Consider the following 46080-nt stretch of genomic DNA (forward strand, 5'->3'; position numbering starts at 1 on the left):
CGAGCGCGGGAAGAACTCGTACCAGGAGCCGTACAGGGCCCGCTCCCGCTCCACCAGCAGCGGCATGGGATCGGAGGCGGTGACCAGCTCCCGCAGGGGATGGCGGGCCAGCAGGTCCTGCACCTGAGGTGCCAGCGCCGCCGCGAGGCGCCAGGCGGCCGGGCGGTTCTCATCCCGCAGGGCCGCCACCGCCTTGTGGAGGACCGGGCGTTGCCCGTCCGGGAGCCCGGCGGCCGCCCGCTCGTACAGCCGCGCGCCCTCCTCCAGGACCAGTTCGGTGTCGATGCCCGCCGGGATCTTGATGCCGGCGTGGTGCTGCCAGGTGGCGACCGGGTCGGACCAGGCCTCCACCGTGTACGTCCAGCGGCCGGGCTCGCCCGCGGTGACGGTGGCGCCCCAGCGGTCGGTGCCCGGGGCGAGTTCGCGCATCGGTGTCCACGGCCCGGGCCGGCCGGCCGGATCGCGCAGGACCACGTTCGCCGCGACGGCGTCGTGGCCCTCCCGGAAGACGGTGGCGGACACCTCGAACGACTCACCGGTCACCGCTTTGGCCGGCCTGCGCCCCTGCTGGACCACGGGGCGTACGTCGAGGACGGGGATACGGCCGAGGGTGTTCCCCCCGGCGACGGACGGGGTGTCGGCGGGGGCGGGCGGGCCGGGCACGTCGGCGGCGGCCTTTACGGCTTTCTTGCCCGATGTTTTCCTGGCCGGTTTCTTCGCGGCCTTCGCTGCCGCTGGCGTGGCCTTGCTGCTTGTCGGCGGTGCTGACGAATGGTGCGTGGCGGGCATGACCGCTCCTGTCCGCGTCAACGTGGGTGTGGGCGGATGGATGTGGGGAGGTGGGTCCTGCGGAGGTGCTGTGGGACGCCTGTGGGGTCGTACCGGAGGAGCCTTCCCACCCTGATCGGGTGGGCAATCCGGAACATTGTTAACTACTCCCGCGTATGTCCACCCACAAGACCGGCCCCTTTTTACCGAGTGCCCGCAGGCCGCTCCTTGACGCCCCGACACCCGCGCCGGGCGCCTCCCCACCGACGCCCCGGTAACCACTACCGTCGAGGTTGACGACGAGACGTACAGCGCCGTGCGTCTCACTCCGTGACGCGTCCGAGGTGGCAGCTGTGAAGGCGATCCGTCGGTTCACCGTCCGTCCCGTTCTCCCCGAACCCCTCCGGCCACTGAGCGACCTGGCGCGCAATCTGCGCTGGTCCTGGCATGCGGAAACGCGCGATCTGTTCCAGTCCGTGGATCCCGAGGCATGGGCCGCGGCCGGGGGCGACCCGGTGCGGATACTGGGCCGGGTACGGCCGGCGCGGCTGACCGAGCTGGCCGCCGACCGCCGCTTCCTGCGCCGTCTCGGCGCGGTCGCCGACGACCTCGACGACTACCTGACCGGCGACCGCTGGTACCAGGCCCAGGCGGACGGCATGCCCGCGGCCATCGCCTACTTCTCCCCGGAGTTCGGCATCACGGCCGCGCTGCCGCAGTACTCGGGCGGCCTCGGCATCCTGGCCGGGGACCATCTGAAGGCGGCCAGCGATCTCGGCGTACCCCTGATCGGCGTCGGCCTGCTGTACCGGCACGGGTACTTCCGGCAGACCCTGTCCCGCGACGGCTGGCAGCAGGAGCACTACCCGGTGCTCGACCCCAACGAACTGCCCCTCACCCAGCTGAAGGAGGCCGACGGCGCCCTGGCGCAGGTCTCCCTCGCGCTGCCCGGCGGCAGGGCGCTGCACGCCCGGATCTGGCTGGCCCAGGTGGGCAGGGTGCCGCTGCTGCTCCTCGACTCGGACGTGGAGGAGAACGACCTCGGCGAGCGCGGGGTGACCGACCGGCTCTACGGCGGCGGCAGCGAGCACCGGCTGCTGCAGGAGATGCTGCTCGGGATAGGGGGTGTCCGGGCAGTACGGACGTACTGCCGGCTCACCGGGCACCCGCAGCCGGAGGTGTTCCACACCAACGAGGGCCACGCGGGTTTCCTGGGCCTCGAGCGGATCGCCGAACTGTGCGAGCGCGGCCTGGATTTCGACTCCGCCCTGGAAGCGGTGCGCGGGGGCACGGTCTTCACCACCCACACCCCCGTCCCGGCCGGCATCGACCGCTTCGACCGGGAACTGGTCGCCCGGCACTTCGGGGCGGACGCCGAGCTCCCCGGCATCGACGTGCAGCGGATCCTGACCCTCGGCATGGAGACGTACCCGGGCGGCGAGCCGAACCTGTTCAACATGGCCGTGATGGGGCTGAGACTGGCCCAACGGGCGAACGGCGTGTCCCTGTTGCACGGCCAGGTGAGCCGGGAGATGTTCGCGGGCCTGTGGCCGGGATTCGACCCCGAGGAGGTGCCGATCACCTCCGTGACCAACGGGGTGCACGCGCCGACCTGGGTGGCCCCGGAGGTGCTGCGCCTGGGCGCCCGGCAGGTCGGCTCGGAGCGGGCCGAGGACGCGCTGACCGTCGGCGGCTCCGAGCGCTGGGACTCGGTGGCGGAGATCGAGGACCAGGAGATCTGGGAGCTGCGCCGCACCCTGCGCGAACAGCTGGTGCTGGAGGTGCGGGAGCGACTGCGGGCGTCCTGGCGTCAACGGGGCGCGGGTGGTGCCGAGTTGGGCTGGATCGACGGGGTGCTGGATCCGGACGTCCTGACGATCGGCTTCGCGCGCAGGGTGCCGTCGTACAAGCGCCTGACGCTGATGCTCCGGGACCGCGACCGCCTGATGGAGCTGCTCCTGCACCCGGACCGCCCGATCCAGATCGTCGTCGCGGGCAAGGCGCACCCCGCGGACGACAGCGGCAAGCGCCTGGTCCAGGAGCTGGTCCGCTTCGCCGACGACCCGCGGGTCCGCCACCGTATCGTCTTCCTCCCCGACTACGGCATGGCGATGGCGCAGAAGCTCTACCCCGGCTGTGACATCTGGCTGAACAACCCCCTGCGCCCCCTGGAGGCGTGCGGCACCTCGGGCATGAAGGCGGCCCTGAACGGCTGCCTGAACCTCTCCGTCCTGGACGGCTGGTGGGATGAATGGTTCCAGCCGGACTTCGGCTGGGCCATCCCGACGGCGGACGGCGTGGGCACGGACCCGGACCACCGCGACGACATCGAGGCGGCGGCCCTCTACGACCTCCTGGAGCAGCGGGTGACCCCGCGCTTCTATGAGGGCGGTCGGGGAGGGCTCCCCGACCGCTGGATCCAGATGGTCCGCCAGACCCTGACCCTCCTCGGCCCCAAGGTGCTGGCCGGCCGCATGGTCCGCGAGTACGTCGACCGCCTCTACGTCCCCGCCGCGCACGCGCACCGCGCGCTGACCCCGGACACGGCGAGCGATCTGGCCACCTGGAAGGCCAGGGTCCGGGCGGCCTGGTCCGGGGTGAGCGTCGACCACGTGGAGACGACCGCGCCGACGGCCACGGCGGAACTGGGCTCGACGGTGGGGCTGCGGGTCCGGGTGGCGCTCGGCTCACTGACCCCGGACGACGTCGAGGTCCAGGCGGTGTCGGGCAGGGTGGACGCGGAGGACCGCATCACGGATGCGACGGTGGTCCCGCTGAAGCCGACCGGTGCCCCGGATCTGGAGGGCCGCCTGCTGTACGAGGGCCCGCTGTCCCTGGACCGCACCGGCCCCTACGGCTACACGGTCCGCATCCTCCCGAGCCACCGCTTGCTGGCCTCCGCCGCGGAGTTGGGTCTGGTGGCGGTGCCGTCGGAGGAGGCGGTGGAGGGGGCGGGGGTGTTGTTGCGGTAAGCCGGGGCTCAGGCCTTCTTCAGGGCTTTGATGAAGAGGGCAAAGGATCCGGCCGGGAGGGTGAGAGTGCCGACGGCCGGGTCCTTGGAGTCGCGGATGGTTGTGTGGGTGGGGGTGGTGGCTATCTCGACGCATTCGTTGCCGTCGCCCTCACCGGAGTAGGACGACTTCCGCCAGTTGTGGAGGGGGTTCATGGGATACCTCACAGCTCCTTCGTCAGCTCGCGAATGAAGTCCCGCGACCGTTCGGGCCCAAGCGATACGGCCTCCACCTTACGGAAGCGCGTTCGATAGGCGCTGAGCTGAGCTTCCGAGTCGATGAAGACAGAGCCGTGAGGTGCGTCCCGTACCACGGTGTCCAGCTTGGGCAGGGGGCCACCCACGTACGTCATCGTGCTGGAGGCTCTGGCGAAGCCGTCCAGGTCGAAGGGGATGACGCGCACGGTGATGTGATCCGCTTCGGAGAGCTCGAGGAGTCGGGTGAGCTGGGCCCTTGAGGTGGCCCGATCGCTGACCCTGATCCGAAGCGCCGCCTCATGGATCACCGCTTCGTACGGGATGGTGAACTCCTGACGCCGCTTGCGATGCTGGATGCGCAACTCGAGTTCCTGGCTGGTCAGTTCCGGGAGCCTGGACGAGAAGACGGCACGGGAGTAGTCCTCGGTCTGCAGCAGGCCCGGTACGTACAGGATGGCCACGTGGCGGAGGGACCGGGCGTGGTGCTCCAGCTCGGACAGGTCGAGGAATGACGTGGGGAGCAGGCCCCGGTACTCCTCCCACCAGCCGCGCGTCCGATCGGTGGCCATCTCCACCAGGGCGTCGATGAACTCCTCGTCGGTACTGGCGTAGTGGGACGCGAACCGACGCAGTCGCTCCTCGCTCACTCCGATGAGCCCCGACTCGATGTGGCTGATCTGGGCCCTGTTCATCCCGAGTAGTGCTGCCGCTTGGATGGCTGTGAGTCCTGCCGCCTCGCGGAGCCTGCGCAGTTCGAGCCCCAGGCGCAACTGACGTGCCGTTGGTTCGCGCCTCTGAACCATGAGTTGCTCCTGCTCTTTCGGGGGCTGATCGTGCGATCAGCTTGCCACGGGTAACAGATTACCCCTACCGTCGGTGACGTAGCGCACACACAGCGGAACCACGCCCTGTGTGCGAACTCCCACTCACGACTGGAGTCGATGACGCATGCCCGAAAACGACGACGACACCTGGGACTACACCCTCTACATCCCGAATGACCTCAGAGCGGTGACGGTATGCCGCCGCACCCTGCGCCTGATCCTGACCCTGCACGGTCTGATCGGCCTGGTGGACACCGCCGAACTGCTGGCGACGGAGCTGGTGTCGAACGCCGTACGGCATACGAAGGGGCCGGCGGCGCTCAGGGTGCGCCGTACCCCGGAGGGCGCCGTGTGGATCGGGGCGTGGGACACCGACCCCGCGCCGCCGGATCCGCCGTGTCCGCTGGAGGAGGTGGGGGAGTTGGAGGAGGGGCGGGGGCTGGGGTTGGTGAAGGCGTGTGCGGAGTACTGGGGGTGGCAGCCGACGGCTCGGTTCGGGGACCGGGGGAAATTCGGGTGGTGCGAACTTGCGGCGGCCTAGCGGACGTTGCTGAGGTTCGCCTGCTCCTGGGGCTCACCGTCAAGGTCGACCGCCCCAAGTTCGGATGAACCGGGCAAACGCCGGGGCCCTGGCCCCTTCCCGCACAGCAAGGGCGGCTCACGCACTTCCGGGTTCCCGTGACCGCATGGGCAACTCATGCACCAGAAGCTCCAAAGGCATGGCAAAGACCCCTGGGTAGACGTCAGTCCGCTGTGCCATCGTGCGTGCCATGATCACTGAGCGGGTCCTTGACCGGTCCCATGCGCACGCCCACTCCCGGATATCCGGGATGGCGCACAAGGTACCGGAGGTCACCGCGTACTTCTGGATCATCAAGGTTCTGACCACAGGGATGGGCGAGAAGGCCTCCGACTACCTGGCCCATCTCCTCGGCCCGATCCCGGCGGTCGGCCTCGGCGTCGTCGCTCTGCTCGGGTCCCTGGTCGTTCAGTTCGCGGTGTGCCCGTACGTGGCCTGGGTGTACTGGACCGTCATCGTCATGGTCAGTGTGCTCGGCACGATGGCCGCCGACGCCCTGCACAAGTTCGGCGTGCCCTACACGCTCTCGACGCCTCTGTTCATGGTGGCCCTGGCCGTCGTCTTCGCCCTCTGGCACGCGAGCGAGCGGACCCTGTCGATCCACAGCATCACCACCCGTCGCCACGACACCTTTTACTGGGACACGGTCCTCACCACATTCGCGCTGGGTACGGCCGCGGGCGACCTGAGCGCCGGCATCGGCCTCGGATACCTGGGCTCCGTCGTCCTCTACGCGGTCGCGATCTGCGTGCCGGCCGTCGCCTACCGCGGGCGGCTGCTCGGCGCGGTGAGCGCGTTCTGGGCCACGTCCGTCATCACTCGTTCCCTCGGCGCCTCCTTCGCCGACTGGATGGCCCGCGACCCCAGCCACGGCGGCCTCCGCTGGGTCCTGAGGCCGGTCACCCTCTCTTGGACGCGGTCGCGATCCTCGGCTTCGCGGCCTGTCTGGGGGTCTCGCGGCGCGATGTGCGCGGCCGACGTGGCCGCCGCCTGAACACCGGCCGTTGGAAGCTCCTCACGCGATCCGATGTGCCCTGCCGGCGAGACGAACCCATTGTGTACTTCGCGACCCTGCTAGAGGACCGCTGGTCTCCGAGCTCGGTATGACAGTGTCCCTCAGCGGAACGAATGAGGTGCCACCGGGCCTGTAGGTTCCCACTGAAGACGCTGATGCGAGGTCCGCGGTTGAGCCTCCTACACAGTTACTTCCGGTTATTCAGCTGAATCGGGAGAGCTTCGCAATTACAGCAGAAAGGTGCCGTTGACCTGCGAGCGTCGCCGCCATCCGCGTATCGGTCGGCGCACGTCGCCTACGCGCAAGAAACGGGCGAAGCAGCCCTATCCGCTCCGTTATTCACAGCTCGCGGCCGTTGTTTGAGAAATGCATCGCGAACATGAGGGCAACGAACCAACCATTCACCATTGGGATCGCTATTTAAGTCGATTGACATGAGCATCCAAAGCTCGCTAATGTGCGGTCGCGGGGTGCTCGTGATCAAGTAACCGTTACTGTGCTTGACGGGCCGTCACCCACTCAAGTGCTTGCCGATGTCGTACGGAGAAGGCTGCACGGCAGAAAAATTGCATCATTAACGGGCAAGCATCACCCTCTGATTGTGAGGAAATCATGAAGAGCAAGAACAAAAAGGCTCTCGGTGTGGCCGCAATGGCCATGATTATGGTCGTTGTTGGTTCCGGAAGCGCGTTCGCGGGAAGCGTCACGTGGTTGAACGCGGCATACAACTACGGCGGCACGTCGTACCTGAGGGAGAACGTGTACGGGTCTAATTCGATAGACATTGGCGATTCCAGCAAGTACACCGGCTGGATCGACACCAAGTACAGCGACGGCGCCTGGACCGAGAAGAACGACCTCTTCGGCGACTGCCTCGACAGTAACTACAGTGGGCAGGTGTACGCGCACAGCTGCCTGTCAGGAGACATCTACCAGAGATGGTACGAGATCTCCACCAACTCGGGCTGGTGCCTGATGGACGAACAAACAGGTCTGGTCCTCGATGCCAAGCCGGCGGTCTACACGAACACGAACTACGGCGACAGGGACTTGAACCAGCGCTGGGACTAAACAGAATCGCCCTGCGCGCACGAGTGTCGCGCAGGGCCGCCGTTGAGTCACAGCAACTCTCATCTCTTGCTGTACGACGAGGAAGTGGACTACTACCCAGGCGTCGAGAGCTTTAGGTAGAACACCTTCCTCTGCAGCCCCGGCAGGCGCCCCTGTCGGGGCTCTATCCGCACGACCCTGAGGTCCCGCCAATGGAACACCCTGTCAGAACCGCACTTCGCGTCGGCTGTGCGGCGGCCTCCGCTGCCGTCCTGGCCGCCTGTGGCGCAACCGCCAATTCCGGTCTGCCGCAGCTGCCGGCACCGGTACCGGCCAGGCCCGGCAATCCCGGTCAGTCCGTCAACTTCCACGCCGGCGACGTCACCATCCGAAACGACGATGCCTGGACGCTACCGCTTGACTCCTACGACAGCGCCCAAAATTGGCGGATTACCGATGCGGCCGTCAATAAGCTCGCTCAACAATGCATGGCCAAACAGGGCCTGACCACCCCCGCAGCATTCCAGCTATCCGGGCAACGGGTCCTTCCCTTGGCCGCAATCTATGGTGTACTCACCATGTCCAGCGCGCGGGCCAACGGCTATCGGGTACTATCCGGCACCGGGCAAACCGCTCCCTCGCCCCCCACTGCCGCGGCGTCCGCCACCGCCCAGGAACGGAAGGTCGGCCACGCGTACTTTGGCGACCCGCAACACAGCCACACCGGCTGCCGCGCGAATGCCGCAGACAAGATCGGCATGCAGAAGGCGTACGACGCCTTCGGTCTCGTGCAAAATCTCCGCGTTCAGGCGCGTGCCGCGGCTTGGAGCGACCCCCGAGTCCAGCGGGCCAACGCCGTCTGGAGCTCATGTATGAAAGCCGCCGGCTATACCTACCCGGATCCGACCGCGCCTACGCACGACAAGGCACTTCTCGGGCGTGGCCTCCAAACTCCGCCCGGCGCACAACTGCCGCCGCCGTCCAAGGCGGAGAAGGCCGCCGCAGTGGCGGACGTGACGTGCAAGCGGCGCGGTAACTATGCGGTCACGGTGGCACTGGTCACCAGCGCCTACCAAAACCTGTTGATTGCTCAGCAGAGCGCTGGCCTCCAGCAGGAGAAACGAGTTTGGCGGTCTACAGTGGAAACCGCTCGTAAGATCATTGCGAGCGGCCACTGAGCTCGTAAACCGATACGATGAGCCCCCTGGTTACTACAGCCGGTTGTTTCAAGCGAGGCCAACTCGGGTGAAATGGGCTCCTCGAATACTTGCGCGGTCGCCGTTTCCTGCTGGTCGGCGCCGGCCCCGTCCACGTGGTCGTACGGCCGTGCCCTGCGTATTCGTGCCACTGAATCGGTGTCGCCTGCAGGTCGGCTGGATTCCGATCCCGGCGCGTTCTACGGCACGAGCAGGTGCAGTCCCGAGCAGTCGGCCCCGCCGGACGGGTCCGGGGTGTACAGCCAATAGGCGGTCATGAGCAGCATGAACGCCAGCAGTACGCCGAGGACCGCGGACACCGCCGCGATTCCGCGCCGTTGCGGGCGGGGCAGGACGGCGAACGCCAGCAGGGCGGCCAGGGCGCAGGCGAGGCCCGTCCACGAGGTGACGTACATGCGGGTCGAGGGGCCCAGGTAACGGCAGTGCTGGAAGGTGTCGGAGTCCCAGGTCACGCGGGCCACCAGCAGGATCGCCGAGGCAACGGTCAACAGGGGGACGAGGAGGGCCTTTCGAGTCATTCCTCGGACAGCCCCTCGCACAGCTTGCGCAACACCGCCCCGCAGCGGCGGGCGTACGCGTGCTGCAAGCCCCGTGTCGCCGGGCCGCCCGCCTTCGCGTACCACTTGGCCGGTTTGCTGAAGGCCGCCACCGTCAGCCAGACCGTGCCGTCGCCCGTGCGGTCGACCACGAAGGCCTCCTCGCCGCATTCGGGGTGGCCCTCCAGGGTGCCGTAGGCCCAGCCGGTCCGGCGGGGTTCCTCCGCCGTCCAGATGATGCGGCAGGGGGCCTTGATGACGCCCGCCAGGGTGACCGTGACGTCGACGCCCTCCGCGGCTCTGTCCGCGCTCGCGTCGATGCCGACGCCCACGGCGCGGTGCATCTCCCAGGTGAGGACCGCCTCGGCCGCGCGGTGGAAGAGCTTCTGACCCTCGCCGAGGCGGGTGCGGACGAGCAGCGGATGGAAGCCGGGCGGGCAGTACGTCAGGTCGTCGCGGGTCGCGCCGACCGGCTCGTAGGTGAAGGACGCCGGGGACATGGGTCACAAGGGTAGGGCGGTACCCGGGACGCCCTCCGCCCGGGTACCGCCCGATTGCCGAATGCCCTGCGGCTAGTTGACGTTGACCGCCGACCAGGCCGCGGCCACCGCCTTGTACTCGGTGCTGCTGGAGCCGTAGAGGGCCGATGCCGCGCTCAGCGTGCCGGTGCGGGCCGCCTTGTAGTCGGTCGTCGACGTGAAGTACGTCGTCAGGGCCTTATACCAGATCTGCAGCGCCTTGGCGCGGCCGATGCCGGTGACCGTGGAGCCGTTGGAGGTGGGCGAGTTGTACGTCACCCCGTTGATCGTCTTCGAACCGCTGCCCTCCGAGAGGAGGTAGAAGAAGTGGTTCGCGACGCCGGACGAGTAGTGGACGTCCAGGTTGCCGACCGACGAGGACCAGTAGTCGGCGCTGCCGCCGTCCTTGCTGGGCTTGTCCATGTAGCGCAGCGGGGTGCCGTCGCCGTTGATGTTGATCTTCTCGCCGATGAGGTAGTCACCGGGGTCGGAGGGGTTGTTGGCGAAGAACTCCACGCCGGTGCCCATGATGTCCGACGTGGCCTCGTTCAGGCCGCCGGACTCCCCCGAGTAGTCCAGGCCGGCCGTGTTCGCGGTGACCCCGTGGCTCATCTCGTGGCCGGCCACGTCGAGCGAGGTCAGCGGGTCGGCGTTGCCGGAGCCGTCGCCGTAGGTCATGCAGAAGCAGCTGTCGTCCCAGAAGGCGTTGACGTAGTTGCTGCCGTAGTGGACGCGGGAGTAGGCGCCGACGCCGTCGTTCTTGATGCCGCTGCGGCCGAACGTGCTCTTGTAGAAGTCCCAGGTCTCCTGCGCGCCGTACGCGGCGTCGGCGGCCGCGGTCTGGTCGGAGGAGGACGTGGAGGCGGTGCCGGTGCCGAAGGTGTTGGCCGAGTTGCTGACCAAGGTGCCCTTGCCGGACGTCTTGCGGGCCAGGTTGTAGGTCTTGTGACCGCCACGGGAGGCGTCGGTCAGGTTGTACGACGAGCCCGACTGGGTCGTGGTGAGGCTGACCGTGCCGGAGTACAGCGTCTTGCCGGTGCCGGTCGCGTTCTCGATGCCCTGGTACTCGAAGAGCTTCTTGCCGGTCGCGGCGTCGGTGATGACGTGCAGCTGGTTCGGGGTGCCGTCGTCCTGGAGGCCGCCGACGACCGTCTCGTAGGCCAGCACCGGCGTGCCGTTCGCCGCCCAGATCACCTTGCGGGCGCCGTCCGCGGCGGACTTGGCGGAGCCGAGGGTCCTGGCGGCGGACAGCGCCTGCTTCTCGGCCTTGGCGGCGGAGATCTGCGGCTTGAGCGAGGCCACCTTGATGGCCGCCTTGGTCGCCTTGGTGACGCCCTCGGTCCTGCCGGACTTGGCGGTGTGGACGACCAGGTCGCCACCGAGCACCGGAAGGCCCGCGTAGGTGCGCTCGTAACGGGTGTGGACCGTGCCGTCGGCGTCCTTGACGACGTCCTTGACGATCAGCTTCTCCTTGGCGCCGAGGCCTATCTGCTGCGCGGTGTGGGCCGCGTCGGCCTGCGCCTTCTGTATCAGGGAGACACGGGCCGAGTCCGACAGCGCGGCGGGCGCGGCGGCGAGGGTCGCGCTGCCCTTGCCGGCGGCGGTCGCGGTGGCGGTCAGACCGGTGGAGAGCAGGGCTCCGGCGGCGACGGCGGTGGCGATGGCCAGAGTGGCGCGCTTGTGACGCGTGTAGCGGGGGGTCACGCAAGCTCCTTCTCGTGGGGAGTCCGGTCAGCGTGGGGTTACTGGCCGGAGAGGTGGGGTGAAGCTCTGCGACGGGTGAAGGAAGGGTGACATCGGGGGCGCGTACATGTCAGGCCCCTGAAGTGATGTTGGCCGGAAGGCAACTGTCCGGGAAACGTTACGCGTGTGTTAACCGGCGCCGTTCGAGGGTGCCAGACCCTCGAACGGCGCCCAGTTCCCGGGCATTTGGCGTTCGCTTTACGGGAACGTCAGCTTCCAGTCGTTGATCGTTCCGGTGTCGTACGTGGCCTGATCCTGCACCCGCAACTTCCAGGTGCCGTTGGCCTGTTCGGCGGCCGCGTTGACCGTGTAGGTCTGCTTCACGTCGTGCGCCGAGTCCGAGGAGCTGAAGTCCTTCAGACGGTAGGCGGTGCCCGAGGGGCCGACGAGGTCGATCACCAGGTCACCCCGCCAGGTGTGGGTGATGTCGACGTACACCTGGAGGTTGCTCGGCGCGTTTCCGGTCCTGCCGGAGACCGTGATGTCCGAGGTGACGGCGGGACCGTTGTCCGGGATGGCGACCTGGGTGTTGCTCTCGTACGTCGTACCGCCGCCTCCGCCGCCCCCGTCGGAGCGCGAACCGACCGCCACGGCCGCCCACGCGTCCTGCACCGCCTTGTACTCGGTGCTGGAGGTGCCGTACAGCTCACCGGCCGCCGCCAGGGTGCCGGTGCGGGCGCCGGCGTAGTCGGTGGTGGAGGTGTACTTCGTGGTGAGCGCCCGGTACCAGATCTGCAGCGCCTTGTCCCGGCCGATGCCGGTGACCGGAAGCCCGTCCGCCGTCGGCGAGTCGTAGCTGACGCCGTTGATCACCTTGGCGCCGCTGCCCTCGGACAGGAGGTAGAAGAAGTGGTTCGCGACGCCGGAGGAGTAGTGGACGTCCAGGTCGCCGACCGACGAGGACCAGGAGTCGGCCGAGTTGCCGTCCTTGCTGGGCTTGTCCATGTACCGCAGCGGCGTGCCGTTGCCGTTGATGTTGATCTTCTCGCCGATGAGGTAGTCACCGGGGTCGGAGGGGTTGTTGGCGAAGAACTCCACGCCGGTGCCCATGATGTCCGACGTGGCCTCGTTCAGGCCGCCGGACTCCCCCGAGTAGTCCAGGCCCGCGGTGTTGGCGGTGACGCCGTGGCTCATCTCGTGGCCGGCGACGTCGAGCGAGGTCAGCGGGTCGGCGTTGCCGGAGCCGTCGCCGTAGGTCATGCAGAAGCAGCTGTCGTCCCAGAACGCGTTCACGTACGCGTTGCCGTAGTGGACGCGGGAGTAGGCGCCGACGCCGTCGTTGCGGATGCCGCTGCGCCCGAAGGTGTTCTTGTAGAAGTCCCAGGTCTCCTGCGCGCCGTAGTGGGCGTCCGCGCCCGCGGTGGCCGCGTTGGACGTGGTCCCGTTGCCCCAGGTGTCGTTGCTCTGCGAGAAGAGGGTGCCGGTGCCCGAGGTGCCGTGGTTCAGGTTGTACGTCTTGTGTCCGCCGCGCGCCCCGTCGGTCAGCGTGTACGTCGACCCCGACTGGGTCGTCGTCAGGTTCACCTGGCCGCTGTACCGGGTGTTGCCGACGCCGGTCTCGATGCCCTGGTACTCGTAGAGCTTCTTGCCGGTGGCCGCGTCGGTGATGACGTGCAGCTGGTTCGGGGTGCCGTCGTCCTGGAGGCCGCCGACGACCGTCTCGTAGGCGAGGACGGGCTTTCCGGTCGCCGCCCAGATCACCTTGCGGACACTGTCCGCGGCGGACTTGGTCCCGCCCCGGGCCTTGGCCCGCTGAAGGGCCTGCTTCTCGGCCGTGGCCTTCGACACGGCCGGGGTGAGGCCGGCGACCTGCACGGTGGCGCGGGTGGCCTTGATGACGTCCATGGTCTTGCCGGACGTGTTGCTGGTCACGACCAGGTCACCGCCGAGCACCGGAAGGCCGGCGTAGGTGCGCTCGTAGCGGGTGTGCAGGGTGCCGTCGGTGTCCTTCACGACGTCCTTGACGACCAGCTTCTCCTTGGCGCCGAGGCCGAGGGACCGGGCGGTGGCGGCCTTCGTGGCGTCGGCGTGCCGTATCAGCTCGACGCGCTGCGAGGGCGTGAGCCGCGCGGCGACATGGGCCTTGTCGATCTTCCCCGGCCGGGGCTTCGCCGGTGCGGCGCTGGCCGCGCCCGACTGGACGGCGGCGGCGATCAGGGCGGCGACCCCGGCGAGGGCGACGGTGGCGGTGCGCCGGTGTGACGCGTGGGGGGTGCGTCTGCGAGAGGAACTGCTGCTCAACACTGACTCCTTCTGCGTGGCCGCGGGTCGCGCGGCCAGGGGAGACCGGACGGTGGGTTGGGGCGTCCGGGCAGAACAGGGCGTTACGCGGAACCACGTGCAGGCCGGCTCGCACGAGCAGATGTGACTGTGGGGTTGCTGTGAGTCGGCCTGGGAAGAGTGACAGGGGATCACGGTTCCTGTCAGGACCGCGTCACAAAGTTGGCCGGAAATGGTCCGTTGACCGGATGTTCATGTTCGTTATGCGGACCGCTCACTTCGGTGTGCTCCCGGGTCTGCTCCGGATGTCCAGTAGGGTGGCCCGGCCACGGGGGGTGAGCGCGGATGGTGCAGGGGCGGGAACGTATCGGCGTGCGCGGGACGCTGGGCCGGGGGCTGCGGGTGGGCCTGGTGATGGCGGGCGCGCCCGCGTTGCCCTGGGCCGTCCTCTGTCTCGCGGTCGCCGCGGCCGAGTGTCTCAGGGGAGGGGACACCGAGATCGCCGCCTTCGACCTGCGGGCCTTCGGGCTGCTCGTCGGTGGCGGGCTGCCGGCCGGGGTGCTGATGGGGCTCGTCCTCGCGGGCGGGCTGGCCCTGGCGTCCCGTGTGCTGCGCGGCACCGGGGGACTGGCGCTGGTGGGGGCACTGCTGGGCGGGCTGGTCTTCCCCGTCGAGTTCGTGGTGGTGGGTGTCGCCTCCGACGGGGGATACGCCGAGTTCGGCACGACCTTCCTGCTGTGGCCGGTCATGACGGCGGTGGCCGGCATGCACGGTTCCGACATCGTGGGCCGGACCCACAGACGCGGCTGGCTGTGGACGCCGTTGCCGGGCCGGGGCCCATCGCCCGGCTGACGGGGTGTCGGGGGCGTGGCCGGCATGGAGGCGGCCGGCGTCCGCGGCTCACGACAGCCACCACGCGACTCGGCGTACAGCCCGGCCCATGCGGTCGGGTGGTGTGGCGTCCGGGGCTTCGGCGGCCGGCCCTTCCTGGAGTCGCGTGACCGGGGGCCGGCCGGTGCCGAGTCGGCTCACCTCTCCGTGGTGTCCCCGTGCCAGGTCCGCCACAGGGCCGCGTAGGCGCCGCCGGCCGTCACCAGGTCCTCGTGCGTGCCCAGTTCGGTCAGGCGGCCGTCCTCCATGACCGCCACCCGGTCGGCGTCGTGGGCCGTGTGGAGGCGGTGTGCGATGGCGATGACCGTGCGGCCCTGCAGGACGGCGGCGAGCGCGCGTTCGGCGTGCCGGGCCGTCGTGGGGTCCAGCAGGGCGGTGGCCTCGTCCAGGATCAGGGTGTGCGGGTCGGCCAGCACCACCCGGGCCAGGGCGAGTTGCTGGGCCTGGGAGCCGTCGGTGGCGCGGCCGCCCGCGCCGAGCCGGGTGTCCAGGCCGTCCGGCAGGTCCCGGACCCAGTCGTCGGCCCCGACCGTCGCGAGCGCCGCCCACAGGTCGTCGTCCGTGGCGTCCGGCTCGGCGATCAGCAGGTTGTCGCGGACCGTACCGAGGAACACATGGTGTTCCTGCGTGACCAGGACCACCTGACGGCGCAGCAGCTCCGGCTCCAGTTCGGCCACCGGCACACCGCCCACCGTCACCGCGCCCGTGCCGGGCCGGTCGATGCCCGCGAGGAGTCGGCTGAGCGTCGTCTTCCCGGCGCCGGAGGGGCCGACCACCGCGAGCCGCTCCCCGGGCCGTACGGTCAGGTCCACCCCGCGCAGCACCTCGCCGCCGCGCTCATAGGCGTACCGGACCCCGCGCACGTCGATCCGGTCGTCCGCCGGGACCGGGGAGCCGGCCCCGGTCTCCCCGCGCGGCGCCTGCGCCAGGCCCTCCACGCGGGCGAACGAGGCACTGCTGCTCTGCAGTTGCTCCACACGCATCAGGATCTGGTCCAGCGGCTCGGTGAACTGCCGCAGGTACAAGGCCGCCGCCACCACCGCGCCGACCCCGACCGCGCCCCGCTGGTGCAGCCAGCCGCCGAGCAGCAGCACGCCCACCACGGGCACGGTGTACGTCACCTCGACCGCGGGGAAGAACACCGTGCGCAGGAACAGCGTGTACAGACGCGTACGGCGGGACTCCTCCAGCGCGTCCCGGCTCGCCGCCACCCGCCGTTCCCGCAGCCCGAACGCCTCGACGGTCCGGGCCCCGGCCGCCGTCGAGGCGACGATCTCCGCGACCTGGGACGTGGCCGCGCCCTCGGCGAGATAGCCGTCCCGGGCCCGCCGGAGATACCAGCGCAGCGCCGGCCAGATCGGGGTCAGCCCGAGCAGTCCGAACGCGCCCAGCAGCGGGTCGAGCGCGAACACCGCCACCAGCACCAGCAACGCCTGCACGGTGTTGACCAGCAGCTCCGGGCCGACGTCCCGCAGGGTGGTGCCGACGACCGCCACGTCCGCCGTGCCGCGTGCCGTCAGATCGCCGGTGCCGGCCCGCTCCACCACGGACGCGGGCAGGGCCAGCACCCGCTCGACGTACTGCTCGCGCACCCGGGCCAGCGTGCGCTCCCCGAACCGGTACCCCACGTACCGCGCCCAGCGGGCCAGCAGCAGCTGGGCCAGCGCGCACACCAGGATCCACGGCGCGAGCCGGTCCACCGCGCCGGCCCCCTGCCCGCCCCGCACCTCGTCCACGATCCGCCCGACCAGCCACGGCCCGACCAGCCCCGCCCCCGCCGCGAGCGCGTTCAGCAGCAACGCGGCGACGAACGCCCGCCCGTCGGCCCGCACCAGCCGCAGCGCGGCCCGCCGTACCCGCGCCCGGCCGGCGACCGGCAACAGACGCTCAGCCGCCGTCACCGTACGACCCCCTCCGTGTCCCGGGCCACGAGTGCCCGGTAGCCCGGCTCCGTCGTGAGCAGCCGGCGGTGCGGGCCGGTCGCCGCGACCTTTCCGTCGACCAGGAAGACGACCGTGTCCGCGCGGTCCAGCATCAGCGGTGAGGTCGACGTCACCACCGTCGTGCGGCCCTCCCGGGCCTCCCGCAGCCGCCGTGCGACCGTCGCCTCGGTGTGCGCGTCCAGCGCCGAGGTCGGCTCGACCGCGAGCAGCACCTCCGGGTCGGCCGACAACGCCCTTACCAGCCGCACCCGTTGGCGCTGGCCGCCCGACAGGCTGCGGCCCTGGCCGGACACCGGCGACTTCAGGCCCTCGGGCAGCCCGCGTACGACGTCCTCGGCGGCCGCCGCGTACAGCGCCCGGCCGAGCTCCGCCTCGTCGGTGGGGTGCCCGGCGGCCACGACCTCCCGCAGCGGCCCCTCGAACAGGTCGGCCTCGTTGTCCGCGACCAGGATCCGCCCGCGCACGTCCGCCAGCGGGACCGCGTCCAGCCGTACCCCGCCCCAGGTGGCGTCGGTCGGCCCGAAGCGGCCGAGCCGGTCCACGACGGCGGCGGCCTCGGCGGGCCGGGCGGTGGCCAGCGCGGTCAGCCGGCCCGGCACCACCCGCACTCCGGACGCCGGATCGTGCAGCTCGGCCGGTCCCGCGGGCGCCGGCAGCGTGCCCTCGTCCGGCTCCGGTTCCAGCCGCAGCAGCCGTACGACCCGGCGCGCGGCCACCACGCCCCGGTTCAGGTCGTAGGCCATCTGCACGAAGAAGGCGACAGGACCGATCAGTACGGCCACGTAGCCGTACACGGACACCAACTCGCCGACGGTGATGGACCCTTGGGCCGCGAGCCGTGCCGCGAGCCAGGTCACCACGGCCAGGAACAGGGTGGGCAGGCCCACGCCGAGCGCCTGCACCCAGCTGGCCACCGCGCCCACCCGGTAGCCCTGTGCGCGCAGCCGCTGCGAGTCCTGCCGGAAGGCGTCCGCGAACAGCCCCTTGCCGCCCAGTCCGTTGAGGACGCGCAGCCCGCCCGCGAGGTCGCCGATGCGCGCGGTCAGCACGCCCTGCCGCTCCCGGTAGGTGCTCTCCGCGCCCTGCAGCCGCAGCGTCAGCGGCCCGGTGACCAGCGCGATCACCGGCAGCCCCAGCAGCACGACCGCGGCGAGCGGTGCCGAGAGCGCCAGCAGCAGCCCGGCCACCACGACGTAGACCACGGCCGAGCCGACGCCCGGACCGACCACCGTCAGCGCCTGCGCGATGGTCTTTACGTCACCGACTCCGATGGTCACCACCTCACCGGCCCCCGCCCGGCGCGGCAGCGCGGCCCCGAGCCGCACCACATGGCCCACGACCACCTTCACCGTGCGGAAGTTGGCGTCCATGCGCACCCGGGTCATCGTGCGGTGCCGCATGATGCTCAGCCAGGCGTTGACCGACCCGACCACGAACATCACCCCGGTCCACGCGGCCAGCACGCCCAGCCGCCCCGGCACCAGCCCCTCGTCCACGGCCCGCGCCATCAGATACGGCTGCGCGGCCAGCAGCACCATCCACACACTGCCCAGCAGCGCCCCCACCGCCGACCGCCCCGGCTGGCGCAGCACCAGCCACCACAGATAGCGCCAGCCGCCGCGCGTGTCCGGGGTGCCCGGATCCTCGTACGCGTCGATCATCCATCCCCCGATCGGCTCGCCCCGCCTTGGGAAACGTCGAACCTATCGGGGGCGGGGACGGCCGCTCCAGCCAATTAAGGCGGGGGTGGTGCTCTCCGGTCCTACCCGAGGATCCCCCGGTCGTACCCCGCCGCCACCGCCGCCGCCCGGTCGTTGACGCCGAGCTTGGCGTACAGATGGGTGAGGTGGGTCTTCACCGTGGCCTCGCTGATGAACAGCTCGCGGGCGATCTCGCGGTTCGACGTGCCCCTGGCCACCAGGACCAGAACCTCGCGTTCACGGGCCGAGAGCGGCTCGCCCGCGGGGGTGCGGGGCGAGCGGACCGCGTGGACCAGGCGGGAGGCGACGGCCGGGGAGAGGACCGTACGGCCCTCGGCGGCGGCGCGGACGGCGGTGAACAGCTCGTCGCGCGGGGCGTCCTTGAGGAGGTAGCCGGTCGCGCCCGCCTCGATCGCGGGCAGGGTGTCGGAGTCGGTGTCGTAGGTGGTGAGGACCAGGACCTTCGCGCGGGCGCCCCGGCGGGTCAGCTCGCGGATCGCGTCGACGCCCGAACCGCCCGGCATCCGCAGGTCCATCAGGACCACGTCCGGGTCCAGGGCCGCGGCCCTGGCCACCGCCTCGGCGCCGTTCGCCGCCTCCCCGAGCACCCGGAAGCCCGGGGCGGACTCGAACATGCCGCGCAGGCCGTCGCGGACCACCGGGTGGTCGTCGACGATCAGGAGGGTGATGGCGGGCTCAGCGGTCATCGCGGACCAAGGGTACGCGAGCCGACACCGCCGTACCGTGACCCGGCTCCGACTCGACGGTGAGGGAGCCGGCGATCCGCTCGGCCCGGGCCCGCATGCCCTCCAGGCCGAAGCCGCCGCTGCGGGTGCGCTCCGGTACGGCGGCCGGGTCGAAGCCGGTGCCGTCGTCGCGGATGTCCAGCGTGACCTCGTCGCCCATGAAGGACAGGGTGACGCCGACGCGGGTCGGCCGGCCGTGCCGGGCCGCGTTGGACAGGGCCTCCTGGGCGATGCGCAGCAGGGTCGCCGAGATCTCGTCGTGGAGCTGCTCGGTGGTGCCGGTGACGGTGAACTCGGCGCGCACACCGTTGCGTTCGCCCCATTCGGCGACCGTCTTCTTCAGCGCCTCCGGCAGCCCGTCGGCGGCCAGGGCGACCGGGGCCAGATTGTGCACCGAGCGGCGGGCCTCGCCGAGGCTGTGCCGGGCGAGGGCGGAGGCGCGCTCCAGGTGGGTGCGGGCGGTGGTCAGGTCGGGGGCGTTGGCGACGACCTGGAGCTGGGCGATGATCCCGGTCAGGCCCTGGGCGATGGTGTCGTGGATCTCGGCGGCGAGCCGGCGGCGCTCGTCGGCGACGCCCGCCTCCCGTGCCTGGAGCAGGAGTTGGGCGTGCAGCGCGGCGTTCTCGTCCAGGGCCTGCTGCAACGCGGTGTTGGTGCGCTCCAGTTCGGCGATGGTGTCGGCCTGGACTACGGCGCGGGCCTGCTCCTGCTGAGAGTACCGGGTGAACACACTGACCAAGCCGATGTTGACGGCCAGGACCAGGAAGAAGCCGGCCCACAGGATCAGCCCGTGCGGCGGCCAGCCGCCGATCTCGCTGCCGGACATGGTGACGGCGGTCAGGAAGAGACCGGGCAGCACCAGCCGGGCCGGCAGCTCCCGGACCGCGGTGTAGTAGCCCGTCACGGCGTAGAAGGCGAAGAACGGGTTGGCCCAGGTCAGCACGAAGGCGATGGCCCAGCGCAGCAGGAAGAGGAAGACACCGGTCCGGCTCGGACCCGGCCTCTTCCGCTTCGCCCGTCCCCAGCACAGCTGCAGCACGACGGCCGCGGGCACGAGCACGGCGGAGACGACCAATCCGGTCCGGTCCATGCCGACCGCGCGGGCCGACAGCGCGGCCGCGACGACACCGGCGGCCAGCAGCGCCCAGGGCCCCCATGCGTCGAAGGAGGCCCGGGGCTGCTGGTGCGCGGCGTTCGTCATCCCACCAGTCTCCGGCACGGCCCGCTCACTCCCAGCGGAACCAGCGGGCCGCCCCCGCCGTCAGCAGCACCGCCCAGGCCGCGAGCACGACCAGGTGCCCCCAGCCGGGCCAGTCACCGGCGGCCGCCTCGCCCAGGGCGCGGGCCGCCGCACCGAACGGGGTGAGCTGGACCACACGGGCCAGCGTGTGCGGCATCTCCTGCACCGGCAGCCACACGCCCGCGCAGAACATCATCGGGAAGAACACCGCCGAGCCGATCGCGCTCGCGATCTTCGTGGTGCGGGACAGCGCCGAGACGACGGAGCCGAGGGCGAGGGCCGAGGCGGTCGCGAGCAGCAGGGCCAGCAGATACCCGGCCGGCTGCTCGGGCAGCTTCACGTCGAAGGCGAGGCGGCCGACGACGAGCGCGAGCAGCGCGGAGGCCAGCGCCACCGTGCCCTGCACGGTCATCTGCGCGGACAGCAGGGCGGAGGGCCGTACGGGCGTGAGCCGCATCCGGCGCAGGATGCCCCGCTCCCGGTGGCCGGTCAGCACCTGCGGCAGCGACTGCACACCGGACATGATCAGGGCGATCAGGACGGCGATGGGCACGTAGGCGTCGACCGGCCGCAGCCCGCCCAGGGACTTGTCGGCCTCCCGGAACGACGGGATCGAGCCGAGGATGACCAGGAGCAGCGTCGGGAACAGGAAGATCCAGAAGACTGCGCCGGGTTCGCGGCGGAAGAGACGGAACTCGGTGCGCAGGACGGCGGTGTTCATGCCGTGGCCTCCTTGGTCAGGTCCAGGAACGCGTCGTCGAGGGTGGCGTCCAGGACGCGGAGCTGATGGGCGGTGACGCGGTGCCGGGCGAGCAGGGTGATGACAGCGTTGACGGTCTCGTCGGTGCCGGAGAGCGTGATCCGGCCGTCCTTGCGCTCGATCGAGGCGAGGGCCGGGAGCGCGGCGAGGTCGTGGTCGTCCAGCGGGGCCGACGGGGTGAAGCTGATGACGGTCGCGCCCGCCGAGCGGCGGATCAGTCCGGCCGGTGTGTCCAGCGCCGCGACCCGGCCCTTGTCGATGACCGCGATACGGTCGCAGAGGCGCTGCGCCTCCTCCATGAAGTGGGTGACGAGCAGCACGGTGACCCCGCTCCCGCGGACGTCCTCGATGAGCTGCCAGGTGTCGCGGCGGGCCCGCGGGTCGAGCCCGGTGGTCAGCTCGTCCAGCACGACGACGCGCGGGTTCCCGATGAGCGCCAGCGCGATGAACAGCCGTTGCTGCTGCCCGCCGGACAGCTTGCCGAACCGGGTCCCGAGCTTCGCCGTGAGCCCGAGGCGTTCGGCGAGCGGCCGCCAGTCGGCCGGGTGCGGGTAGAAGGTTGCGTACAGCTCCAGCGCCTCGCGCACGGTGAGCTTGGGCTGGAGTTCGCTCTGCTGGAGCTGGGCGCCGAGGATCCTCGCGACCTCGTCGTGGTCGGCGACGGGGTCCAGGCCGGCGACCCGGACCCGGCCCGCGTCGGGCACGCGCAGCCCCTCGACGCACTCCACGGTGGTGGTCTTTCCGGCGCCGTTCGGGCCGAGGATCCCGAAGATCTCGCCCTCCTCGACGGCGAAGGAGACCCCGTCGACGACGGCCCGGCCGCCGTACGACTTGCGCAGATCGGTGACTTCGATGACGGATGGCATGCTCCGAGAATCCCGTTCGGGCGGGGCCCGGCACATCGGCCGCCCCGCTCGAAGCGGCATCGTCCGGTCGGTTGATGCCGGGCTACGACCCCTCGTGCGGAACCCTCGTCCGAGGGGTCGAACACGCAGGTCGTAGGACCAAGGGCGGACCCGGGTCCGGCCGAAACCCGGTGGGCGATGTCAGTGCCGGTCCGTACGCTCGCGGTGATGCCCACGACACGTGCAACCACCGAGGACCGTTCCGCCGTTCGTACCCTGCTGCGGCTGTGGCCGTACGTCCGCCCCGTGCGGGCGCGGCTGTTCACGGCCGCGTTCGTCGCGATCGCCGCCTCCTGCACCGGGCTGGTGATCCCGCTCGTCCTGAAGTGGATCGTGGACGGGCCGGTCGCCGACCGGGACCCGGCCGGAGTGTGGCTCGGCGCGCTGTATCTGCTCCTGCTCGGGATCGCCGAGGCGGTCCTGTTCGGCATACGGCGCTGGCTGGTGGCCCGCCCGCTGCCGCACGTCGAGGCGGAGATGCGGGCCGGTCTCTACGGCCGTCTGCAGCGGCTGCCCGTCGCCTTCCACGACCGCTGGGCCTCCGGCCAACTGCTGTCGCGGGGCACGACCGATCTGATGCTGCTGCGTCAGTTCCTCGCCTTCCCACTGACGTTCCTGCTGGTCAACGGGGTGACGATCCTGGTCGGCGTGGTGATCATGCTGATGCAGGACTGGGTGCTGGGGCTGGTCATCCTCGGTCCGGCGATCCCCGTGATGTGGACCTGCGCGGTCTTCGAGCGGCGGTACGCCGAGGTGGCGCGGCGCGCGCAGGACCAGGTCGGCGACCTGACGACGGTGGTCGAGGAGAGCGTGCTCGGCATCCGCATCATCAAGGGCTTCGGCCGGCACCGCAGCCAGGCGCGGGCGTTCCGCGAGCTGTCGGTCACCCTGCGCGGCACGGAACTGCGCAAGGCGCGGCTGCTCGCCACGATCTGGGGTGTCATCGTGACGCTGCCCGAACTGGCGATCGGGGCGGCGCTGGTGCTGGGCGCGGTCCGCGTGGCCGACGGGGGGCTCTCGGCCGGCACGCTGGTCGCCTTTCTGAGCACGGCGCTGGCGCTGCGGTGGCCCGTGGACTCGATCGGGTTCCTGCTGGCGATGAGCCAGGAGGCGGCGACGGCGACGGAGCGGTACTTCGAGGTGATGGACGAGGTGCCGGAGGACGACGCGGCGGCACCCCGCGAGCCCGGGGACACGCGACCGGCCGACGCCGGACTCCGCTTCGAGAACGTCCGGTTCCGCTACCCCGACGCACCCCCCGGCTCCCCGCCCCTCCTCACCCGCATCGACCTCCACATCCGCCCCGGCGAGTCCATGGCTCTCGTCGGAGCCACCGGCAGCGGAAAGTCCACCCTCACCGCGCTGGTACCCCGCCTGCACGAGCTCACCTCCGGCCGGATCACCCTCGACGGCGTCGACATCGCCGCGATGCCCCGCGAGGAGCTGCGCGCCAAGGTGGCCGTCGCCTTCGAGGAACCCACGCTGTTCTCCACGAGCGTCGGCGAGAACGTCCTGATGGGCGCCCCCGACGGCGCCGGACGACCGGACCTCGACCGAGCGCTCGCGGTCGCGCAGGCCGACTTCGCGCACGCCCTCCCCCAGGGCACCGACACCCGCGTCGGCGAGCAGGGCCTCAGCCTCTCCGGCGGCCAGCGGCAGCGCCTCGCGCTGGCCCGCGCGGTGGTCGGCAGACCGGAGTTCCTGGTGCTGGACGACCCGCTGTCCGCCCTGGACGTGCACACGGAGGCCGCCGTGGAGGCCGCGCTGCGGCAGGTCCTCGCCGACACCACCGCGCTGATCGTGGCGCACCGCCCGTCGACGGTGCTGCTCGCCGACCGGGTCGCCCTGCTCTCGGGCGGCCGGATCGCCGCCGTCGGCACCCATCAGGAACTGCTGCGCACCAACGCCGAGTACGCGCGTCTGATGTCCGGAGATGCCGAGGACACGGAGGACTCCCGTTGACCACCACGACCGCCTCCACTCCCACCGCCGAGGACGACGAACTCCCCGGCCCGCAAGGTCAGGGCACCGGCAGCGACTCGGGTGACGTCTTCGACCGGGACGTCCTGCCCGCCCCGCCCGGCGCCACGGCCGCCCTGCTGCGCTCCCTGCTCGCGCCCCTGAAGGCCCGGGCCGCGACGACCACGCTCCTGCTGCTGCTTCAGCAGGCGGCGGTGCAGGTGGGCCCGCTGCTGGTGGCGTACGCCATCGACAGCGCCGTACCGGCGTTCCGGGACCACCGGCACGGCCCGCTGATCGCGGTCGGCGTCGGCTATCTGCTGTGCGCCCTCGCCTCCGGCGTGCTGCAGTTCGCGTTCATCGAGACCTCCGCCCGGGTCAGCCAGGACGTGCTGCTGGATCTGCGGGGCCGGATCTTCCGGCACGCGCAGGCGCTGAGCATCGACTTCCACGAGCGGTACACGTCCGGACGGCTGATCTCCCGCTCCACCACCGACGTGGAGTCGCTGCGCGAACTGCTCAATGACGGCCTCCAGGAGCTGGTGACCGTCGTGCTGTCCTTCGTCTACATCTCGGCGATGCTGCTGTGGCTGGACCTCTCCATGGGCGCGGTCGCGGTGGCCTCGTTCCTGCCGCTGTACCTGCTGGTCCGGCTCTACCAGCGGCGGGCGGGACGGGTGTACCGGGCGCGGTCGACGGCGATCGCGGCGGTGATCGTGAAGTTCGTGGAGACGATGAACGGCATCCGCCCGGTGCGCGCCTTCCGCCGGGAGGCGGCCAACGACGCCGAGTTCGCCGTGCTCAACAGGCGGCACGAGCGGACGAACGGGGACGCGCTGCTGGAGATGGCCCGCTATGTGGTCGGCTCCCGGCTGGTGGCCAACACGGCCGTCGCGGGGATCGTGCTGTGGGGCGCCTACCGGGTGGCGTCCGGCTCGCTGGCGCTGGGTGTGCTGGCGGCGGCGGTGCTGTATCTGCGCCGGCTGTACGACCCGATCGACCGGCTGGGGATGTTCCTGAACTCCTACCAGTCGGCCGCCGCCTCCCTGGACAAGGTCGCCGGGCTGCTCGCCCAGACCCCGTCCGTGCCGGAGCCGGCCGTTCCTCGTGAACTCCCGCCGCTGAAGGGCGACTTCCCCGGCCGTGAGGTCGTCTTCGAGGATGTCCGGTTCGGCTACCGCACCGGCGGTGAGGTGCTGCCCCGCTTCGGTCTGACTCTGCCGGCCGGGCAGACGGTCGCCGTGGTCGGCACCACGGGCGCCGGCAAGTCCACGCTCGCCAAGCTCCTCGCCCGCTTCTACGACCCCTCCGACGGCCGCGTGCTGCTGGACGGCGTGGATCTGCGCGAGCTGCCCGTGCCGGAACTGCGGCGCGGTGTCGTCATGGTGACCCAGGAGGCGTTCCTGTTCTCCGGCACGGTCGCCGACAACATCGCCATCGGCCGGCCCGGGGCCACCCGGGAGGAGATCGAGCGGGCGGCGAAGGCGATCGGCGCGCACGAGTTCATCAGCGCCCTGCCCGACGGCTACGACACCGACGTCCGCAAGCGCGGCGGGCGCATCTCGGCCGGGCAACGCCAACTGGTGGCCTTCGCCCGGGCGTTGCTCGCCGATCCGGCGGTGCTGATCCTGGACGAGGCGACCAGTTCGCTGGACATCCCGGGCGAGCGGGCCGTGCAGCGGGCGATGTCGACGGTGCTGCGGGGCCGTACGGCGGTGGTGATCGCGCACCGGCTGTCGACGGTGGAGATCGCGGACCGGGTGCTGGTGATGGAGCACGGCCGGATCGTCGAGGACGGCAGCCCGGAGGAACTGATCGGCGGCACGGGCCGGTTCGCGGATCTGCACCGGGCGTGGCGGGACAGCCTGGCGTAGGTGTGTCATTGTGTCGTTCAGCGTGCGTTCACTCGGGCTATGATGCGTGGTTGACGAGCGATCACGCCGACGCCGGTGCGCGTCCAGGCCCTCTTGGTCGGACGCGGCGTCAAGCCCCCGTCAAGGCCTTGCCTCGCACTGTTCTCGTTTGGATAAACGTTCAATCAAGAGAGCCCTCGGTCGGGCAAAGGGGTCTACTCGCATAGATGATCCCGGTGCTGTCATGCTCACGACCGCCCGGAATCCCTGCCGGGCACAGCACCGGGAGACCCCCACATGTCCCGAATATCGCGCCCCCTGGTGACCGCCCTCTCCTCGCTCGCCCTCGCCGCCGCGGGCCTCACCGTCACCACCGGTACGGCCCACGCCGCCAGTTGCAGCCAGGACTACCTCCCCCTGCCCGACTCGGCCTGCACGCCCGGGGCCCTCAACCCCGACGTCACCCAGGACACCATCGACTCGACCATCTGTGTCTCCGGCTGGACCGGGACCGTACGGCCGCCCAGCTCCTACACCACCGCGCTGAAGAAGCAGCAGATCGTCGAGTACGGCTACTCCGACACCAACCTCTCGGACTACGAGGAGGACCACTTCGTCCCGCTCGAACTCGGCGGCGCCCCGAGGAGCCCGGAGAACCTCTGGCCCGAGCCGCACTACGGCACCGAGACGTCCGCGAACAAGGACACCGTCGAGAACAAGCTGAAGAAGGCCGTCTGCGCCGGTGAGGTCAGCCTCACCGACGCACAGAACGCGATCATGACCGACTGGACGACCGCCCTGTCCAGCCTCGGCCTGGGCTGAGCGCTCGGCTCCCCGCCGGGCTGGGGGTGCCGGATCATGGCACCCCCAGCTCGAACAGGACGTACCCCGCGTACGACCCGGAGGCGAGCGCCGCGATGCCGAGCAGGGTGCACTGCACGGGCAGGCTCAGCCGGCGCATCGCGACCGCGAGCGGCAGGAACAGCGGGAAGCAGGGCAGCAGATAGCGGGAGACGTTCGCGAAGATCTGCTGGCTGCCGAGGACCAGGGCGAGGGTGAGGACGGTGTGCACGACCAGTACCGCCGGCGGGCGCAGCCTCAGGAGCAGGGGGAGCAGAGCGCACGCGAGCAGGACCACACCGACGCCGATGACGTCCGCGAAGGGGTAGGCGAACAGATAGTCGCCGAAGCGGCCCACCGGTACGGACGTCAGCACGTCCAGGGTCTGCCTGCCGTAGTCGAACTCGTGCGCCCAGGCCCCCGACTGCAGCTCGAAGTAGCCGCCCAGGTCGCCCATGCGGTCGCCGACCCAGAGCAGATAGCCGATCAGCCCGAGCGGGGCCAGGGCCGCCGCGAGCAGCGGGCGGTGGCTGTCGTCCTCGCGGCGGCGCAGCGCGAGCAGCGCGGCGACGCCGACCCCGGCGATCAGCGCGGCGGCCGTGGGCCGGTTGAGGCCGGCCGCGAAGGCGAGGACTCCGGCGGTCAGCCACCGGCGGGTCATGACGGTGTAGCAGGTCCAGGCGGCCAGGGCCACGTAGAGGGAGTCGGAGTAGACCGCCCACTCCACGCCCGAGCCCGGCCACACCGCCCACAGCCCGGCCGCCGCGAGTCCGGCCCGCCGCCCGCCGAACCGCTCCGCGATCAGGCAGACGCCGAGCGCGGCGGCGAAGGAGGCGAGGACCGACACCAGCAGGCCGGCGCCGTACGGGCCGAGGCCGGTGACGGCCATGACCATCCGCATCAGGGCCGGGTACAGCGGGAAGAACGCCGCCGAGTTGCCCTCCAGTGTGATCAGTCCGGTGGCGCCCGGGACATGGACGAGCCTCGGGTCGTAACCGTGCAGGGCGATCTGCTGGTACCACCACCCGTCCCAGGTCGCCAGCACGTCCCAGGCGTGCGCTCCGCCGCCGAACCGGGGGTCCTTGGTGCGATAGTCCCCGGCCGAGGACAGCAGGTACAGGAAGGACACGAAGCCCGTCAGCTTCAGCGCGCCGAACAGCGCGAGCACGGGCCCGTGCCGGCGGGCGGCGGCCCGCAGCCGGGAACCGGAGACGGCCTGCGCGGCCAGGGCCGGCATACGGGGCAGGGTCACGGTCACGGGGCGACCGGGCCGGTACGGCGACGGCGGCGGGCCGGCGTCCGCAGCATCCGGACGATCCCGCGCAGGTCGGCCAGCGCGGTGGCGACGATGTCGACACTGCTGTCGGGGTCGTCGACCCAGTCCACCGGGACCTCGTGGATCCTCAGGCCCGCCCGCTCGGCCAGCACCAGCAGTTCGGTGTCGAAGAACCACTCCCCGTCCCGCACCTGCGGCAGCAGCCGTTCGGCGACCTCGCGGCGCACCGCCTTGAAACCGCACTGCGCGTCGGAGAAGCCGACGGCGAGGGTGCAGCGCAGCAGGACGTTGTAACAGCGGGAGATGACCTCGCGCCTGGCGCCGCGCACCACCCGTGCGCCGGGCGCGAGCCGGGTGCCGATGGCCAGGTCGGAATGGCCGGATATCAGCGGCGCGACCAGCGGCAGCAGCGCGGCCAGTTCCGTGGACAGGTCCACGTCGAGGTACGCCAGCACGGGCGCCCGCGATTCGGTCCAGGCCGCCCGGAGCGCCCGGCCGCGGCCCTTCTCCGGCAGCCGCAGCGAGACCACCCCGGGCAGTTCCCCGGCCAGTAGGGCGGCGATGCGCGGGGTGCCGTCGGTGCTCGCGTTGTCGGCGATGGTGATCCGGAACGGATAGGGGAAGGTCTCCCGCAGATGCGTGTGCAGCCGCCGGACGTTCGGCTCCAGGTCCTTCTCCTCGTTGAACACCGGTACGACCAGGTCCAGGACGGGTTCGCCCGCCTGTGGCGACAGGGGTGCGCGGTCGGGCGCCGGTGCCATGGCCGGGACTCGGCCCGGTCGGAGTTTCATCACGTTGTTCCCCGTTTGTCCCTGGTGGAAGGGCATGCCGAAGGCACGCGGATGGAGTGGTGGATGCGGGTCAGCGGGTCGGGCTGATCGCCGATGAGGGGTTGTCCGACGACTCGGCCGGTGCGCTCACCGTCGCGGAGGCCGGGGGAGCGGTGGTGCTCCCCGAGGTGGCCGTGGCGGGCGGCCGCTGTGTGGGGGTGGCCGTGGCCGAACTCCCGGTCGCGCCGGGCGGGTTGGCGGTCGACGTGGTCGAGCCCGGGGTGGCGGAGTCCGTCGCGGTCGAGGACGGCGGGCCGCTCGGCGCGTAGGTGGTGCTCGGCGACTGCGACGGGCCCGGCGAGGTGCTCGGGACGGGCGTCGGACTGGTCGCGGGCCGGGGGTGCGGGGCGCTGGGCCGGCCGTCGGTGTGGCCGTGCGGCCACAGCAGCAGACCGAGGCCGAGTCCGGCGACCGCCAGCACGGAACCGGCCGCCCGGCGCGCTGCGCGCACCCGGCGCCGCACCCGTACGCCCGCGTGCAGCGCCTCCTGGTGCCGGGGCTCGTAGCGCACCGGTTCCTGCGTGCTGTGCATGAGCCGCGTCAGCTGCCGCTCGAAGTGATCCATGTGCTCGGTGTCGTCCACGTGCTTCACGGGTCCCCCCTCACCCCACCGGCTCGATGACGTCGGCCAGCAGCCCGCGCAGCCGGGCCACCCCGCGCGCGGCATGGGACCGGGCGGTGCCGACCGGGCAGCCCAGGATCTGCGCGACCTGCCGGTCGGGCAGGTCCTGGTAGTAGCGCAGCACGACCGCGGCCCGCTGCTGCGCGCTCAGTTCGGCGAGCGCCGCCTCCAGCCGGGAGCGCTCGGCCACGGTCGCCGACACATCGCCGGCCGCCGCCACCTCGGGCAGCACCTCCACGGGCCGCTCGCCCCACCAGCGCCGGCGGGCCGAACGGGCCGCGGCCCGCGCCAGCACCTTGCGGACATACGCCTCCGGTGCCTCGTCGGCGATCTTCGGCCAGACGAACCACAGCTTGACCAAGGACTCCTGCAACAGGTCCTCGGCCCGGTGCCGGTCCCCTCCGGTGAGCAGACGGGCCAGATGGAACAACACCGACCAGCGGGCCGCCACGAACGCGTCGTACTCACCGGCCCGAGCCTGCTCCATCCTCACGGTCCCCGTTCTCGCCGGCTGTCTTCACCAGGAGTAAGGCCCTGGGGGCCCGGGAACGCTGCACCGGCCGGGCGTGATCCGCGTCACGCACAGCCGTCACACAGGGGCGACCCGCAGGAGGAGTACGGAGCGCCCCGGCACCGTGATCTCCGCGCCCGCCGGGTGGACCGTGCCGGGGGGCTCGGCCTGGTCCTCCCGGGAGGTGTCCACGATCACCTCGTACCGGTCCGCCCACGGCTGACCCGGCAGCACGAAGACCGCCGGATCCTCGCCCGCGTGCAGGACCGCGAGGAAGCTGTCGTCCGCGACCGGTGCGCCCCGCTCGTCACGGCCCGGGATGTCCCGGCCGGAGAGGTACATGCCGAGCGTGGCCGCGGGGGCGTACCAGTCGCCCTCGGTCATCTCCGTGCCCCGCGCGGTGAACCACGCCAGGTCCCGCAGCCCGTCGGCCGAGTGGGCGCGGCCGGAGAAGAAGGCGCGGCGGCGCAGCACCGGATGCCGGTGGCGCAGGGCGATCAGCCGGGAGGCCAGGTCGAACAGGGGCCGCCAGGCCGGGTCGTCCAGCAGGGACCAGTCCAGCCAGCTGATCTCGTTGTCCTGGCAGTAGGCGTTGTTGTTGCCGCGCTGGGTGCGGCCCAGTTCGTCGCCGGCCACCAGCATGGGCACGCCGGTGGACAGCAGGAGCGTGGTCAGCAGGTTGCGCAGCTGACGGCGGCGCAGGGCCCGTATCCGCTCGTCCTGCGTCTCGCCCTCCACCCCGCAGTTCCAGGAGCGGTTGTCGTCGGTGCCGTCGCGGTTGTCCTCGCCGTTGGCCTCGTTGTGCTTGCACTCGTACGACACCAGGTCGCGCAGGGTGAACCCGTCGTGCGCGGTCACGAAGTTGACCGAGGCGTACGGGCGGCGGCCGCCCCAGGCGTACAGATCGCTGGAGCCGGACAGGCGGTAGCCCATCTCGCGGACGTCCGGCAGGGCGTGCCGCCAGAAGTCGCGGACGGTGTTGCGGTAGCGGTCGTTCCACTCGGTCCACAACGGAGGGAAGGCGCCCACCTGGTAGCCGCCGGAGCCGATGTCCCACGGTTCGGCGATGAGCTTCACCCGGCGCAGTACGGGGTCCTGGGCGATGACCGCCAGGAACGGGGAGAGCATGTCGACGTCGTGCATCGAGCGGGCCAGCGCCGCCGCGAGGTCGAAGCGGAAGCCGTCCACGCCCATCTCCGTCACCCAGTAGCGCAGCGAGTCGGTGATCAGACGCAGCACCTGGGGCTGGACGACATGCAGGGTGTTGCCGCAGCCGGTGTAGTCGGCGTACCGGCGGGCGTCGTCCTGGAGGCGGTAGTAGCCGCGGTTGTCGATGCCCTTCAGGGACAGCGTCGGGCCCAGCTCGCCCGCCTCCGCGGTGTGGTTGTAGACCACGTCGAGGATGACCTCGATGCCGGCCGCGTGCAGCGCGCGCACCATCCGCTTGAACTCGCCGACCTGCTGGCCCGTCGTACCGGAGGCCGCGTAGGCGGCGTGCGGGGCGAAGTAGCCGATGGAGTTGTAGCCCCAGTAGTTGCCAAGGCCCCGGCGCAGCAGGTGGTCCTCGTGCGCGAACTGGTGGACGGGGAGCAGCTCGACGGCCGTGACGCCCAGCTTCACCAGGTGCTCGATCGCCGCCGGGTGCGCGAGGCCCGCGTAGGTGCCGCGCAGCTTCTCCGGGACGCCGGGGTGCAGCTTGGTGAAGCCGCGTACGTGCAGCTCGTAGATGACGGAGTCGGCCCACGGCGTCTTCGGCCGGTGGTCGTCCTCCCAGTCGTCGTCATCGTCGACGACGACCCCCTTCGGGACGTAGGGCGCCGAGTCCCGGTCGTCGCGCACGGTGTCGGCGACACGCTGCTCGGGCCAGTCCCGGACATGCCCGTACACCTCCGGCGGCAGGCTGAACTCACCGTCCACCGCCCGCGCGTACGGGTCCAGCAGCAGCTTGGCCGGGTTCCAGCGGGCGCCGGTCCACGGGTCCCAGCGGCCGTCCACCCGGTAGCCGTACCGCTGCCCCGGCATCACGCCCGGCACGAAACCGTGCCAGATCTCGTGCGTCAGCTCGGTCAGCCGGACCTGGGTCTCCCGGCCCCCCTCGTCGAACAGACACACCCGGACCGCCTCCGCCCCGCCCGCCCACAGCGCGAAGTTGGTGCCCGCGACCCCGTCCGGGCCGACCCGGAACCGGGCCCCCAGCGGCGTCGGGGCGCCCGGCCACACCACGGGAGCCGGCACCGCGGCGCGCCGGGCGCCGTTCACCACGGCCGGCTGCTGCCCGGTCCCGGCGTCCGGCTCCCCGGCCGGTGCCCGCTGCTCGGCTGCCCTCGTCACCTGTCGGCCCCTCTTTCAGTGGCTCGCCCCGGGGCGGCGCAACCGGCCGTGCCGAGGAGCCGAGGCTGCCCCGCAGCACCCTCGGCCGCCCGGTACGGCTGCGCCCCACCGCCGGGGGCGCCCTCCGGATCGCGCTGTGCGTCCCTTTCCGTCGAACCGATCCAGGAAGGCGCCCTTCGGCACGGGCGCTGCGGCTCCCCAGCGTGTCGTCCTTCCCTCTGTTCTGCCCAGTGCGTGCGTCGCACTCACGTTTCCCCGGAGCGGGCCCGGTCGTTGAGCCGCGCGTGAGGCACGTACAAGGACGCGCGCGGCGCGCGGGGGTCGCCCTGGCCGCCGTACTGACATGGGCGGCACTGCTGGGAGGATGCTCCTCCGGGGGCTTCGGACCGCTCGGGCTGGACGGAGCGCCCGGCAGACCCCCGGCACCCGAGGACGTCATCCACGTCACCCCCGACGACGGCGGAAAGGCCGTCCGCCCCGACCGGCGGCTGCGGGTCCGGGTGCCCGACGGGCGCCTTCAGCGGGTGACCGTCGTCAAGTCACAGGACGCGCAGGACTCCCCGGTACCCGGGCACATCAGCGCCGACGGCCGGACCTGGCGGCCGGACGAGGACCGGCTGGCGCTCGCCGCCCGGTACACCGTCGACGTCGTGGCGCTCGACGCGGACGGCCGCCGCTCGGCCCGGCACACCACCTTCTCCACACTCGTCCCCGACCAGCGGTTCATCGGTTACGTCACCCCGGAGAACCGCGCCGTCGTCGGCACCGGCATGATCGTCTCGCTCGACTTCAGCCGGGAGATCACCGACCGCGCCGCCGTCGAACGCGCCGTCCGGGTCAGCGCGCGGCCGCCGGTCGAGATCCGCCCGCACTGGTTCGGCCGCAGCCGTCTCGACTTCCGTCCCGAGCAGTACTGGAAGCCCGGCACGGAGGTCACCGTCGACCTCAACCTGCGGGACGTCCAAGGGGCGCCCGGTGTCTACGGGTTGCAGGACAAGACCTTCGCCTTCACCGTCGGCCGCAGCCAGGTCTCCCTGGTCGACGCCGCCAGGCACATCATGCAGGTGCGCCGGGACGGCCGGCTGCTCGCCACCGTGCCGATCACCGCGGGCGCCCCGCAGAACCCCACCTACAACGGCAAGATGGTGGTGATGGACATGCAGGACGTCACCCGCATGAACAGCCGCACGGTCGGCTTCGGCGGCGAGTACGACATCCCCGACGTCCCGCACGCCATGAAGCTCACCGACTCCGGCACCTTCGTGCACGGCAACTACTGGTCGCCGAACGCCCCGGGGCGCGCCAACGTCAGCCACGGCTGTGTCGGCCTCAGGGACGTCAGGGGCGGCAGCTCGGCCACCCCGGCCGGCTGGTTCTTCGACCGCAGTCTCGTCGGTGACGTCATCGAGGTCGTGGGCAGCCTGGAGAAGACCGTCGCTCCGGACAACGGCCTCGGCGGGTGGAACATGACCTGGCAGGAGTGGAAAGCGGGCAGCGCGGTGAAATAACCAGGTGAGGGGCGCGGGTTCGGGCGGGGATGCGGGCGCAAGTTGCGACGGAACGGTGACATTCGCCTGACACCCCGCTCAAAACCAGACGGTTAATATGCGCGCACCAGTGTGGTGGGGAGCGGGTCTGACCAGGCCCGGCGAGGGGAGACCAACTTGAACGTGCGGCCAATATCGGGGGCGTCGGCGGCGGGGCGGCGAGGCCGTATGGGGCCGGCGCTCATATCCGGCGCGCTGGTGCTCTCCCTCGCGGCCTGCGGCGGGGGCGGCGGCAAGGGCGCCGGCGACGGCAAGGGCAAGGAGACCCAGCAGGGCAGGCAGCAGTCCACCGCCGCCGTCACCATAGCGCCGAAGTCCGGTGCCACCGGCGTCGACACCAGCGGGGCGCTGAAGGTGAACGTCTCCCAGGGCAAGCTGACCGAGGTCACCGTCAAGGACGCCAAGGGCCGGGCGGTCGCCGGCACCCTCACCGGCGGGGGCGCGTCCTGGACGCCGTCGACCCATCTGGCCGCGTCCACCAAGTACACGGTGCACGCGGTCGCCAAGGACTCCGAGGGCCGCGAGGCCGCCGAGGACTCCACGTTCACCACCCTGACCCCGAAGAACACCTTCCTCGGCTACTTCACCCCCGAGGACGGCTCCACCGTCGGCGTCGGGATGCCGTTCTCCGTCAACTTCACCCGGGGCATCACGCACCCGCAGGCCGTGGAGAAGGCCATCAGGATCAGGACCGAGCCGGCCGTGGACGTCGAGGGCCACTGGTTCGGCAACGACCGCCTGGACTTCCGCCCCGAGCAGTACTGGAAGGAAGGCACCAAGGTCACCGTCGACCTCGACCTCGACGGGGTCGCGGGCCGCGACGGCGTCTATGGCAAGCAGCACAAGACCATCAAGTTCACCATCGGCCGCAACCAGGTCTCCGTCGTGGACGCCAAGAACCACACGATGAAGGTCACCCAGGACGGCAAGGTCATCAAGACCCTCCCGGTCACCACCGGCAAGCCCGGCTATGACACCTGGAACGGCCAGATGGTCATCAGCGAGAAGCTCGCCGTCACCCGGATGAACGGCGAGACGGTCGGCTACGGCGGCGAGTACGACATCAAGGACGTCCCGCACGCCATGCGCCTGACCACCTCCGGCACCTTCCTGCACGGCAACTACTGGGGCGGCGACGCCTTCGGCAACTACAACGCCAGCCACGGCTGCGTCGGCCTGAGCGACGTGCGCGGCGGCTACGACGGCTCCACCCCGGCGGCCTGGATGTTCAACCACTCGATCGTCGGCGACGTGGTGATCGTGAAGAACGCCCACGACCGGACGGTGGACCCCGCGAACGGGTTCAACGGCTGGAACATGTCGTGGGCGGACTGGACGAAGTGAGCCACGTCTGACATACGGGCCCGGTGCTGTGAGGTACGGCACCGGGTCCGTTGCCGTTAGTGCCCGTTAACCTGCCTCCATGACCGTGAATCTCGAAGTCGCCGAAGGTGTCGGAACCCTGCGCCTCGACCGCCCGCCGATGAACGCGCTGGACGTCGCCACGCAGGACCGGCTGAAGGAGCTCGCCGAGGAGGCCACGCGCCGCGACGACGTGCGCGCCGTGGTGATCTACGGCGGCGAGCGGGTGTTCGCGGCGGGCGCGGACATCAAGGAGATGCAGAACATGGACCACACCGCGATGGTCCTGCGCGCCCGCGCCCTGCAGGACTCCTTCACGGCCGTCGCCCGCATCCCCAAGCCCGTCGTCGCCGCCATCACCGGCTACGCCCTCGGCGGCGGCTGCGAACTGGCCCTGTGCGCCGACTACCGCATCGCCGCCGAGAACGCCAAGCTCGGCCAGCCCGAGATCCTGCTCGGCCTGATCCCGGGCGCCGGCGGCACCCAGCGGCTGCCCCGGCTGGTCGGACCGTCCAAGGCCAAGGACCTCATCTTCACGGGCCGCCAGGTCAAGGCCGACGAGGCCCTCGCGATCGGCCTGGTGGACCGGGTCGTCCCGGCCGCCGAGGTGTACGAGCAGGCGCACGCCTGGGCCGCGAGGCTCGCCCAGGGTCCGTCGATCGCCCTGCGCGCGGCGAAGGAGTCCGTCGACACCGGCCTGGAGACCGACATCGACACCGGCCTCGCCGTCGAACGGAACTGGTTCGCGGGCCTGTTCGCCACCGAGGACCGCGAGATCGGCATGCGCAGCTTCGTGGAGGAGGGTCCGGGCAAGGCCAAGTTCCGCTGAACGTCAGCGGTGTGAACTTCCCGGTAACTCCCGCGGCACCTCTTGCAATTGACGTTCCGTCTCTTCCGGGTCCCTCGATGGGGCGGTTTATGGGAGCCTTAAGGCAGCCTTAAGCCTGCTCGGTCGAGGGAGCCGGACGATTGCCCGAAAGTGAGCCGTCTTCGCAGCTCAACCGGGCCCTACCGGTCAGTGACATGCCGTCGGCATATGCCGGTCGCTCGGCGGGGAGCGGGGGCGTACAGGGGGCGTATTCCTCGGGAACGGCCCCCAAGACGGCTCCGGGCCGCCATCATGGGGGCATGGCGGGGCTGGAGGGCATCGAACAGCCGCGGGGACACAGCCGTGCGGCCGCGGCACGCTGGTCGCCCGCGGTAGAGGACGAACAGGCGCTCAAGGCGCTCGAACTGTACGGTGACCCGGCAGCGACAGAGGTGCCGCTGCCGTCCCGCCCGGAGTCCGCGGCCGCCGCACGCCGGCTCGCCCAGGTCGTCGTCCTGCGCACCTGGCGGCTCACCCCCAAGCTGACCGAGGACACCGTCTTACTCGTGTCCGAACTCGTCGGCAACGCCGTACGGCACACCGGCGCCCGGGTCTTCGGCCTGCGGATGCGCCGCCGCCCCGGCTGGATCCGGGTGGAGGTCCGCGACCCCTCGCGCGGCCTGCCCTGCCTGATGCCGGTTCAGGAGATGGACGTCAGCGGCCGCGGGCTGTTCCTCGTGGACAAGCTCTCCGACCGCTGGGGCGTCGACCTCCTGCCGCGCGGCAAGACGACCTGGTTCGAGATGCGGGTGGCCGACCGGTAGCGGGGGCACGGCATCCCTCTTACGGCGACCCGAAATCGTCCCACTTTCGGGCCAATCGGCGCTTTTCTTGCCCATCGCCCCTTAAATGGTACGGGTGACCACCACCAACCGACGCGGGGTGCTGCGCGCGGGCGCCGGAATCGTCGCCGGCGGCGCGCTCGCCGCCGGTTGCGGCACCGGCCGGGACACCCCGCCCAACGCCCAGGACTCCGCGCCCCCTTCCGCGCCCCCGACCGGCACCTCCCCGGCCCACCACGCGGCCGGCGGCAAGACGGCCCCCGTTCCCCGGGCCTACCCCGGCCTGCCCGCCCAGATCACCCACGGCCCGCGCACCCGCGCCCAGGTCGCTCTCACCTTCCACGGCCAGGGCGACCCCGCCATCGCCCACTCCCTGCTGGGTACGGCCGAGCAGCACGGCGCCCGGCTCACCGTGCTCGCCGTCGGCACCTGGCTGGACGAACACCCGGACGTCGCTCGCCGGATCCTCGACGGCGGCCACGACCTCGGCAACCACACCCAGCACCACATCGCCGTCAACGCCCTCGCCGAGGCGGACGCCCGCAAGGAGATCACCGACTGCGCGGACCGGCTGAAGCGGCTCACCGGTTCCATCGGCACCTGGTTCCGCCCCTCCCGCTCGCCGACCGCCTCCCCGCTGGTCGCCCGGCTGGCCCGCGCCGCCGGCTACCCGCACGTGCTGTCGTACGACGTCGACTCGCTCGACTACACCCGCCCCGGCGCCGCCGCCGTCACCCGCAAGGTTCTCGCCGATGTGCGCGGCGGGTCGGTGGTGAGCCTGCACTTCGGGTACCCGGACACGGTGGCCGCCCTGCCCGATCTCCTCCACGAACTCGACCGGCGCGGACTGCGCGCGGTCACCACCACGGAGTTGCTGAGCTGATGCGAACCAACAAAGCCGCCCGCCTGCTGGCCACCGGTGCCGCCCTCACCGCCCTGACGCTGCTGTCCGCGTGCAGTCCGGGTTCTCAGCACCACGCGAACGAGACCTTGGCCAGCAAGGCCCCGGCCCAGCCGGGGAACGGCAAGCGGCAGATGAACGTGCTGCCCGGGATGCCGCCGGTCGAGAACCCGAAGGACCTCTACTCCGCCGACCGCCCGAACCGGCTCTCCCCGGTCGTCAGGGACTTCCCGTCCCGGGTGTACGTCCCCAACACCAACTCCGACACCGTCACCGTCATCGACCCGGAGACCTACAAGGTCATCGACACGATCCCGGTCGGCCACCAGCCCCAGCACGTCGTGCCGTCCTGGGACCTGAAGACCCTCTGGGTCAACAACGACCTCGGCAACAGCCTCACCCCCATCGACCCGAAGACCGGCAAGGCCGGCAAGCCGGTCGCCGTGCACGACCCGTACAACCTGTACTTCACGCCCGACGGCAGGTACGCCGTCGTCATGGCCTCCAGGGACCGCCAGCTGGTCTTCCGCGACGCGCACACCATGAAGGTCGTCAAGACCGTGCCGGTCAGCTGCTACGGCGTCAACCACGCCGACTTCTCCCCGGACGGACGCTACTTCATCGTCTCCTGCGAGTTCAGCGGCGAGATCCTCAAGGTCGACACCGCGAAGATGACGGTCGTGCGCCAGGAGCGGCTGCCGTACGAGGGCGCGATGCCGCAGGACGTCAAGATCTCCCCGGACGGCAAGCTGTTCTACATCGCCGACATGGTCGCGAACGGCCTGTGGATCCTCGACGGCGACAAGTTCACCAAGCCCCGCTTCCTCTACACCGGCAAGGGCGCCCACGGCCTCTACATCAGCCGTGACTCGCGCGTGATGTACATCTCCAACCGGGGCGAGGGCACCATCTCCCTGTTCGACTTCACCAAGAACCGGCTCACCGTGAAGTGGCACCTGCCCGGCGGCGGCAGCCCCGACATGGGCGGCGTCTCCGCCGACGGCACGGTGCTGTGGCTGTCCGGCCGCTACAACGGCGTGGTGTACGCCATCGACACACGGACCGGCAACGAACTGGCCCGCATCAAGGTCGGCAGCGGCCCGCACGGCCTCGCCGTCTACCCGCAGCCCGGCCGCTACTCGCTCGGACACACCGGCATCTTCCGCTGAACCCGCCGTTTGAGTCTCCACCCGCTGGAAGGCCCAGACTCGCCGACATGACCGAAGACGGCACCGGACTTCTCACCATCGGCGAGCTGGCACGGGCCACCGGGCTGAGCGTACGCACCATCCGCTACTGGTCGGACGAGGGCGTCCTCACCCCGGTGACCCGGTCCACGGGCGGCTACCGGCTCTACGACGGCGCCGCCGTGGGCCGCCTGGAGCTGATCCGCACCCTGCGCGAGCTGGGGCTCGGCCTGGACGACGTACGCCAGGTGCTGGGCGGGGAGCGGACGGTCGCCGAGGTCGCGGCCACGCACGTCGCGGCTCTGGACGCGCAGATCCGGTCGCTGAGGGTGACCCGTGCGGTGCTGTCGACGGTCGCCCGACGAGGCTCGACCGCCGAGGAGATGACCCTGATGAACAAACTGGCACGGCTGTCCGCCGCGGAGCGGCAGCGGATCGTGGACGACTTCGTGGAGGAGATCTTCCACGGGCTGGACACGGCCGATCCCTGGATCCGGGAGCGGACCCGGACCCTCGGCGTGGCGCTGCCGGACGACCCCACACCGGAGCAGGTCGACGCCTGGGTGGAGCTGGCGGAACTGCTGCAGAGCCCGGACTTCCAGGCCGCGATGCGCCGCATGATCGAGTACAACGCCGCCGACCGTACCCCGGACACCCCGGCGGGCGCCTCGGCGATGTTCTTCAAGCGGCTCGTCGAGCTGGTCGGTGCCGCCCAGGACCGCGGGGTGACCCCGCAGTCACCCGAGGCGGACACCGTCCTGACCGAACTGCTCGGCGCGGACACCGACCGCGCGGCCGTGCTCCGCCGTATCGACCTTGGCAACGAGGTCGTCCGCTACCGGGAGTTGGCCGCCGTGATCAAGGGCGAGCAGGAGCCCCCGAGGTTCCAGGAGGAGTTCGGCTGGGTGGTCGCGGCGCTGAAGGCCTGGCCGGGCCGTTAATCTGACCAGCGTCAGTACGCCAGCACGGCATGAGAAAAACGACCAAAAGGGGCGGATCGGTGGCGGACATCGAGGAAGCACGCAAGCAGTTCCAGCGGATCGACGCGGACGGTGACGGATTCATCACCGCCGCCGAGTTCAAGAGCGCCCTGGCTCAGGGAGGCGACTGGAACGTCACGGAGACTGTCGCCGAGGCCATCATCAAGCAGCGGGACCTGAACGGGGACAAGGTCCTGTCGTTCGACGAGTTCTGGGCCTACCTGAACAAGTGACGTGCTGACAAGGGGCCCTCACCGCGGTGAGGGCCCCTTCGTCATGCCCGCCGGATCCGCACGCGGCACGGCGTGGGTAGTACCGGCCGGCAGCTCCTTCAGGTGATGGGTGATGTTCGCGCCCGTCCTGAGGGGAGGCGCTGACCTACGCGACACCCCTTCGATACCGGCCCGGGGCCACCCCGTACTCCCGCTTGAAGGCCTTGGCGAAGGCGAACTCCGAGACGTAGCCGACGCGTTGGGCGATCTCCCGCAGCGAGAGGTCGTCGTGGCGCAGCAGCCGGCCCGCCGTCGTCATCCGCCACCAGGTCAGATACGTCAGCGGCGGCTCGCCCACCAGCGTCGTGAACCGGCGTGCGAACGCAGCCCGGGACAGCCCGCCGGAGGCGCCCAGTTCCGCCACCGTCCAGGCGCGCCCGGGCTCGCCGTGGATCGCGCGCAGCGCGGCCGCGACCGCCGGGTCGGCCAGCGCCGCCGCCCAGCCCCGCGCCCGCCCCGCCGCCGACTCGCTCTCCCACCAGGCCCGCAGGATGTACAGCAGCAGGGTGTCGAGCAGCGAGGTGACGATCGCGTCCGTGCCCGGCCGCTGCTCCTCCAGCTCCATCCCGAGCAGTTCCACCGCCGCCCGCAGCGAGCGGTGGCCGCCCACGGTGGCGGGCAGATGCACGATCTCCGGCAGCTCGGCCAGCAGCCGGTGCGCCCGGTCCCGGTCCAGCCGGTAGGTCCCGCACAGGGTGATGGTGTCCGGGCAGCCCTCCCTCGGCTCCTCGGGCGGCGCCCCGCTCCAGGTGCCGTCGGGCAGCAGCCGTACCTCCTGCGTGGGCACGCCGGGCGCGCTGACCAGGGAGTGCCCGGCTCCGTGCGCGAGGAAGACGACGTCCCCCGGCGCCAGTGCCAGCGGCTCCCCGTCCTGCGGGATCAGCCAGGCCGAGCCGCGCAGCACCACATGGAACCCGGCCTCGTCGGAGTCCGCCCACCACATCCCCCAGGGCGCGTACTTGTACCGGCGCGCGGAGTGCGGGCGCCCGGTGCGCATGGCCGCGACGACGTCGCTGAGCACGTCCATGCGGTCACCGTAGCCGAGGAGCGGGCAGGGAGAGACGTACGGACATGGAACCGAGACAGGAGGACATGGAACGTCTTCGCTTCCGTACCTAGCCTCGACGTCATGACAACTTCCGCACGCACAGTGCTCTTTCACGAAATCGGCGGCCCCGACGTCCTCACGGTCGAGGAGGTCGAGCTGCTCGCGCCCGGTACCGGAGAGGTGCTGGTGAAGGTGGAGGCGGTGGGTCTCAACCGGGCCGAGGCGATGTTCCGGTCCGGCACGTACTACTACCAGCCGACCCTGCCCGGCTCCCGCATCGGCTACGAGGCGGCCGGCGAGGTCGAGGCCGTCGGCGAGGGCGTGACGGAGTTCGCACCGGGCGACAAGGTCCTCGCCGCCGCCAACTTCGAGCTCAGCGCACACGGCGTCCACGCCGAACGGGTCGTCCTGCCGGTCGGCGGCCTCGTCCCGCGCCCCGCCGGAGTCGACGCGGTCACCGGCGCCGCCGTCTGGCTGACCTACACCACGGCCTACGGCGCCCTGATCGAGCGGGCCGGACTGGTACCCGGGCAGCGGGTGCTGATCACCGGCGCCTCCAGCGGGGTCGGCACGGCCGCGATCCAGGTGGTGCGGCGGGCCGGAGCCGTCCCGATCGTCACCACGCGCACCGAGGCCAAGCGGGAGCGGCTGCTGGAGCTGGGCGCCGAGCACGTGATCGTCAGCGACAGCGAGGACGTGGTGAAGGAGGCCCGAAGGCTCACCGGCGGACGGGGCGTGGACATCGTCCTGGACGCGATCGGCGGGCCGGCCTTCGCCGAGCTGGGCGGGGCGGTCGTCACCGACGGCACCCTGGTCGGCTACGGCTGGCTCGACGACCGGCAGCCCATCCTGCTGCCCCGCCAGTGGCCGCTGACCGTCCACGGCTACGCCGACATCGCGCTCACCGGCACGCCGGAGGGCCGCCACCGCGGCGCCCACTACCTGGGCTCCGGCCTCACGGACGGCACGCTGCGCCCGGTGATCGCCGAGGTGTACGACGGCCTGGACCGCATCCGGGACGCGCACCGCCTGATGGAGTCCAACACGCACACGGGCAAGATCGTCGTACGCCTTTGAGCCGGTTCACCCTGGCGTCGCGGACCCGGAATAGGAGCCGTGGCGGAGGAGTTGTCGCAGACATCCGAGTATGCACATGCATTCAACCCCGAAAGGCCTGTCATGAAGATCGGCATCATCGGCGCGGGCAACATCGGCGGCAACCTCACCCGAAGGCTCACCGCCCTCGGCCACGACGTCTCCGTGGCCAACTCCCGTGGCCCCGAGACCCTGAAGGAACTGGCCGAGGAGACCGGGGCGCGGGCCGCCCGGGCCGAGGAGGCGGCCGAGGGCGCCCAGGTCGTGGTCGTCACCGTCCCGCTGAAGGCGGTCCCGGGCCTCCCCTCGGGCCTGCTGGACGGCGCCGCCGAGGGCGTGGCGGTGATCGACACCGGCAACTACTACCCGCAGCGCGACGGCCGGATCGCGGCCATCGAGGACGAGGGCCTGACCGAGAGCCGCTGGACCGGGCAACACCTCGGCCACCCGGTGATCAAGGCCTTCAACGGAACCTACGCCCAGGACATCCTGGACCGCCCCCTCCCGGCGGGCGACCCCGAGCGCCTCGCCCTCCCCGTCGCCGGCGACGACGAGGCGGCCAAGGCGAAGGTCCGCGCCCTGATCGACGAACTCGGCTTCGACACGGTCGACGCGGGCGGCATCGACGACTCCTGGCGCCAGCAGCCCGGCACCCCCGTCTACGGCCTGCGGGCCGGCACCGAGGCCGTCAGCAAGGCCCTCGCGGAGGCATCCCCGGAACGCCCGGCGGACTTCCGGGGCTGACGCCAACCGCCTTCCGCTCCTCGCGCATCAGGACCACGCGTGCTGTGTTACGCCCCGTCGGCCCAGGCCTTGAGCGCTGCCTTGCTCGCGAAGGCGGCCACGTCCTTGTCATGGGGCTCGCTGGTGTACTGGTGGAAGAGCCACTTCGCCTTGATGCGGGGCTTGCCCGCGGTGACGTAGTCGGCGATCCAGAGGCCGTCGCCCGCGTAGGAGGTCGTGTCGATGGTCAACCAGAAGTCCCTGTTCGCGTAGAGCACGACCCGGTGGTGCGGCCTCAGCTGCTTCACCTTCCTGAGGAAGGTGTCCTTCTCCGCGTTGCTCGCGTGGGTGCCGTCGCCGGTGGTTTCCCAGTCGACGGCGAGGATGTCGCCCGCCCTCGACGGGGCGGCTGTCACGAAGTGCTCGGCCTGGGCGGTGAGGTTGCCCGGCCACAGGAAGTGGTAGAAGCCCACGACCAGGCCGGCGTCACGCGCGGTCTTCGCCTGGGCGGTGGCGTGGGGGTTGACGTAGGAGTGGCCCTCCGTCGCCTTGATGAAGGCGAAGGAGAGGCCGCTCGTGTCGTACGAGGACGACTGGTACGCGCTGATGTCGATGCCGCGGAGCATGTGGGGACTCCTCGAGGTGCCGGTGGGGGAAAGGAGTTGCTGGTTGAGTGATGCCCCACGATGGCACGCCCGATCCGCCACGGGCGGGGGAACGTCAGCTCCGGGTGACCACCGAACTGAGTACCGACGCCGGCTTGGCCGACCAGTCGGAGGTGATGATGCTCGCGTGGTCCTTGGCCAGCAGGGCCAGCCGGGCGGCGACCTCGGCGTCCGTCGGGTTGGTCGAGGAGATGGCCGGAGAGACGCTGGAGGCGTCCGTCATGATCGAGATGTAGTGGTTCGCGGAGTAGAACGACGTGTCGTAGCCGTTGTCGACGTACGTCGCCGCGTCACCGTCGAAGAACACGAACCAGGGGCGGATCGAGGTGTCGGAGGTCCAGCGGGTCGCCCGCGGGTCGCCGTTCGCCGCGCCCAGCACCGCCGGGAAGGCCTCGGCGCGTGAGATGTTCCCGGCCTCGTACAGGTCGCGCAGATGGTCGCCGTACTCCTGGTCCGTCCAGTAGTGGTCGAAGGGGTTGTTCATCTCCACGGTGCCGGGGATCACCTCGAAGATGAACTTGCCCTTGAGGGAGTCGCGGGACGGCCAGGCGTTGGCCTTGGCGGCCGCGTCCAGCGTGCCGTAGGTACCGCCCAGCAGGTCGGCCGGCTTGTAGACGCTGCTGCCGAGCTTCTGGTCGACGAGGGTGTCGAACGCGTCGGGGCCGAGCCCGATGGTGTTGTTGAAGCCGACCTTCATCTCGATCTTGAAGACGATCGGCGGGTGGTCGGGGTGGAGCTGGTTCCAGGCCGCGATGTTGTCCAGGCAGCCGCCGAAGTCCTGGTTGCGGCTCTTGCTGTACAGCTCGCCCGGGGTCTTCGCGTCCTCGCAGTTGTTGTCGTCGCCCCACGGGTTGCTGTGGCTCACCCGCCAGCGCCTGCTCAGGCTGTCCGCGTAGATGTCGATCTCGAGCAGCGAGGCGCCCGAGTCCAACGCCTGGGCGAAGTACGTGTACTTGGACTTGTCGTACGCGTTGTGCGTCCCGATCGCCGTCGTCTCGGAGAACTTCGGCGCCGCCGCGTGGGCGTCGCCCGGCCCCACCATCAGCAGAGCGGCGGCTCCCGCGAGTGCCGCCAGTCGTCTTCCCGCTCCCATTGTCCAACTCCCTTTCGCTGTCGCCGAGTTGGCGGCAGCGTAGGAGTAAGCGGTTACTGCACGGTAGCCCCTGGAGAAACATCGGCCACTTTCCGGCGGTCGCGCGGGTCGCCACTGGTGGCGGCTAGATTGCTAGCATGCTAGCCTCGGAGGCGTGGGTGATGAGGAAGTCAAGCAGTTCAACGTGTACCTGCCGATCGGGCTGATCAAGCAGGTCAAGTACCGCGCCATCGAGTCGGGCATGTCGTTGTCGGCCCTGGTCGCAGACGCGCTGCGCGCCTACCTCGACGACGCCCAGGAGCGGGAACAGCAGTCGACCGAGAAGGAGAGCTGACATGGCGACCGAAGGCATCGAGGCCGTGTTCCTGGAGACCCACAACTGGGGAAGGGCGGCGAAGTTCTTCCAGGCGCTGGGCTACGACCTGGAGTTCGCGACCGACCACAACTCCGGCCAGTTCCGCAACGGCGACGGGCCGTACGTGTTCATCGCCGAGGTTCCCGAGGACCGGGAGCCGCAGACGCAGATCGTGCTGAAGGTGCCGGACGCGGACGCGTTCCGCGCCGATCCCGCCGTCGAGGTCGTCACGCCGTTCGAGGACACCCACTTCGGGACCCGGATGATGACGGTCCGCGACCCCGACGGACGGCTGTGGAGCCTGCAGGCCCCCGCGGCGAAGTGACGGGTACGGGAGGCACCTCCATGACCGACAACGCCATGCCCCGCGAGGCTGTGGCCGACGACGCCATGGCCGGCGAGCGGGCCGGGACGCCGGACAACACCGCGGTGCGCTGCGCCCTGTGGCGGGCGATGCACGTCCAGGTCGATCCGCCGCCCCATGTCCTCGAGGACGAGATCGGCCTGCGGATCGCGGACCCCGGTGACGGCTGGCGCGACCGCCCGGACATGGACCAGGAGGCCACCCGCGGATTCCGCGCCGCCATGGTGGCCCGCGCCCGCTTCGTCGAGGACCTGGTCGCCGAGCAGGCCGAACGCGGTGTCGACCAGTACGTCATCCTGGGCGCCGGCCTGGACACCTTCGCCCAGCGCGCCCCGAGGACCGCCTCCCGGCTGCGGGTCTTCGAGGTCGACCAGCCGGGCCCGCAGGCCTTCAAACGCCGCCGCCTGGCCGAACTGGGCCTCGACGTCCCGGACCGGCTGCGCCTGGTGCCGGTGGACTTCGAGGCGGACGGCGCGTCCTGGCTGGAGCGGCTCGTCGAGGCCGGATTCGATCCCCGCCGCCCGGCGGTCGTCGCCTCCTCCGGTGTCACCATGTACCTCACCAGGGAGGCCACCGCGGCCACCCTGCGCCGGGTCGCCGGGCTGGCACCCGGCTCGGCCCTCGCCATGACCTTCCTGCTGCCGGAGGACCTCGTGGCCGAGGCCGACCGCCCGGGCCTGCGCGCCGGCCCCCGGCGAGCAGGACGAGCGTCGGCGCACCGTCGGCCGGTCCGCCTACCGGCACGAGGCGGG

42 protein-coding genes and 1 pseudogene are annotated in these 46080 nt (G+C 71.0%); 22 read left to right on the forward strand and 21 right to left on the reverse strand.

Annotation, left to right across the window (positions count from 1 at the left end; translation table 11 throughout):
* On the reverse strand, positions 1–789 hold a 789-nt coding region (locus ACWDEN_RS42775), incomplete at its 3' end, for a maltotransferase domain-containing protein (protein WP_450863362.1).
* A gap of 332 nt (positions 790–1121) precedes the next feature.
* Between ACWDEN_RS42775 and ACWDEN_RS42780 the strand changes: the two genes are divergently transcribed.
* A complete protein-coding gene (locus ACWDEN_RS42780; RefSeq protein ID WP_351614667.1) occupies positions 1122–3740 on the forward strand; it encodes a glycosyltransferase family 1 protein in 2619 nt (872 codons plus the stop codon).
* A gap of 8 nt (positions 3741–3748) precedes the next feature.
* On the opposite strand, the gene ACWDEN_RS42785 is transcribed toward ACWDEN_RS42780, so the two are convergent.
* Both ACWDEN_RS42785 and ACWDEN_RS42790 read right to left on the reverse strand, forming a co-directional pair.
* On the reverse strand, positions 3749–3934 hold the full coding sequence (locus ACWDEN_RS42785; protein ID WP_450863364.1) for a DUF397 domain-containing protein: 186 nt from the start codon (positions 3932–3934) through the stop codon (positions 3749–3751).
* A gap of 8 nt (positions 3935–3942) precedes the next feature.
* Entirely contained in the window at positions 3943–4779 is an 837-nt protein-coding gene (locus ACWDEN_RS42790) for a helix-turn-helix domain-containing protein (RefSeq protein ID WP_450863366.1), read from the reverse strand.
* A 145-nt stretch (positions 4780–4924) separates the two neighbouring features.
* On the opposite strand from ACWDEN_RS42790, the gene ACWDEN_RS42795 reads away from it, so the two are divergent.
* From ACWDEN_RS42795 to ACWDEN_RS42810, 4 genes are all read left to right on the forward strand, one after another.
* Positions 4925–5341, forward strand: a complete 417-nt coding sequence (locus tag ACWDEN_RS42795; protein WP_450863368.1) for an ATP-binding protein — start codon at positions 4925–4927, stop codon at positions 5339–5341.
* Between the two features lie 229 nt (positions 5342–5570).
* Positions 5571–6374 carry a COG4705 family protein gene (locus tag ACWDEN_RS42800; protein ID WP_450863370.1) on the forward strand — a complete coding sequence of 268 codons (804 nt, stop codon included), beginning with the start codon at positions 5571–5573 and terminating at the stop codon, positions 6372–6374.
* Between the two features lie 633 nt (positions 6375–7007).
* A complete protein-coding gene (locus ACWDEN_RS42805) occupies positions 7008–7466 on the forward strand; it encodes a hypothetical protein (protein ID WP_351614678.1) in 459 nt (152 codons plus the stop codon).
* Positions 7467–7657: 191 nt separating this feature from the next.
* Entirely contained in the window at positions 7658–8623 is a 966-nt protein-coding gene (locus ACWDEN_RS42810; protein WP_450863371.1) for a hypothetical protein, read from the forward strand.
* A 218-nt stretch (positions 8624–8841) separates the two neighbouring features.
* On the opposite strand, the gene ACWDEN_RS42815 is transcribed toward ACWDEN_RS42810, so the two are convergent.
* The 4 genes from ACWDEN_RS42815 to ACWDEN_RS42830 all read right to left on the reverse strand — a co-directional run bounded on the left by ACWDEN_RS42815 (position 8842) and on the right by ACWDEN_RS42830 (position 13700).
* A complete protein-coding gene (locus ACWDEN_RS42815) occupies positions 8842–9180 on the reverse strand; it encodes a hypothetical protein (RefSeq protein ID WP_450863373.1) in 339 nt (112 codons plus the stop codon).
* Positions 9177–9698, reverse strand: a complete 522-nt coding sequence (locus ACWDEN_RS42820) for a DUF1990 domain-containing protein (protein WP_450863375.1) — start codon at positions 9696–9698, stop codon at positions 9177–9179. Before ACWDEN_RS42820 ends, ACWDEN_RS42815 begins: the two co-directional genes overlap by 4 nt.
* A gap of 72 nt (positions 9699–9770) precedes the next feature.
* Entirely contained in the window at positions 9771–11420 is a 1650-nt protein-coding gene (locus ACWDEN_RS42825; protein WP_450863376.1) for a M4 family metallopeptidase, read from the reverse strand.
* Positions 11421–11657: 237 nt separating this feature from the next.
* Positions 11658–13700: a M4 family metallopeptidase gene (locus ACWDEN_RS42830; RefSeq protein WP_450863378.1), complete on the reverse strand. Its 2043-nt coding sequence runs from the start codon at positions 13698–13700 to the stop codon at positions 11658–11660.
* A 351-nt stretch (positions 13701–14051) separates the two neighbouring features.
* Here ACWDEN_RS42830 and ACWDEN_RS42835 point away from each other — a divergent pair, with 351 nt between their 5' ends.
* Positions 14052–14531, forward strand: coding sequence for a hypothetical protein (locus tag ACWDEN_RS42835; protein ID WP_351614696.1), 480 nt, complete (start codon positions 14052–14054; stop codon positions 14529–14531).
* Between the two features lie 176 nt (positions 14532–14707).
* Here ACWDEN_RS42835 and ACWDEN_RS42840 read toward each other — a convergent pair whose 3' ends face one another.
* The 6 genes from ACWDEN_RS42840 to ACWDEN_RS42865 form a co-directional block, all read right to left on the reverse strand.
* Entirely contained in the window at positions 14708–16471 is a 1764-nt protein-coding gene (locus ACWDEN_RS42840; RefSeq protein ID WP_450863381.1) for an ABC transporter ATP-binding protein, read from the reverse strand.
* On the reverse strand, positions 16468–18174 hold the full coding sequence (locus tag ACWDEN_RS42845) for an ABC transporter ATP-binding protein (protein WP_351614701.1): 1707 nt from the start codon (positions 18172–18174) through the stop codon (positions 16468–16470). Before ACWDEN_RS42845 ends, ACWDEN_RS42840 begins: the two co-directional genes overlap by 4 nt.
* Positions 18175–18275: 101 nt before the next feature.
* Entirely contained in the window at positions 18276–18920 is a 645-nt protein-coding gene (locus ACWDEN_RS42850) for a response regulator transcription factor (protein ID WP_351614704.1), read from the reverse strand.
* Positions 18910–20160 carry a sensor histidine kinase gene (locus ACWDEN_RS42855; protein ID WP_450863383.1) on the reverse strand — a complete coding sequence of 417 codons (1251 nt, stop codon included), beginning with the start codon at positions 20158–20160 and terminating at the stop codon, positions 18910–18912. Before ACWDEN_RS42855 ends, ACWDEN_RS42850 begins: the two co-directional genes overlap by 11 nt.
* Before the next feature lie 25 nt (positions 20161–20185).
* Positions 20186–20920: an ABC transporter permease gene (locus ACWDEN_RS42860; RefSeq protein WP_450863385.1), complete on the reverse strand. Its 735-nt coding sequence runs from the start codon at positions 20918–20920 to the stop codon at positions 20186–20188.
* Complete coding sequence (locus ACWDEN_RS42865; RefSeq protein ID WP_351614713.1) at positions 20917–21825, reverse strand: ABC transporter ATP-binding protein; 909 nt, start codon at positions 21823–21825, stop codon at positions 20917–20919. Before ACWDEN_RS42865 ends, ACWDEN_RS42860 begins: the two co-directional genes overlap by 4 nt.
* A 207-nt stretch (positions 21826–22032) precedes the next feature.
* Here ACWDEN_RS42865 and ACWDEN_RS42870 point away from each other — a divergent pair, with 207 nt between their 5' ends.
* From ACWDEN_RS42870 to ACWDEN_RS42880, 3 genes are all read left to right on the forward strand, one after another.
* Positions 22033–23826 carry an ABC transporter ATP-binding protein gene (locus tag ACWDEN_RS42870; protein ID WP_450863387.1) on the forward strand — a complete coding sequence of 598 codons (1794 nt, stop codon included), beginning with the start codon at positions 22033–22035 and terminating at the stop codon, positions 23824–23826.
* Positions 23823–25697, forward strand: coding sequence for an ABC transporter ATP-binding protein (locus ACWDEN_RS42875; protein WP_450863389.1), 1875 nt, complete (start codon positions 23823–23825; stop codon positions 25695–25697). Before ACWDEN_RS42870 ends, ACWDEN_RS42875 begins: the two co-directional genes overlap by 4 nt.
* A 276-nt stretch (positions 25698–25973) precedes the next feature.
* The gene (locus tag ACWDEN_RS42880; protein ID WP_351614722.1) at positions 25974–26498 is read left to right on the forward strand and encodes a hypothetical protein; all 525 of its coding nucleotides are present in this window, start codon (positions 25974–25976) and stop codon (positions 26496–26498) included.
* Between the two features lie 34 nt (positions 26499–26532).
* Here ACWDEN_RS42880 and ACWDEN_RS42885 read toward each other — a convergent pair whose 3' ends face one another.
* The 5 genes and pseudogenes from ACWDEN_RS42885 to glgX form a co-directional block, all read right to left on the reverse strand.
* Positions 26533–27753, reverse strand: a complete 1221-nt coding sequence (locus tag ACWDEN_RS42885) for a hypothetical protein (protein ID WP_450863411.1) — start codon at positions 27751–27753, stop codon at positions 26533–26535.
* A 50-nt stretch (positions 27754–27803) separates the two neighbouring features.
* Positions 27804–28553: pseudogene (locus ACWDEN_RS42890) on the reverse strand (dolichyl-phosphate beta-glucosyltransferase); the annotation flags it as partial.
* A 100-nt stretch (positions 28554–28653) separates the two neighbouring features.
* On the reverse strand, positions 28654–29214 hold the full coding sequence (locus ACWDEN_RS42895; RefSeq protein WP_351614724.1) for a RodZ family helix-turn-helix domain-containing protein: 561 nt from the start codon (positions 29212–29214) through the stop codon (positions 28654–28656).
* A 10-nt stretch (positions 29215–29224) separates the two neighbouring features.
* Positions 29225–29731: a SigE family RNA polymerase sigma factor gene (locus tag ACWDEN_RS42900; protein WP_450863392.1), complete on the reverse strand. Its 507-nt coding sequence runs from the start codon at positions 29729–29731 to the stop codon at positions 29225–29227.
* A 102-nt stretch (positions 29732–29833) separates the two neighbouring features.
* Positions 29834–32086, reverse strand: coding sequence for a glycogen debranching protein GlgX (gene glgX, locus ACWDEN_RS42905; RefSeq protein ID WP_351614730.1), 2253 nt, complete (start codon positions 32084–32086; stop codon positions 29834–29836).
* Positions 32087–32370: 284 nt separating this feature from the next.
* Between glgX and ACWDEN_RS42910 the strand changes: the two genes are divergently transcribed.
* From ACWDEN_RS42910 to ACWDEN_RS42945, 8 genes are all read left to right on the forward strand, one after another.
* Positions 32371–33594: a L,D-transpeptidase gene (locus tag ACWDEN_RS42910; protein WP_351614732.1), complete on the forward strand. Its 1224-nt coding sequence runs from the start codon at positions 32371–32373 to the stop codon at positions 33592–33594.
* A gap of 156 nt (positions 33595–33750) precedes the next feature.
* Positions 33751–34977 (forward strand): L,D-transpeptidase, encoded by a 1227-nt coding sequence (locus ACWDEN_RS42915; protein ID WP_450863394.1) that lies wholly within the window; start codon positions 33751–33753, stop codon positions 34975–34977.
* A gap of 79 nt (positions 34978–35056) precedes the next feature.
* Positions 35057–35824 (forward strand): enoyl-CoA hydratase/isomerase family protein, encoded by a 768-nt coding sequence (locus tag ACWDEN_RS42920; RefSeq protein WP_351614737.1) that lies wholly within the window; start codon positions 35057–35059, stop codon positions 35822–35824.
* 299 nt (positions 35825–36123) lie between these two features.
* Positions 36124–36627, forward strand: a complete 504-nt coding sequence (locus tag ACWDEN_RS42925) for an ATP-binding protein (protein WP_351614740.1) — start codon at positions 36124–36126, stop codon at positions 36625–36627.
* A gap of 85 nt (positions 36628–36712) precedes the next feature.
* Positions 36713–37528 carry a polysaccharide deacetylase family protein gene (locus ACWDEN_RS42930; RefSeq protein WP_450863398.1) on the forward strand — a complete coding sequence of 272 codons (816 nt, stop codon included), beginning with the start codon at positions 36713–36715 and terminating at the stop codon, positions 37526–37528.
* On the forward strand, positions 37528–38715 hold the full coding sequence (locus tag ACWDEN_RS42935; RefSeq protein WP_450863400.1) for a YVTN family beta-propeller repeat protein: 1188 nt from the start codon (positions 37528–37530) through the stop codon (positions 38713–38715). Before ACWDEN_RS42930 ends, ACWDEN_RS42935 begins: the two co-directional genes overlap by 1 nt.
* Before the next feature lie 47 nt (positions 38716–38762).
* Positions 38763–39674, forward strand: coding sequence for a helix-turn-helix domain-containing protein (locus tag ACWDEN_RS42940; RefSeq protein WP_450863402.1), 912 nt, complete (start codon positions 38763–38765; stop codon positions 39672–39674).
* Positions 39675–39733: 59 nt separating this feature from the next.
* Positions 39734–39946, forward strand: coding sequence for an EF-hand domain-containing protein (locus ACWDEN_RS42945; RefSeq protein ID WP_330337704.1), 213 nt, complete (start codon positions 39734–39736; stop codon positions 39944–39946).
* A gap of 145 nt (positions 39947–40091) precedes the next feature.
* Here ACWDEN_RS42945 and ACWDEN_RS42950 read toward each other — a convergent pair whose 3' ends face one another.
* Positions 40092–41012 carry an AraC family transcriptional regulator gene (locus ACWDEN_RS42950; RefSeq protein ID WP_450863403.1) on the reverse strand — a complete coding sequence of 307 codons (921 nt, stop codon included), beginning with the start codon at positions 41010–41012 and terminating at the stop codon, positions 40092–40094.
* Between the two features lie 102 nt (positions 41013–41114).
* Between ACWDEN_RS42950 and ACWDEN_RS42955 the strand changes: the two genes are divergently transcribed.
* Both ACWDEN_RS42955 and ACWDEN_RS42960 read left to right on the forward strand, forming a co-directional pair.
* The gene (locus ACWDEN_RS42955) at positions 41115–42110 is read left to right on the forward strand and encodes a zinc-dependent alcohol dehydrogenase family protein (protein WP_450863405.1); all 996 of its coding nucleotides are present in this window, start codon (positions 41115–41117) and stop codon (positions 42108–42110) included.
* A gap of 102 nt (positions 42111–42212) precedes the next feature.
* Complete coding sequence (locus ACWDEN_RS42960) at positions 42213–42872, forward strand: NADPH-dependent F420 reductase (protein WP_351614758.1); 660 nt, start codon at positions 42213–42215, stop codon at positions 42870–42872.
* A 47-nt stretch (positions 42873–42919) separates the two neighbouring features.
* Here the strand turns inward: ACWDEN_RS42960 and ACWDEN_RS42965 are convergent, their stop codons facing one another.
* Entirely contained in the window at positions 42920–43477 is a 558-nt protein-coding gene (locus tag ACWDEN_RS42965) for a glycoside hydrolase family 25 protein (protein WP_450863407.1), read from the reverse strand.
* Between the two features lie 94 nt (positions 43478–43571).
* Positions 43572–44609, reverse strand: coding sequence for a phosphatidylinositol-specific phospholipase C domain-containing protein (locus ACWDEN_RS42970; protein WP_450863409.1), 1038 nt, complete (start codon positions 44607–44609; stop codon positions 43572–43574).
* Between the two features lie 154 nt (positions 44610–44763).
* Here ACWDEN_RS42970 and ACWDEN_RS42975 point away from each other — a divergent pair, with 154 nt between their 5' ends.
* From ACWDEN_RS42975 to ACWDEN_RS42985, 3 genes are all read left to right on the forward strand, one after another.
* A complete protein-coding gene (locus ACWDEN_RS42975) occupies positions 44764–44943 on the forward strand; it encodes a ribbon-helix-helix domain-containing protein (RefSeq protein ID WP_351614767.1) in 180 nt (59 codons plus the stop codon).
* 1 nt (position 44944) lies between these two features.
* Entirely contained in the window at positions 44945–45289 is a 345-nt protein-coding gene (locus tag ACWDEN_RS42980; RefSeq protein WP_351614770.1) for a VOC family protein, read from the forward strand.
* Positions 45290–45354: 65 nt separating this feature from the next.
* Positions 45355–46080: class I SAM-dependent methyltransferase (locus ACWDEN_RS42985; protein WP_450863412.1), on the forward strand; the 726-nt coding region annotated here is incomplete at its 3' end.

This window comes from Streptomyces sp. NPDC001153, assembly GCF_053598315.1.

Excerpts from the sequence above, each read along its gene's own strand:
- ACWDEN_RS42785 (WP_450863364.1), bottom strand. The coding sequence starts at position 3,934 with ATGAACCCCCTCCACAACTGGCGGAAGTCGTCCTACTCCGGTGAGGGC.
- ACWDEN_RS42790 (WP_450863366.1), bottom strand. The coding sequence starts at position 4,779 with ATGGTTCAGAGGCGCGAACCAACGGCACGTCAGTTGCGCCTGGGGCTC.
- ACWDEN_RS42795 (WP_450863368.1), top strand. The coding sequence starts at position 4,925 with ATGCCCGAAAACGACGACGACACCTGGGACTACACCCTCTACATCCCG.
- ACWDEN_RS42800 (WP_450863370.1), top strand. The coding sequence starts at position 5,571 with ATGATCACTGAGCGGGTCCTTGACCGGTCCCATGCGCACGCCCACTCC.
- ACWDEN_RS42805 (WP_351614678.1), top strand. The coding sequence starts at position 7,008 with ATGAAGAGCAAGAACAAAAAGGCTCTCGGTGTGGCCGCAATGGCCATG.
- ACWDEN_RS42810 (WP_450863371.1), top strand. The coding sequence starts at position 7,658 with ATGGAACACCCTGTCAGAACCGCACTTCGCGTCGGCTGTGCGGCGGCC.
- ACWDEN_RS42815 (WP_450863373.1), bottom strand. The coding sequence starts at position 9,180 with ATGACTCGAAAGGCCCTCCTCGTCCCCCTGTTGACCGTTGCCTCGGCG.
- ACWDEN_RS42820 (WP_450863375.1), bottom strand. The coding sequence starts at position 9,698 with ATGTCCCCGGCGTCCTTCACCTACGAGCCGGTCGGCGCGACCCGCGAC.
- ACWDEN_RS42845 (WP_351614701.1), bottom strand. The coding sequence starts at position 18,174 with ATGATCGACGCGTACGAGGATCCGGGCACCCCGGACACGCGCGGCGGC.
- ACWDEN_RS42850 (WP_351614704.1), bottom strand. The coding sequence starts at position 18,920 with ATGACCGCTGAGCCCGCCATCACCCTCCTGATCGTCGACGACCACCCG.
- ACWDEN_RS42855 (WP_450863383.1), bottom strand. The coding sequence starts at position 20,160 with ATGACGAACGCCGCGCACCAGCAGCCCCGGGCCTCCTTCGACGCATGG.
- ACWDEN_RS42860 (WP_450863385.1), bottom strand. The coding sequence starts at position 20,920 with ATGAACACCGCCGTCCTGCGCACCGAGTTCCGTCTCTTCCGCCGCGAA.
- ACWDEN_RS42865 (WP_351614713.1), bottom strand. The coding sequence starts at position 21,825 with ATGCCATCCGTCATCGAAGTCACCGATCTGCGCAAGTCGTACGGCGGC.
- ACWDEN_RS42870 (WP_450863387.1), top strand. The coding sequence starts at position 22,033 with ATGCCCACGACACGTGCAACCACCGAGGACCGTTCCGCCGTTCGTACC.
- ACWDEN_RS42880 (WP_351614722.1), top strand. The coding sequence starts at position 25,974 with ATGTCCCGAATATCGCGCCCCCTGGTGACCGCCCTCTCCTCGCTCGCC.
- ACWDEN_RS42885 (WP_450863411.1), bottom strand. The coding sequence starts at position 27,753 with ATGCCGGCCCTGGCCGCGCAGGCCGTCTCCGGTTCCCGGCTGCGGGCC.
- ACWDEN_RS42900 (WP_450863392.1), bottom strand. The coding sequence starts at position 29,731 with ATGGAGCAGGCTCGGGCCGGTGAGTACGACGCGTTCGTGGCGGCCCGC.
- ACWDEN_RS42920 (WP_351614737.1), top strand. The coding sequence starts at position 35,057 with ATGACCGTGAATCTCGAAGTCGCCGAAGGTGTCGGAACCCTGCGCCTC.
- ACWDEN_RS42925 (WP_351614740.1), top strand. The coding sequence starts at position 36,124 with ATGGCGGGGCTGGAGGGCATCGAACAGCCGCGGGGACACAGCCGTGCG.
- ACWDEN_RS42930 (WP_450863398.1), top strand. The coding sequence starts at position 36,713 with ATGGTACGGGTGACCACCACCAACCGACGCGGGGTGCTGCGCGCGGGC.
- ACWDEN_RS42935 (WP_450863400.1), top strand. The coding sequence starts at position 37,528 with ATGCGAACCAACAAAGCCGCCCGCCTGCTGGCCACCGGTGCCGCCCTC.
- ACWDEN_RS42940 (WP_450863402.1), top strand. The coding sequence starts at position 38,763 with ATGACCGAAGACGGCACCGGACTTCTCACCATCGGCGAGCTGGCACGG.
- ACWDEN_RS42950 (WP_450863403.1), bottom strand. The coding sequence starts at position 41,012 with ATGGACGTGCTCAGCGACGTCGTCGCGGCCATGCGCACCGGGCGCCCG.
- ACWDEN_RS42955 (WP_450863405.1), top strand. The coding sequence starts at position 41,115 with ATGACAACTTCCGCACGCACAGTGCTCTTTCACGAAATCGGCGGCCCC.
- ACWDEN_RS42960 (WP_351614758.1), top strand. The coding sequence starts at position 42,213 with ATGAAGATCGGCATCATCGGCGCGGGCAACATCGGCGGCAACCTCACC.
- ACWDEN_RS42965 (WP_450863407.1), bottom strand. The coding sequence starts at position 43,477 with ATGCTCCGCGGCATCGACATCAGCGCGTACCAGTCGTCCTCGTACGAC.
- ACWDEN_RS42970 (WP_450863409.1), bottom strand. The coding sequence starts at position 44,609 with ATGGGAGCGGGAAGACGACTGGCGGCACTCGCGGGAGCCGCCGCTCTG.
- ACWDEN_RS42980 (WP_351614770.1), top strand. The coding sequence starts at position 44,945 with ATGGCGACCGAAGGCATCGAGGCCGTGTTCCTGGAGACCCACAACTGG.